The organism is Dactylosporangium sp. NPDC049525 (genome assembly GCF_040676755.1).
In the GTDB taxonomy this organism is placed as follows: domain Bacteria; phylum Actinomycetota; class Actinomycetes; order Mycobacteriales; family Micromonosporaceae; genus Dactylosporangium.
This window is the reverse complement of sequence record NZ_JBFAPO010000038.1, coordinates 1-54,867: the sequence shown is the minus strand read 5'-3', so window position 1 is coordinate 54,867 and position 54,867 is coordinate 1. Positions and strand designations below refer to the sequence as shown.

At 73.1% G+C, this 54,867-nt stretch carries 59 protein-coding genes (1 of these 59 only partly in view); 26 read left to right on the top strand and 33 right to left on the bottom strand.

Annotated features, from left to right (window positions below):
• On the bottom strand, positions 1–1,432 hold the 5' portion of the coding sequence (locus AB0K00_RS38275; protein WP_363531222.1) for a bifunctional diguanylate cyclase/phosphodiesterase. The gene continues 509 nt to the left of window position 1, outside the view; 1,432 of the gene's 1,941 nt are visible here — the first part of the coding sequence; it begins with the start codon at positions 1,430–1,432; its stop codon lies off the left edge, out of view.
• 154 nt (positions 1,433–1,586) lie between these two features.
• Here AB0K00_RS38275 and AB0K00_RS38270 point away from each other — a divergent pair, with 154 nt between their 5' ends.
• Entirely contained in the window at positions 1,587–2,177 is a 591-nt protein-coding gene (locus AB0K00_RS38270; RefSeq protein WP_363531219.1) for a GNAT family N-acetyltransferase, read from the top strand.
• Here the strand turns inward: AB0K00_RS38270 and AB0K00_RS38265 are convergent.
• The 4 genes from AB0K00_RS38265 to AB0K00_RS38250 form a co-directional block, all read right to left on the bottom strand.
• On the bottom strand, positions 2,071–3,033 hold the full coding sequence (locus AB0K00_RS38265) for a lysophospholipid acyltransferase family protein (protein WP_363531216.1): 963 nt from the start codon (positions 3,031–3,033) through the stop codon (positions 2,071–2,073). The genes AB0K00_RS38270 and AB0K00_RS38265 overlap by 107 nt on opposite strands.
• Positions 3,034–3,370: 337 nt before the next feature.
• Positions 3,371–4,159, bottom strand: coding sequence for a hypothetical protein (locus tag AB0K00_RS38260; RefSeq protein ID WP_363531213.1), 789 nt, complete (start codon positions 4,157–4,159; stop codon positions 3,371–3,373).
• A gap of 96 nt (positions 4,160–4,255) precedes the next feature.
• A complete protein-coding gene (locus AB0K00_RS38255; RefSeq protein ID WP_363531210.1) occupies positions 4,256–4,648 on the bottom strand; it encodes a hypothetical protein in 393 nt (130 codons plus the stop codon).
• 5 nt (positions 4,649–4,653) lie between these two features.
• Positions 4,654–4,914, bottom strand: a complete 261-nt coding sequence (locus AB0K00_RS38250) for a hypothetical protein (RefSeq protein WP_363531208.1) — start codon at positions 4,912–4,914, stop codon at positions 4,654–4,656.
• 160 nt (positions 4,915–5,074) lie between these two features.
• On the opposite strand from AB0K00_RS38250, the gene AB0K00_RS38245 reads away from it, so the two are divergent.
• The 3 genes from AB0K00_RS38245 (at position 5,075) to AB0K00_RS38235 (ending at position 6,760) form a co-directional block, all read left to right on the top strand.
• Entirely contained in the window at positions 5,075–5,497 is a 423-nt protein-coding gene (locus AB0K00_RS38245) for a DUF6086 family protein (protein ID WP_363531205.1), read from the top strand.
• A 90-nt stretch (positions 5,498–5,587) separates the two neighbouring features.
• Complete coding sequence (locus AB0K00_RS38240) at positions 5,588–6,412, top strand: transglutaminase-like domain-containing protein (RefSeq protein WP_363531202.1); 825 nt, start codon at positions 5,588–5,590, stop codon at positions 6,410–6,412.
• 198 nt (positions 6,413–6,610) lie between these two features.
• A complete protein-coding gene (locus AB0K00_RS38235; RefSeq protein ID WP_363531200.1) occupies positions 6,611–6,760 on the top strand; it encodes a hypothetical protein in 150 nt (49 codons plus the stop codon).
• Positions 6,761–7,022: 262 nt separating this feature from the next.
• Here the strand turns inward: AB0K00_RS38235 and AB0K00_RS38230 are convergent, their stop codons facing one another.
• Positions 7,023–7,520, bottom strand: a complete 498-nt coding sequence (locus AB0K00_RS38230; RefSeq protein WP_363531197.1) for a pyridoxamine 5'-phosphate oxidase family protein — start codon at positions 7,518–7,520, stop codon at positions 7,023–7,025.
• Between the two features lie 105 nt (positions 7,521–7,625).
• Between AB0K00_RS38230 and AB0K00_RS38225 the strand changes: the two genes are divergently transcribed.
• Positions 7,626–7,844, top strand: a complete 219-nt coding sequence (locus AB0K00_RS38225; RefSeq protein WP_363531194.1) for a nuclear transport factor 2 family protein — start codon at positions 7,626–7,628, stop codon at positions 7,842–7,844.
• Between the two features lie 28 nt (positions 7,845–7,872).
• The gene (locus AB0K00_RS38220) at positions 7,873–8,541 is read left to right on the top strand and encodes a methyltransferase domain-containing protein (RefSeq protein WP_363531191.1); all 669 of its coding nucleotides are present in this window, start codon (positions 7,873–7,875) and stop codon (positions 8,539–8,541) included.
• Between the two features lie 48 nt (positions 8,542–8,589).
• Here the strand turns inward: AB0K00_RS38220 and AB0K00_RS38215 are convergent, their stop codons facing one another.
• From AB0K00_RS38215 to AB0K00_RS38200, 4 genes are all read right to left on the bottom strand, one after another.
• Complete coding sequence (locus AB0K00_RS38215) at positions 8,590–8,922, bottom strand: metalloregulator ArsR/SmtB family transcription factor (RefSeq protein WP_363531189.1); 333 nt, start codon at positions 8,920–8,922, stop codon at positions 8,590–8,592.
• 10 nt (positions 8,923–8,932) lie between these two features.
• Positions 8,933–11,221: an ATP-binding domain-containing protein gene (locus AB0K00_RS38210; RefSeq protein ID WP_363531187.1), complete on the bottom strand. Its 2,289-nt coding sequence runs from the start codon at positions 11,219–11,221 to the stop codon at positions 8,933–8,935.
• Positions 11,222–11,357: 136 nt separating this feature from the next.
• Complete coding sequence (locus tag AB0K00_RS38205; RefSeq protein WP_363531184.1) at positions 11,358–12,116, bottom strand: ABC transporter permease; 759 nt, start codon at positions 12,114–12,116, stop codon at positions 11,358–11,360.
• Entirely contained in the window at positions 12,113–12,988 is an 876-nt protein-coding gene (locus AB0K00_RS38200; protein WP_363531369.1) for an ATP-binding cassette domain-containing protein, read from the bottom strand. The genes AB0K00_RS38205 and AB0K00_RS38200 overlap by 4 nt, the downstream gene beginning before the upstream one ends.
• 33 nt (positions 12,989–13,021) lie before the next feature.
• Here AB0K00_RS38200 and AB0K00_RS38195 point away from each other — a divergent pair, with 33 nt between their 5' ends.
• Positions 13,022–13,873 carry a phosphotransferase gene (locus AB0K00_RS38195; protein ID WP_363531181.1) on the top strand — a complete coding sequence of 284 codons (852 nt, stop codon included), beginning with the start codon at positions 13,022–13,024 and terminating at the stop codon, positions 13,871–13,873.
• 3 nt (positions 13,874–13,876) lie between these two features.
• Here AB0K00_RS38195 and AB0K00_RS38190 read toward each other — a convergent pair whose 3' ends face one another.
• The gene (locus AB0K00_RS38190; protein WP_363531178.1) at positions 13,877–15,328 is read right to left on the bottom strand and encodes an MFS transporter; all 1,452 of its coding nucleotides are present in this window, start codon (positions 15,326–15,328) and stop codon (positions 13,877–13,879) included.
• Between the two features lie 47 nt (positions 15,329–15,375).
• The gene (locus AB0K00_RS38185) at positions 15,376–15,855 is read right to left on the bottom strand and encodes a MarR family transcriptional regulator (RefSeq protein WP_363531175.1); all 480 of its coding nucleotides are present in this window, start codon (positions 15,853–15,855) and stop codon (positions 15,376–15,378) included.
• Between the two features lie 94 nt (positions 15,856–15,949).
• On the opposite strand from AB0K00_RS38185, the gene AB0K00_RS38180 reads away from it, so the two are divergent.
• Positions 15,950–18,355, top strand: a complete 2,406-nt coding sequence (locus AB0K00_RS38180) for an Hsp70 family protein (RefSeq protein WP_363531173.1) — start codon at positions 15,950–15,952, stop codon at positions 18,353–18,355.
• A gap of 16 nt (positions 18,356–18,371) precedes the next feature.
• Here AB0K00_RS38180 and AB0K00_RS38175 read toward each other — a convergent pair whose 3' ends face one another.
• The 5 genes from AB0K00_RS38175 to AB0K00_RS38155 form a co-directional block, all read right to left on the bottom strand.
• A complete protein-coding gene (locus AB0K00_RS38175) occupies positions 18,372–20,999 on the bottom strand; it encodes a hypothetical protein (protein WP_363531170.1) in 2,628 nt (875 codons plus the stop codon).
• A 90-nt stretch (positions 21,000–21,089) separates the two neighbouring features.
• Positions 21,090–21,905: an alpha/beta fold hydrolase gene (locus tag AB0K00_RS38170; RefSeq protein ID WP_363531167.1), complete on the bottom strand. Its 816-nt coding sequence runs from the start codon at positions 21,903–21,905 to the stop codon at positions 21,090–21,092.
• Positions 21,906–21,968: 63 nt separating this feature from the next.
• The gene (locus AB0K00_RS38165; protein ID WP_363531164.1) at positions 21,969–24,071 is read right to left on the bottom strand and encodes a 3-hydroxyacyl-CoA dehydrogenase NAD-binding domain-containing protein; all 2,103 of its coding nucleotides are present in this window, start codon (positions 24,069–24,071) and stop codon (positions 21,969–21,971) included.
• A gap of 11 nt (positions 24,072–24,082) precedes the next feature.
• The gene (locus AB0K00_RS38160) at positions 24,083–25,294 is read right to left on the bottom strand and encodes an acetyl-CoA C-acetyltransferase (protein ID WP_363531161.1); all 1,212 of its coding nucleotides are present in this window, start codon (positions 25,292–25,294) and stop codon (positions 24,083–24,085) included.
• Positions 25,295–25,382: 88 nt separating this feature from the next.
• Positions 25,383–26,486: a CaiB/BaiF CoA-transferase family protein gene (locus tag AB0K00_RS38155; RefSeq protein WP_363531158.1), complete on the bottom strand. Its 1,104-nt coding sequence runs from the start codon at positions 26,484–26,486 to the stop codon at positions 25,383–25,385.
• 37 nt (positions 26,487–26,523) lie between these two features.
• Between AB0K00_RS38155 and AB0K00_RS38150 the strand changes: the two genes are divergently transcribed.
• Positions 26,524–26,883, top strand: coding sequence for a hypothetical protein (locus tag AB0K00_RS38150; RefSeq protein ID WP_363531155.1), 360 nt, complete (start codon positions 26,524–26,526; stop codon positions 26,881–26,883).
• Positions 26,884–27,187: 304 nt separating this feature from the next.
• On the opposite strand, the gene AB0K00_RS38145 is transcribed toward AB0K00_RS38150, so the two are convergent.
• The gene (locus AB0K00_RS38145; RefSeq protein ID WP_363531152.1) at positions 27,188–27,919 is read right to left on the bottom strand and encodes a methyltransferase domain-containing protein; all 732 of its coding nucleotides are present in this window, start codon (positions 27,917–27,919) and stop codon (positions 27,188–27,190) included.
• Positions 27,897–28,541 carry a helix-turn-helix domain-containing protein gene (locus tag AB0K00_RS38140; protein ID WP_363531150.1) on the bottom strand — a complete coding sequence of 215 codons (645 nt, stop codon included), beginning with the start codon at positions 28,539–28,541 and terminating at the stop codon, positions 27,897–27,899. The genes AB0K00_RS38145 and AB0K00_RS38140 overlap by 23 nt, the downstream gene beginning before the upstream one ends.
• Before the next feature lie 59 nt (positions 28,542–28,600).
• Between AB0K00_RS38140 and AB0K00_RS38135 the strand changes: the two genes are divergently transcribed.
• Positions 28,601–30,160, top strand: a complete 1,560-nt coding sequence (locus tag AB0K00_RS38135; RefSeq protein ID WP_363531147.1) for a sodium:proton antiporter — start codon at positions 28,601–28,603, stop codon at positions 30,158–30,160.
• Positions 30,161–30,192: 32 nt separating this feature from the next.
• Complete coding sequence (locus tag AB0K00_RS38130; protein WP_363531144.1) at positions 30,193–30,711, top strand: DUF6882 domain-containing protein; 519 nt, start codon at positions 30,193–30,195, stop codon at positions 30,709–30,711.
• Positions 30,712–30,771: 60 nt separating this feature from the next.
• Here AB0K00_RS38130 and AB0K00_RS38125 read toward each other — a convergent pair whose 3' ends face one another.
• Positions 30,772–31,209, bottom strand: coding sequence for a nuclear transport factor 2 family protein (locus AB0K00_RS38125; RefSeq protein WP_363531141.1), 438 nt, complete (start codon positions 31,207–31,209; stop codon positions 30,772–30,774).
• A 67-nt stretch (positions 31,210–31,276) separates the two neighbouring features.
• Here AB0K00_RS38125 and AB0K00_RS38120 point away from each other — a divergent pair, with 67 nt between their 5' ends.
• On the top strand, positions 31,277–31,843 hold the full coding sequence (locus AB0K00_RS38120; protein ID WP_363531138.1) for a helix-turn-helix domain-containing protein: 567 nt from the start codon (positions 31,277–31,279) through the stop codon (positions 31,841–31,843).
• Between the two features lie 4 nt (positions 31,844–31,847).
• On the opposite strand, the gene AB0K00_RS38115 is transcribed toward AB0K00_RS38120, so the two are convergent.
• The 4 genes from AB0K00_RS38115 to AB0K00_RS38100 all read right to left on the bottom strand — a co-directional run bounded on the left by AB0K00_RS38115 (position 31,848) and on the right by AB0K00_RS38100 (position 36,960).
• Positions 31,848–33,761 carry a cell wall-binding repeat-containing protein gene (locus AB0K00_RS38115; RefSeq protein ID WP_363531135.1) on the bottom strand — a complete coding sequence of 638 codons (1,914 nt, stop codon included), beginning with the start codon at positions 33,759–33,761 and terminating at the stop codon, positions 31,848–31,850.
• A 69-nt stretch (positions 33,762–33,830) separates the two neighbouring features.
• Positions 33,831–34,154 (bottom strand): Rieske (2Fe-2S) protein, encoded by a 324-nt coding sequence (locus AB0K00_RS38110; RefSeq protein ID WP_363531132.1) that lies wholly within the window; start codon positions 34,152–34,154, stop codon positions 33,831–33,833.
• Positions 34,151–36,610 carry a nitrite reductase large subunit NirB gene (gene nirB, locus AB0K00_RS38105; protein ID WP_363531129.1) on the bottom strand — a complete coding sequence of 820 codons (2,460 nt, stop codon included), beginning with the start codon at positions 36,608–36,610 and terminating at the stop codon, positions 34,151–34,153. Before nirB ends, AB0K00_RS38110 begins: the two co-directional genes overlap by 4 nt.
• Positions 36,611–36,612: 2 nt before the next feature.
• Positions 36,613–36,960 (bottom strand): molybdopterin oxidoreductase, encoded by a 348-nt coding sequence (locus AB0K00_RS38100; protein ID WP_363531126.1) that lies wholly within the window; start codon positions 36,958–36,960, stop codon positions 36,613–36,615.
• Positions 36,961–37,122: 162 nt separating this feature from the next.
• Between AB0K00_RS38100 and rox the strand changes: the two genes are divergently transcribed.
• Positions 37,123–38,553 (top strand): rifampin monooxygenase, encoded by a 1,431-nt coding sequence (gene rox / locus AB0K00_RS38095; RefSeq protein WP_363531123.1) that lies wholly within the window; start codon positions 37,123–37,125, stop codon positions 38,551–38,553.
• A gap of 3 nt (positions 38,554–38,556) precedes the next feature.
• On the opposite strand, the gene AB0K00_RS38090 is transcribed toward rox, so the two are convergent.
• From AB0K00_RS38090 to AB0K00_RS38080, 3 genes are read right to left on the bottom strand one after another with little or no spacing between them, the layout of a single operon-like run.
• On the bottom strand, positions 38,557–38,985 hold the full coding sequence (locus AB0K00_RS38090) for a PPOX class F420-dependent oxidoreductase (RefSeq protein ID WP_363531121.1): 429 nt from the start codon (positions 38,983–38,985) through the stop codon (positions 38,557–38,559).
• 44 nt (positions 38,986–39,029) lie between these two features.
• Positions 39,030–39,866: a sugar nucleotide-binding protein gene (locus tag AB0K00_RS38085; RefSeq protein WP_363531118.1), complete on the bottom strand. Its 837-nt coding sequence runs from the start codon at positions 39,864–39,866 to the stop codon at positions 39,030–39,032.
• Complete coding sequence (locus AB0K00_RS38080; protein ID WP_363531115.1) at positions 39,863–40,633, bottom strand: class I SAM-dependent methyltransferase; 771 nt, start codon at positions 40,631–40,633, stop codon at positions 39,863–39,865. The genes AB0K00_RS38085 and AB0K00_RS38080 overlap by 4 nt, the downstream gene beginning before the upstream one ends.
• Before the next feature lie 199 nt (positions 40,634–40,832).
• Here AB0K00_RS38080 and AB0K00_RS38075 point away from each other — a divergent pair, with 199 nt between their 5' ends.
• A complete protein-coding gene (locus AB0K00_RS38075; protein WP_363531112.1) occupies positions 40,833–41,513 on the top strand; it encodes an alpha/beta hydrolase in 681 nt (226 codons plus the stop codon).
• 40 nt (positions 41,514–41,553) lie between these two features.
• On the opposite strand, the gene AB0K00_RS38070 is transcribed toward AB0K00_RS38075, so the two are convergent.
• A complete protein-coding gene (locus AB0K00_RS38070; RefSeq protein WP_363531109.1) occupies positions 41,554–42,126 on the bottom strand; it encodes a GNAT family N-acetyltransferase in 573 nt (190 codons plus the stop codon).
• A gap of 27 nt (positions 42,127–42,153) precedes the next feature.
• Positions 42,154–42,831 carry an SDR family oxidoreductase gene (locus tag AB0K00_RS38065; protein WP_363531106.1) on the bottom strand — a complete coding sequence of 226 codons (678 nt, stop codon included), beginning with the start codon at positions 42,829–42,831 and terminating at the stop codon, positions 42,154–42,156.
• 67 nt (positions 42,832–42,898) lie between these two features.
• Between AB0K00_RS38065 and AB0K00_RS38060 the strand changes: the two genes are divergently transcribed.
• The 3 genes from AB0K00_RS38060 (at position 42,899) to AB0K00_RS38050 (ending at position 44,499) form a co-directional block, all read left to right on the top strand.
• A complete protein-coding gene (locus tag AB0K00_RS38060; protein WP_363531103.1) occupies positions 42,899–43,267 on the top strand; it encodes a MerR family transcriptional regulator in 369 nt (122 codons plus the stop codon).
• A gap of 116 nt (positions 43,268–43,383) precedes the next feature.
• Positions 43,384–43,686, top strand: a complete 303-nt coding sequence (locus tag AB0K00_RS38055) for a hypothetical protein (RefSeq protein WP_363531101.1) — start codon at positions 43,384–43,386, stop codon at positions 43,684–43,686.
• A 114-nt stretch (positions 43,687–43,800) separates the two neighbouring features.
• Positions 43,801–44,499, top strand: a complete 699-nt coding sequence (locus AB0K00_RS38050; protein ID WP_363531098.1) for a glycosyltransferase family 2 protein — start codon at positions 43,801–43,803, stop codon at positions 44,497–44,499.
• A gap of 4 nt (positions 44,500–44,503) precedes the next feature.
• On the opposite strand, the gene AB0K00_RS38045 is transcribed toward AB0K00_RS38050, so the two are convergent.
• Positions 44,504–45,676 (bottom strand): erythromycin esterase family protein, encoded by a 1,173-nt coding sequence (locus tag AB0K00_RS38045; protein ID WP_363531096.1) that lies wholly within the window; start codon positions 45,674–45,676, stop codon positions 44,504–44,506.
• Between the two features lie 82 nt (positions 45,677–45,758).
• On the opposite strand from AB0K00_RS38045, the gene AB0K00_RS38040 reads away from it, so the two are divergent.
• Genes AB0K00_RS38040 through AB0K00_RS38030 form a run of 3 tightly spaced genes read left to right on the top strand, consistent with a single transcriptional unit; the run spans position 45,759 to position 47,317 of the window.
• Positions 45,759–46,484, top strand: a complete 726-nt coding sequence (locus tag AB0K00_RS38040) for a TioE family transcriptional regulator (protein ID WP_363531093.1) — start codon at positions 45,759–45,761, stop codon at positions 46,482–46,484.
• A complete protein-coding gene (locus tag AB0K00_RS38035) occupies positions 46,450–47,001 on the top strand; it encodes a hypothetical protein (protein WP_363531090.1) in 552 nt (183 codons plus the stop codon). Before AB0K00_RS38040 ends, AB0K00_RS38035 begins: the two co-directional genes overlap by 35 nt.
• Positions 46,979–47,317, top strand: coding sequence for a hypothetical protein (locus tag AB0K00_RS38030; RefSeq protein WP_363531087.1), 339 nt, complete (start codon positions 46,979–46,981; stop codon positions 47,315–47,317). The genes AB0K00_RS38035 and AB0K00_RS38030 overlap by 23 nt, the downstream gene beginning before the upstream one ends.
• Positions 47,318–47,338: 21 nt before the next feature.
• Here the strand turns inward: AB0K00_RS38030 and AB0K00_RS38025 are convergent, their stop codons facing one another.
• Positions 47,339–47,827 (bottom strand): NUDIX domain-containing protein, encoded by a 489-nt coding sequence (locus AB0K00_RS38025; protein WP_363531083.1) that lies wholly within the window; start codon positions 47,825–47,827, stop codon positions 47,339–47,341.
• 9 nt (positions 47,828–47,836) lie between these two features.
• Complete coding sequence (locus AB0K00_RS38020; RefSeq protein ID WP_363531080.1) at positions 47,837–48,409, bottom strand: AAA family ATPase; 573 nt, start codon at positions 48,407–48,409, stop codon at positions 47,837–47,839.
• 267 nt (positions 48,410–48,676) lie between these two features.
• On the opposite strand from AB0K00_RS38020, the gene AB0K00_RS38015 reads away from it, so the two are divergent.
• The 3 genes from AB0K00_RS38015 (at position 48,677) to AB0K00_RS38005 (ending at position 51,375) form a co-directional block, all read left to right on the top strand.
• The gene (locus tag AB0K00_RS38015; RefSeq protein WP_363531077.1) at positions 48,677–49,999 is read left to right on the top strand and encodes a serine/threonine protein kinase; all 1,323 of its coding nucleotides are present in this window, start codon (positions 48,677–48,679) and stop codon (positions 49,997–49,999) included.
• A 142-nt stretch (positions 50,000–50,141) separates the two neighbouring features.
• Positions 50,142–50,486 (top strand): RNA polymerase-binding protein RbpA, encoded by a 345-nt coding sequence (locus tag AB0K00_RS38010; protein ID WP_033364323.1) that lies wholly within the window; start codon positions 50,142–50,144, stop codon positions 50,484–50,486.
• A 70-nt stretch (positions 50,487–50,556) separates the two neighbouring features.
• Positions 50,557–51,375 carry a pentapeptide repeat-containing protein gene (locus AB0K00_RS38005; RefSeq protein ID WP_363531366.1) on the top strand — a complete coding sequence of 273 codons (819 nt, stop codon included), beginning with the start codon at positions 50,557–50,559 and terminating at the stop codon, positions 51,373–51,375.
• Here the strand turns inward: AB0K00_RS38005 and AB0K00_RS38000 are convergent.
• Positions 51,341–51,673, bottom strand: coding sequence for an STAS domain-containing protein (locus tag AB0K00_RS38000; RefSeq protein WP_363531075.1), 333 nt, complete (start codon positions 51,671–51,673; stop codon positions 51,341–51,343). The genes AB0K00_RS38005 and AB0K00_RS38000 overlap by 35 nt on opposite strands.
• Positions 51,674–51,741: 68 nt before the next feature.
• On the opposite strand from AB0K00_RS38000, the gene AB0K00_RS37995 reads away from it, so the two are divergent.
• The 3 genes from AB0K00_RS37995 to AB0K00_RS37985 all read left to right on the top strand — a co-directional run bounded on the left by AB0K00_RS37995 (position 51,742) and on the right by AB0K00_RS37985 (position 54,826).
• On the top strand, positions 51,742–53,130 hold the full coding sequence (locus tag AB0K00_RS37995; protein WP_363531072.1) for an MFS transporter: 1,389 nt from the start codon (positions 51,742–51,744) through the stop codon (positions 53,128–53,130).
• A 136-nt stretch (positions 53,131–53,266) separates the two neighbouring features.
• Entirely contained in the window at positions 53,267–53,674 is a 408-nt protein-coding gene (locus tag AB0K00_RS37990; protein ID WP_363531070.1) for a YciI family protein, read from the top strand.
• Between the two features lie 6 nt (positions 53,675–53,680).
• A complete protein-coding gene (locus AB0K00_RS37985; RefSeq protein WP_363531363.1) occupies positions 53,681–54,826 on the top strand; it encodes a DUF6596 domain-containing protein in 1,146 nt (381 codons plus the stop codon).
• Positions 54,827–54,867 lie beyond the last annotated feature (41 nt).

Below are 54,867 nucleotides of genomic sequence, written 5' to 3'. Positions count from 1 at the left end.
CCATGCCCGCCGCCCGCCACGCCGCCGCCTGCGCCACCGCCCGCGTCAGCACATGCGTCGTCAACAGGTTGATCAGCCCCGTGTTCTCCGCCATCGGCACGAACTCACCCGGCGCGACCAGACCCCGCGTCGGATGATGCCACCGGATCAGCGCCTCCACCCCGCACAGCTCACCGGTCGCCAGGGCGATCTTCGGCTGGTAGTACAACTCCAGCTCCTCCCGCTCCGACAACGCCCGGCGCAGGTCACCGAGCAGCAGCAACCGGCTCGGCGGGGCAGCGCTCGTCGCCGGCTCATACACCACGGCGCCGTTCTTCGTCGCCTTCGCCTCATACATCGCGATGTCCGCCGCCCGCAGCAGCTCATCCGCGGACGTCACCGCCGCCGCAGGCACCCGCACCGCGATGCCGATGCTCGCCTCCACGTCCACCGTCACGTCCCGCAGCACGAAACTCTGATGCAGCCGCTCCTGCAACCGCCCCGCCAGACCCCTCGCCCGGTCCACGTCCGCACCCGGCAGCAGCACCGCGAACTCGTCCCCGGACAACCGCGCCACCGTGTCCCCGGCCCGCACCTCACCCGTCAACCGCGCCGCCACCTGCACCAGCAGCTCATCACCGTAATGATGCCCGAGCGTGTCGTTGACCTCCTTGAACCGGTCCAGGTCCAGCAGCATCACCGTCAGCACCGCATCCCGCCCCGCCAGCACCTGCTCCAGCCGCTCCGTGTACAGGGTCCGGTTCGGCAACCCCGTCAACGCGTCGTGCCGCGCCGCGTGCTCATGCCGGTCCGCCTGCGCCATCATCGTGTGCTGATACCGCACCACCAGCAGCCCCAGCCCGAACAGCAGCACCCCACCGATGCCGACCGCACCCAGCAGCGCCGCGAACACCAGCGCCTCAACCCGCCGCAACTGCTCGATCGCCGCGCTCGCCCGCCCAGCGTGCAGGTCCGCCGCCCGCTGGATCTCCGCACTGAGCTGATAAAAAATCCGGTCGACGTCGTTGTTGTTGATCCTCGCCGCCTCGACCAGGTCCGCGTTGTCCACCGCCGCGAACACCCGCAGCACCGCATACCCGTACTCGTCATGCACGTGCCGCAACCGCAACGCCAGATCCCGGTCCGCCGCCCCGCCACGGGACTCCACATCCGACAACGCCGCGTGCAACGCCGCACCCGCGATCGCGTGCCTCGCCCGCACCTCATCGCCCCGATCCAGACGGTACTTACGCTCCAGGGACTCCTCCTCGGCGATCGCCTTGTTCGCCCGCGCATACGCATCCGACAGCGCCGTGGACCGCGCCACCGTCTCCGCCGCGTGCCGCGTCCTGGCCACCCCGACGACCCCGAGCCCAGCCACGGACAGCAGCACCACGATCACGCCGCCGATGGCCAGCCGCCACCGCCTGCGGGTGCGGGCAGACGTGTTCATCCCCTTCATCCCCGGGTGCCTCCTCTCCGCGCCGCGCTGCCGACCTGTCGTGTCCCTGTCGGCGGGCACACGGCGTGGGGGAGAGGTTCGCCAGGATCGGTTCGGGTGCCCTTCGGGTTCCATCCCACGCGGCGCCCCCTGCGATACTTCGGCCATGCCCGCGCAGTGGACGGTGCGACCCGCCACACCCGCGGACGTCGAGCCGATCGCGGCGCTGCGCGCGACCGTGCTGCGAGCGGACCTGGAACGCCTCGGCCGCTACGACGACCACCGGGTCCGGCAGCGGCTCCGCGACGCGTTCACCCCGCAGCACACCAGCGTCATCCTCGTCGGCGGCGCCTTCGCCGGCTGCGTCGCCGTGCGCCCCGCCGGGAAGGAGGGCCGCTGGCTGGAACACTTCTACCTCGACCCCGCCGTGCAAGGGCGTGGGATCGGCTCGGCGGTGCTGCGGACCCTGCTGCGCCACGCCGACGCCGACGGCGTCCCCGTCCGGCTCAACGTCCTGCAGGGCAGCCCCGCGCAGCGCCTGTACGCCCGGCACGGGTTCACGGTGCAGACCCAGGACCCGGTCGACGTCTTCATGCTCCGCCGGCCGGGTGGCGTCAGCGGGTCGGACGTCTTCAGTGGGCCGGGCGCCGTCAGCGGGCCGGGCGGTGCCGCCGCTGCGTCGACAACGGCCGGACCGGGTCGACGAACCGCGGCAGCCGCGGCTCCGCCACCCGCAACCCGACAAGCTCGGCGGTGATCGCGTCGATGATGCGGTCCGTGGCCCGCTGCGCCGCACCCGACGCCGCCACGTCCAGATCCGACAGGTCCACCGGCGCCCCGAAATGCACCCGGACCACCGGCCGGCGCAGCAACGACCGGCCCAGCGTCCGCATCGTCGGCCCGAACCCGCCCCATGCCGCGACCTCATGCGCACCCCACTGCGCGACCGGTACCACCGGCACACCGGTCCGTAACGCGACCCGCGCCAGCCCCGTCTTACCCCGCTCCGGCCACATCCCCGGATCCAGCGTGATGCGCCCTTCCGGGTAACCGAGCACGTGCGACCCGACTGCGATCGCGTCGGCGACCACGTCGACGGCGCCACTGACGTCCGCCTGCCGCCGGTTGATCCTGATGTGCCCGGCGGCCCGCATCACCGACCCGACGACCGGCGCCCGGAACAACCCACCCGTCGCCATCAACCGCGGCGCCAACCGCGCCACCCGGCACGCCGCGCTGATCGCCACCGGGTCGAACGGACCGACGTGGTTCACCGCGAACAGCACCGGCCCGGCCCGCAACGCCGCCGGGACCTCACCGGTCACCCGCAGCCGCGCCACCGGCATCACCACGACCCTCGCCAGGACCAGCAGGAACCGCCACGTCCGCGGCGCCCGCCACACCTTCCTCGCCGGCACGTCACCGCTCGCCGACACGTCACCGGTTGCCGGCACGTCACCGGGGGAGACCCGCCCCGCGCCGGCGCCCTGCGCGGGGAGCACGGAAGGCAGCGCCGCGGAGAGCCCGGCCGGGGTGGGGGAGTCGCTCACCTCGACGGCCCGTGCGTCGCTTACTACCGCCGGCTGCGCCGCGCCCTGCTCCACGTCCGTCATGCCCCGCCACCGTTGAGTCCCAATTCGACCCACGAACGGTAACCCTGCCGGACGGGCACGCAAATCCCACTGCCGGACCGCCGACATCCACCAGCGACCCGGCACGACCGCGCACCGCCGCGATCCGCCTCAGTAATCGAACGATCCGCCCCCACCAGCAACCGAACCTGAGGGCGGATCGTGTCCTCGCGCTTCCCGGCCTTCTTCCGCTCACCGGCCCACGCGGCGTGCCCGCTGCGGCCTGCCCCGCAGCGTTCCTATCGTGCCTCGCTACCGTGCCGCGCCACCCGGTGTCGCCACCCGGTGTCGCCTACCAAGTGTCGCTACCCGGTGTCGCTTACTCGGCTTCGCGGAGCTCGGCCAGGCGGGCCTCGATCTCGGCCAGCTCCGCCCGCAGCCGCTCCGCCTGCGACTCCGCCTCCGCCCGCGCGGCCGACACGATCTCCTCGACCGCCTCGTGCACGCCGGGCACGTCGAGCATCCCGACCATCTTCAACGCCTCGTTGGCCTTGATGACATACGGCTTCGCGAGTGCCTTCGCACCCTGGTTGGCCGCGACCGTCCACTCACCGTCCGCATACGCCAGGGTCACCGTCAACCCCGGCGATGCCTTCGGCTTCGCCGCCGCCTTCTTCGCCGCTGTCGCCCGCGGCGCCGGCACGCCCGCAGACTCCTTCACCGGCTCCTTGGCTGTGTCCTTGTCCTTGGCCGTGTCCTTCGCCGTGTTGGCCGGGGCCGGCTCGACCGGCGCGGCGGCCGGGACGGGCTCGGCGGCGACGCCGACCGGGGCAGGATCGGCGGACGGCTCGACGGTCGACGGCGCGGACACGGGGGTCTCCTCACGGGGTGCTGGAACGGTCGGGGTGCGACGCACCGGCGCCGCCTTCGGAGCGATCTTCAGATCAGCGGGGGAGAAGGGCAGCTCGTCCCGGCCGAACCGGACGACCACCCACTCCTCGGACAGTTCGGGGTCGGTCAACTGCACGACCTGCCCCAGCTGCCCGGCAATCTGGCCGGCAGCCTCCGTGAACACGACCTTCGGCTTCCGGCCGGCCGCGAGGGTGTCCCGGATCTGCTCCAGCTCCACCGTCGACAAGCCCCCGGCCGCGGTCCGCGCGGCTGCCATCGCACCCTCCCTTTATCGAACATGTGTCGGAAACGTTCTACCAGTCGGGTACGACATTTTCCGAATGCGACACACCGTACGACAAAGATCGGGCAGTCAGGGCAGCTCGTCGATCTCCGCATGCGGGTCCAGGGTGCGCAGCACCTCGGGGCGGTCCGTGACGATGGCCCAGCCCGGTCGGGCCTGCGCACGGCGTACCACATGCGCGGCCGCGACCAGAGCGGGTCCACCCTCACCGGAGAACAGCGCACCGCTGTCCACGGCGTCCGCGGCGGTCAGGTCGTCCACAACCACCACCGGCAGGCTCAGCAGCACCTTGAGCACGTCATAGTCCTTGGGGGAGGTCTGCGCCCACGCCTCGGCGAGCGCTGCCGCCGGCACCGCCAGGACCACACCCTGGTCCACCGCGTGCCACACGATCGCCGAACTGTACGGTGCGCCGGCCACGAACCCCAGAATCGCCGAACTGTCCAGGATGCGGCCGCCCACGGCGGTCACGACACCGGCCCGGCGGGTGCCACCCCCAGCACCTCACGCGCCCACGCGTGGTGCTCCGGGTCCATGCGCACCCCGCGTCGCGCATACAGCTCGTTCAACGCCAGCAGCGCCCGGTCCCGGGCCAGCCGGCCGCGGACCGCCTCGGCGACATACGCCGACACCGACTCCGCACCACCCGCGTCCACGAACCGTCGCACCGCGGCGGCCTCATCGGCGGGCATCGTCACCGTGACCCGCTCCTTGCGCACTTCACGCATACGCATAGGGTAGCGGCCGCATACGCCGATCACCTAGCGTGCCGTCACCCGCGCGGGGGACATTCGAGCCCACCTGCGTCGATCTGGCACGCCCGTCCGATAATCCATCACGTTCGGTGATGAACATCTCGACGGTACGCAGCCCGGTACGGTCTGCGGCGTGAGCAAATACTTCCAGGTCGGCGATGTGACGCTGTGGAATCCGTCGCATGGCGTGGCGAACCTGTTCTACGCGCAGTCGGTCGCGATGCAGACGATCGCCGGGGTGCCCAGCGGCATCGCCGCCGACAACGGCCTCGACGAGCACGACGTGGACGTGCCGGTGTTCACCGCGTTCGTCGGGGCGCTCGTGGCCAGGTACCGCTCGAGCAACCATCCGGTCCTGCTGGCGCTGATCGAGGGTTTCACCGCCACGGCGCTGGTGATGGCCGACCGTGCCGGCGTGCGGGTCGACGCGTTGCACGGACCGGTCGGCCCGAACGTCAGCGACATCTCGCTGGTCGGGCCGCGGGCCGGCGACGATGCCAGCCGGGCGCGGCTGCTCGAACTCGCCGAGTCCTTGTCCTACGGCATGCCGCGCTGATCGGCTCCGTATCCGTAGATGTTCGATAATTGACATTATGTCAACCAGAGCGACGGGAAAGTGTCGTACCCCGGCGGTACGTTCCTGGACATGACGGGGATCGACTACACCACGCCGGGACCGCTCACCGACCTGTCGAGCGTGCCACCCGCCGCGCTGGCAGGGGTGCCGGCCGACGCCGACGGCATCAGCCGGCTCGCGAGCTCGCTCATCGTGCACCCGCACGAGACGTCCGGACTGGACCTGCCCGAAGCGCGGTTCGCGGACAACCAGCTGCGCCACGCTGATCAGATCGTCGCGGCCATCCTGCGGCTGGACGACGCGCCGTTGCACGTGCCACGCGAGGCGACGCGGCGGGCCGTCGGCACGTGCCGGCACTTCACGGTGCTCACGGTTGCGCTGCTGCGGTGGCGTGGCATCCCGGCGCGGGCCAGGTGCGGGTTCGCGACGTATTTCCGGCCGGGGCTGGGCCTGGACCACTGGGTCGTCGAGCACCTCCGCGACGGCCGGTGGATCCGCACCGACGCGCAACTCGCCGGCGACGCGTCCAGCACGGTCCTGCCGCACCCCGAGGACCTCGACGACGGGTTGTTCCTGACCGGTGGTGAGGCGTGGACGGCGTGGCGGGAAGGGCGCATCGACGCGGCGACGTTCGGCGTCGGCGGCACCGACAACTTCGGGCCCGCGGAGATCCAGGGCAACGCGGTGCGGGACCTCGCCGCGCTCAACAAGGTGGAGATGCTGCCGTGGGACGAGTGGGGTCGGATGGACGCTGCGTATAAGGGTGAGACCGGCGCCGACTATGACGAGCTGATGGACCGTGTCGCCGCGGTGACCGCCGGCGACGACCCGCAGGAGGTCACCGACCTGTATGCCGCGGCGGACCTGCGGGTGCCGGAGGCGCTGCTGCACTGAAACGACGAGATGCCAGCCGCGGCGTGGCGAGAGCGGCGCCGCGTCCGTCGGAGAAAGCTCGCTCGGAAGCCGACTGGAGGCCGACCAAGGAAGCCAGGAGCTGGGAGCTGGCCAGGGAAGAAGGCGCCGACGGACTCCCCCACTCCCCCTGTCGTGCGCCGGGAAAACCGCCGATACGCCGACGCTCAGCTGTATCCGGTGTCGAAGCCGGCGCCGCTGTTCGAGGTCCGTGCCGGTGACCGGGTCTCCGCGTCGGTGACGGCGCTGGGCCGTCAGCCCGACCGGAGGTTGAAGTTCTTCACCCAGATCATCGACCACGACGCGCTCGCGCGTGGTGAGCAGGGGTAGGCGCCCGGCATCATGCTGACCGAGCCGGACGAGCTCGAGACGCCGGTCCGGTTCGCGCCGCTGTGCGCTGTCGACAGTCGCGGCGTCGGCATGCACTCAGGTCCTGAACTTTTCCGGTGGGACATGCAGACCCGGGACGGTCTGACGGCGGCGATCACCGGTCCGGCAACCGACGCCGGCGAGTTCTCCATGTCCAGGTCCGCCCCGGGAGGGCACACGTGACCCGCGGCCGGCTCACGCAGCATGGTGCCAGGGCGGGTAGTCAGGCGTTCTGGCGTTCGGCGCGCTGACGGACCAGTTCCTCCACGGCGCTCGGCAGCGTCGTCTCGAAGTCGATGAGCTTCGCCCAGGTCGGGGTCACGACAATGCGGACCATGCCGTCGTAGAGGGAGCGGACCTCGGCCTCCCAGTGCACGCGCTGCTCGGGCGTCATCTGGTAGGTGCCGTTCATCTGCAGGTACTCCTCCGGGATGTCGTCGACGACGTCGAGGTCGGCGTGGCCGCGGATGAGCAGGATCTTCGGTGGGTGCACCTCGGTGTCGATGGTGAGGGCGACCGCGGGGTTGGCGCGCAGCGCGTGCAGCTTCGGGGCGTTCTTCGTGGTGCACATGACGATCGTGGTGCCGTTCCAGGTGAACGCGATCGGGATGACGCGCGGTGTGCCGTCCTTGGCGACGTAGGCGAGGCGGGTCAGGTCGCGGGCCAGCAGTTCCTGGCTGAGCGGCCGGTTCAGCACCTCGGTGATCTCGTTCGGTTCCATGGTCGGGCCTCCAAGTTGTCGGTTGCTTGCGTCGCTGGGACGGAGCCGGCGCCGGGTTCTCGACATCCACGGTGGCCGAAATCGCGGATGCTCCAGGATGAGGGCATGGAGCAGATCGTGCGGGATGTGATCGACGCGGTGGAGCGGCAGGACTGGGTGCTGGTCAAGGCGTTGCTGCACCCGTACCTGCACTGGCGTGAGCCGGGCGTGGCGATGCGGGGACGCACGAAGGTGCTGGCCCGGCTCGCCGCGGGTCCGGTCCCGGTGGCGCCGGACTCGTGGGAGCTGCGTGACGGGCAGATCTACCGCTGGACGTCGGCGTGACCGCCCGGTGCCGCATAGACTGTCCGATATGTCAGATGGGCTGGACGGGTTGCTGGCCGGGCAGTTGGCGTACTACCGGGCGCGGGCGCCGGAGTTTGACGAGGTGTACGGCGAGCGGGGGTTCAGCTCGCTGACCGACCTGCTCGACGAGCTGCCGATCGGCGGGGACGTGCTGGACCTGGCGTGCGGCACCGGCCAGTGGACGGTGCGGCTGGCGCCGCGTGCCGCGCACCTGACGGCGTTGGACGGGGCGCCGGAGATGCTGGACATCGCGCGGCGGCGGCTGGAGGCGGCGGGGCTGACGGCGACGTTCCAGCAGGAGGACCTGTTCGCGTGGCGCCCGCAGCGGCGGTACGACACGGTGTTCTTCGCGTTCTGGTTGTCGCACGTGCCGCCGCAGCGGTTCGTGGCGTTCTGGGCGGCGGTCGCGGCGGCGGTGCGGCCCGGCGGGCGGGTGGTGTTCGTCGACACGGACGCGGCGGAGCGGGAGACGGAGCGGGCGGCGCCCGGTGGCCGGGAGACGGTGCTGCGCACGTTGAAGGACGGCAGCGAACACGAGGTCGTCAAACTCTTCCACGACGCGGCCGGGCTCGCCGCCGCACTGCGGAAACTGGGGTGGACTGCACAGGTGGACCCCGCCGACGGAGGGTTCATCCGGGGTGTTGCTACGCTCACGGACAGGTCGGCACGGGACTAGGCATCCCGGGTCGGCGCCGGTTCGGTGAGCGTGCTGGAGTCCGACCCATCACGCTCCCACCGAGAAGTTCCCGGGGGGCTCCCCCGCGGTTTCGTCCAGGACGCGTTCGAGTGCGTCGAGGTGCGCGGTCCACAGCCGCCGGTAGGGCGACAGCCACGCGTCGAGTTCGGCGAGGGGTTCGGGGACGAGTTCATACCAGCGGCGTTGCGCGTCCTGGCGGACGGTGACGAGCCCGGCCTCCCGCAGCACCCGCAGGTGCTTGGAGGTGCCGGGCTGGGTCAGGCCGGTGCGGGCGGTGAGCTCGCCGACCGGCTGCGGGCCTTCCAGGAGCAGGTCCAGGATGCGGCGCCGCGCCGGTTCGGCGAGCACGTCGAAAATCACACGGTCAACGTTATATGCCCACCACGGCATACAGCGAGTCCGGGAGGGTCCCGGGGTGTAGGACGCCGAGGCGTTGGGTGGCGCGGGTGAGCGCGACGTACAGGTCGTTGGCGCCGCGGGGTGACTCGTTTGCGATGCGGTCGGGGTCGACGACGATGACGCCGTCGAACTCGAGGCCCTTGGCCTGTTTGACGGTGAGGACGACGACCTTGGCGGCGAGTTCGGGTTCGTCGCCCACGGCGGCGTCGGGCAGGACCTTGAGCACCGCCGGTACCAGATCCGCGAAGGAACCGGCGGGCAGGATGACGCCGAGCCGTCCGTCCCCGGCGAGTGCGGCCTCGGCCACGGCGGCCTCGGCGAGCGCGTCGGGCAGCCGGGACGGGGCGACGCCACGGATCCACGGGTCGACGCCGGAGACCCGCACCGACCGGGGTGGCTCCAGGTCGGGGTCGATGCCGGCGAGGACACCGGCGGCGACGGCCATGATCTCCGTCGGGGTGCGGTAGTTGACGGTGAGTTCCCGTAGCCGCCAGCGGCCGGGGACGTACGGGTCCAGCGCGGAGGCCCAGGACGCGGCGCCGCCGAGGTCGCCGGTCTGCGCGACGTCGCCGACGACGGTCATGGACCGTGACGGGCAGCGGCGCATCAGCAGCCGCCACGCCATCGGTGACAGTTCCTGTGCCTCGTCGACGATGACGTGGCCGAACGCCCACTTGCGGTCGGCGGCGGCGCGTTCGGCGGGGGTGAGGGCGGACGCCTCGTCCTGCCGTTCGGCGAGCCGGTCGGCCTCGAGCAGGTCGGTGACGGACAGCAGCTCGGGGTCGTCCTCGTCCTCCACGTCGATGGACCGGGACCCGAACGCGATCTCCAGGGCGCCTTCGGCGTAGGCGATCTGCCGTTTGCGTTGCCGTTCGGCGATGATCTCGCGGATGCTGTCGTCCTCGCCGAGCAGTTCCGCGGCCTCGTCGAGCAGCGGCACGTCGGCCGGGGTCCACCCGGAGCGGGCGGAGCGTTGCAGCGCTGCGGGGGCGCCCGCGGTCTGCAGCCTGGCCGGGGAGGCGAACAGGCCCGCGACGAGCTGCTGCGGGGTGAGGATCGGCCACAGCCAGTCCAGGGCGCCGAGGACCTCGGCCTCGCCGCGCAGCTCACGGCGGATCTCGGCGAGGTCGGCCTCGTCGAGGATCTGCGGGTCGCCGGGGGCGTCGTCGCCGCCGAGCGGGTCGTCGGCGTAGGGGTCGATGCCGATGGTGTCGGCGACCAGCAGCGACAGCGCGTGGATGATCTCGGTGTCGAAGATGGGCCGGGCGAGGTTGTGCAGTTTGCCGGAGCGGCGGGCCCGGTCGCCGGCGTCGGCGATGACCTCCGGGTCGAGCATGACGGCGGCGCCGTCGAGGATGTCGAGGCGGATCGCGACGGCCTCGTCCGGGACACGCTGGCGGTCCCGGACGGCGGCGGCGAGGACGTCGACCATCGCGGCGCGGCCCTTGATCTCCGCGATCGGGGCGGGTTCGTCGGTGTGGGCGACGACGCCGGGGAACAGGTCCCCCATCGTGCCCAGCAGCACGCCGGTCTCGGCGAGGGACGGCAGGACCTGCCCGATGTAGCGCAGGAACGTCGGGTTGGGCCCGACGATGAGCACGACCCGGGAGGACAGCATCTGCCGGTGCGTGTACAGCAGGTATGCGGCGCGGTGCAGCGCGACAGCGGTCTTGCCGGTGCCGGGGCCGCCCTGCACGACGAGGACGCCGCCCAGGTCGGCGCGGATGACGTGGTCCTGTTCGGCCTGGATCGTCTCGACGATGTCTTTCATCCGGCCGGTACGGGATGCGTTCAGCGCTGAGAGCAGCGCGGCTTCGCCGGCGACGCCGTCGTGTGCGCCGCGGCCGGTGTGGTGCGCCTCGTCGAGGTCGAGGACCTCGTCGTCGATGCCGGTGACGGTGCGCCGCTCGGTGCGGATGTGGCGGCGCCGCCGCACCCCCTCGGGCGCGGCGGCGGTGGCCAGGTAGAACGGTCGTGAGGCGGGGGCCCGCCAGTCGATGAGCAGCGGCTCGTAGTCGTTGTCCTCGTCGAAGATGCCGATCCGGCCGATGTAGCGGACCTCGTCGCCGGCGTGGAAGTCGAGCCGGCCGAAGCACAGCCCGTTCTCCACGGCGCTGTACTGGGCGATGCGGTCGGTGTACAGGGCGGTCGCCGAGTCACGGTGGGAGCGGTCGGCGGGGGTGCCGCCGGTCTGCAGCAGCGCCTGTTGCAGCTGCTCGGACGCGTCCTCCCGTAGCGTGTCGAGGTGCCCGTACAGCATCGTGAGATGCGCTTGCTCAGTTTCGAGCTCGGATGCGTCGGATGCGTTTGACAACCCGTCTCCAGTCGGCTAACATTTCCATCAGTCAGGCGCCCGAGGGCGCCTTTTTTGATGCCCGAACGCTCTACTCTACTGCCTACCGGGACAGTCGACGGTACTGCCTGACGGACAGTGGCACGAAGACGACCGTGAGGACCGCCGGCCACAGCAGCGCCGGCCAGGTCGCGCCGCCGCCGGGGTTGCCGAAGAGGGCGCGGGTCGCGTCCGCGGTGGCGGACAACGGGTTCCAGTGTGACAGCGTGCCGAGCCAGGCGGGCATGTCCTGCGGTGAGGCGAGCGCGCTGGACAGGAACGCGACCGGCCACACCAGGATCTGCACGGCGACGAGCAGTTGCGGGTTGCCGCTGAGCAGCCCGAGGTAGATGCCGATCCACAGCACGGCGAAGCGCAGCCACAGCAGCAGGCCGACGGCGGTGAGCGCGCCGGCGAGCCCGTCGTGCCAGCGCCAGCCGACGGCGAGGCCGCAGCCGAGCATGACCAGCAGTCCCAGCGCGGAGGTGAGCAGGTCGGCGACGGCCCGCCCGGTGACCTGCGCCGACGGTGCCATCGGCAGGGACCGGAACCGGTCGGTGACGCCGCGGCCGGTGTCGGTCGCGATCGCGGCGAACGTCGACTCGACGCCGAAGAGCATCGTCATGGCGAACATGCCGGGCAGCAGGTATTCGCGGTAGTCGCCGCCGCCGGCGACGCTCATGCCGCCGCCGAGGACGAACCCGAACATCAGCACCAGCAGGACCGGGAACAGCAGCATGAGCACGATCTGCGCGGGTTGCCGGGCCAGGTGCGCCAGCTCCCGCTGTGTCATCACCCAGCCGTCGTGAAGGATCCATTTCATGCGGCCACCAGTTTCAGGAATGCCTCGTCGAGGGTGGGGCGGCGCACGGTGATGTCCTCGATGTCGGGCAGCCCGGCGGCGAGGGTGAGCGCGGCGACCCGGTCGTGGACGGCGACGCTGACCCGGTTGCCGTCCACGGTGACCGGGCCGAGCACGGACAGGCGGGCGGCGACCGCGTCGGTGGCGGTGGTGAGCACGTCGAGCCGGTCGGCGCCCTTGAGGTCGGTGGGGGTGCCGTCGGCGATGACCTTGCCGTGGTCGATGACGCTGATCCGGTCGGCGAGCTGGTCGGCCTCGTCGAGGTACTGGGTGGTGAGCAGCACCGTGGTGCCGTCGGCGACGAGCCGGCGCACGGCTGCCCACACCTCGGCCCGGCCGTGCGGGTCCAGGCCGGTGGTCGGCTCGTCCAGGAACAGCACCTTCGGGGTGAGGATCATCCCGGCGGCGAGGTCGAGGCGGCGGCGCATCCCGCCGGAGAACCGGTTCGCGGGCTTCTCCCCCACGTCGGCGAGCCCGAACTGCTCCAGCAGCGCGTCGGCGCGGCGGTGGGCGGCGGTGTGGCCGAGGTGGCTGAGCCGGCCGAACATGACGAGATTCTGCCGGGCGCTGAGCAGCTCGTCGACGGCGGCGTGCTGGCCGACGAGCCCGATCGCGGCGCGGACCCGGTCGGGGTGCCGTTGCACGTCGTGCCCGGCGACGGTGGCGGTGCCCGCGTCGAGGCGGACCAGGGTGGCGAGGATGCGCACGAGGGTCGTCTTGCCGGCGCCGTTGGGGCCCAGCAGCCCGTGGACGGTGCCGGCGTGCACGGTGAGGTCGACGCCGTCGAGGGCGGGGTGCCCGTCGTAGCGTTTGCGGATGTCCCGAACGTCAATCACGTTATACAGTGTATAGAGTTAGGTGGGAAGTTGCGACTCGATGTTCCGGCGTGCGCCGCCGCGCTCGGCCTGACCTACGACGGCCCGTGCCCCGGCGGGGAGGTCGGCGCCGGCTACGTCCTGCTGCCCGACGGCCGCCGGGCGGTGCTGAGCTCGGGGCGGCGGGAGTCCGCCGCCCTCGTCGACCTCGCCCGCGCCGCCGGTGTCCCGGCACCCCGCTACGAGCTCGTCACCGAGGTCGCCGGCGCCACCGTCGTGGTGCAGGAACTGCTGCCGGGCCACCCGCCGGCCGCCGTCGACCGGGCCGTGGTCGACGGGATGCTCGCGGTCAGCGCCCGCTGCACCGGCCTGCTGCGCGACTCCGGCCTGCCGCAGCGGGAGCTGTACCTGCACCGCGACGGCCCCGGCTTCTGCCTGCACGGTTCCCTGGAAGGGCACTCGGCCCGCACCGCCGCGCTCCTGGCGACGGTGCGGGCCGTCCCGCTGGACGAGCTGCCCGGCGACGACCTCGTCCACCTCGACTACCACCCCCACAACATCCTGGTCACCACCGAAGAAGCCACCGGGGAAGCCGCCGAAGACACCACGGACGGCACCACGGACGGCACCGGCGGGCGGGTCATCACGGGCGTCGTGGACTGGGACGGCGCCGGCCGCGGCACCCGCGCCTTCGACCTGGTCACCCTGCTGTTCTGGCTGTCCCGGCACGCCCCGCACCTCGCCCCGCCGGTCCGCGCCGCGGCCGCCGCCCTCGCCCCGCCGGAGGTCCTGGTCGCCTGCTGGGCGCACATGGCGCTGCGGCAGGTCGACTGGTCGATCCGCCACCACACCGCCGAAGAGGTCGACGCCTGGCTCACGGTTGCCGAACAGAGCCCGTTCTGACCCTCACGCACGGGCCGGGTCACGATCCAGGTCCAGCCCGGACGCACCGGCGGCCGGTGCCGGGTCGGACGCCCCGGCGGCGGACAGCGCCGCCGGGGAGCGCAGCACCAGCGCGGCCACCGCGATCGACGCGACCAGCAGCGCCGCGCTGACCGTGAACGCCAGCCGGTACCCGGCCGTCAGCGCCGCCGCCTCCGACGCGCCCGCGGCGAGCCGCCCCGCCGTCCGGGACGCCGCCACCGTCGACAGCGCCGCGACCCCGAGCGCCATGCCGACCTGCTGCGTCGTGTTGAACAACCCCGACGCCAGGCCCGCGTCGTCGGCGCGGGCACCGGACATGCCCAGGCCGGTGATCGCCGGCAGGGCCAGCCCACCGCCGGCGATGAGCAGCATCACCGGCAGCAGGTCGGGCGCGAACCGGGCGTCGACCGGCAGCCGGGTGAGCCACGCCATGGCCAGGACCAGCAGCGCCAGGCCCGCGATCAGGGTCGTGCGCTCGCCGAAGCGGGCGATCACCCGGGCCGACACGGCCAGGGACACCACCGCGATCGCGAGGGCGGCGGGCAGCATCGCCAGCCCCGTCTGCAGGGCGGTGTAGTGCAGGACGCGCTGCATGTACAGGGCGACCAGGATCTGGAAGGAGAACATCGCGCCGATCATCAGGATCTGCAGGACGTTGGCGCCGGCGACCTGCCGGGAGCGCAGCACCCGCAGCGGCATGAGCGGGGTGCGGGCGGTCGCCTGCCGGGCCACGAACCCCGCGAGCAGCAGCACCGCCGCCACCGAGAACAGCAGGCGGCCGGTGGGCTGCACGACGGCGCCGATGCCGGTCATCAGCCCGGCGGTGACCAGGAACGCGCCGAGGACGTCGGCGCCGGCGCGCAGGCCCAGGCCACGGTCGGCGGGCACGAACGGGAAGGTCAGCGCGAACGCGACCACGCCGATCGGCACGTTGATCAGGAAGATCCAGTGCCAGCTGAGCAGGTCGGTGAGGACGCCGCCGAGGACCTGGCCGATGGAGGCGCCGGCGGCGCCGGTGAACGCGAACACCCCGAACGCCTTCGCCCGCTCGGCCGGGGCAGGGAACAGGGTGACGATGATGCCGAGGCTGACAGCGCTGGACATGGCGCTGCCGGCGCCCTGCAGGAAGCGGGCGGCGATGAGCATCGCGGGGCCGGTCGCGAGGCCGGCGAGGACGGACGCGGCGACGAAGACACCGGTGCCGGCCAGGAACATCCGGCGGCGGCCGAGCAGGTCGCCGAGGCGCCCGGCGAGCAGCAGCAGGCTGCCGAACGCGATGAGGTACGCGTTGACGACCCAGGTCAGGCCGGACGGGGTGAAGCCGAGGTCGGCCTGCATGACGGGCATGGCGACGGTGACGATGCTGCCGTCCAGGATGGTCATGAGCATGCCGGTGGCGAGGACGGCGAGGGCCGCCCCACGGTTGGTGTCCATGGTTCGACCGTAACAGATAGTCCGCTACGGAACCATCTACAAGTGACCTACAACCCAGCGGCGCGGGCGCGGCGCACACCCGGCGCCTCCACCGGGGCGGCCAGGTGCCCCGCGGACAGGCGCGTCAACGCTCGCACCAGCACGTCGCGCTCCTCAGCCGGCAGGGAGTCCAGGGCCGCGGCGTGGACGCCGTCCGCGATCTGCTGGCTCCGCGCCGCGACCTGCGCCCCTTCCGGGGTCACCGCGATGATCCGGGCCCGCCGGTCGGTGCTGGACGGGCGGCGGTGCGCATACCCGGCCTTCTCCAGCGCGTCGACGGTCACGACCATCGTCGTCTTGTCCATGCCGCCGATCTCGGCCAGCTGGATCTGGGTGCGCTCGGTGCCGAGCGCGTGCACGAGCACGCAGTGCATCCGCGGGGTCAGGCCGATCTCGGCCAGGGCCGCGGCCATCTGCGTACGCAGGACGTGACTGGTGTGATCGAGCAGGAACGAGAGGTCAGGCTCGACCCGCGTCGGTGCGGTCATACCTTCGAGCGTATCAATGCACCTGGCAGCGGATGATCTGTCAGCAAACCGTCTGCGACGTTCCGGACGCCGACGGTGGGCGTAGGGTGCGCGAGTGATCGCTGTGCGGTACCGCCTCGGGATCGATTTCGGCACCTCGAACACCGTCGCCGTCATCCATGAGGACGACGGGCGCACCCGCCCGGTGCTGTTCGACGGCTTCCCGCTGCTGCCGTCCTGCGTGTGCGTGGCCCCGGAAGGCGCCGGCGGCACGGGCCTGCTCGTCGGCCGCGAGGCGACCCACGCCGCCCGCATCCGGCCCGAGCGCTACGAGCCGCACCCGAAACGCCGCATCGACGACGGCACGGTCCTGCTCGGCGACGCCGAGTTCAGCGTCGCGCAGCTCATCGCCGCCGTCCTCACCCAGGTCAGGACCGAGACGGTCCGGACGATGGGCGGCGAGCCCGGCACCGTCGTGCTCACCTACCCGGCCGCGTGGGGTCCCCGCCGGCGCTCGGTCCTGCTCGACGCGGCCCGCCTCGCCGGTCTCGGCACCCCGCAGCTGGTGCCCGAGCCCGTCGCCGCGGCCGCGTTCTTCGTCGTCGCGACCGGCGCCGCCGTCCCCGTCGGCAGCCGCGTCGTCGTCTACGACTTCGGCGCCGGCACCTTCGACGCGTCCGTCGTCACCCGCACCGCCACCGGCTGGGACGTCATCGCCAGCGAAGGGCTCGACGACGCCGGCGGCCTCGACGTCGACACCGCGATCGTCGACTACCTCGGCACCGTGCACAACGCCACCCACGGCGAGCTGATGCGCCGGCTCACCCAGCCGCAGACCGTCGCCGACCGGCGCGCCCACCGCAACCTGTGGGAGGACGTGCGCACCGCGAAGGAGATCCTGTCGCGGTCCGCGTCGACCTACATCCACGTGCCGCTCATCGAGCAGGACGCCCCGCTCGGCCGGGAACAGCTGGAGCGCCTGGCCCGGCCGGTCGTGGACCGGACCGTGGCGCTGACCCGCACCGTGCTCGGCGCCGCCGAACCGGCCCGGCCCCTCGCCGGGCTGTTCCTGGTCGGCGGGTCGAGCCGGATGCCGCTCGTCGCGACCCTGCTGCACCAGGCGACCGGGGTCGCACCGACGGTCCTGGAGCAGCCGGAACTGGTGGTCGCCGAGGGCAGCGCCCGGCCCCTGGCAACCACAGGGTCCCAGCCTGCCGTCGATGCGCCGGGTGTACCCCAGGCCGCCGGCACCCCACTCTGGCCGACCGCCGCACCGAACCCGCCCGCAACCCCGGACCCTGCCGCCACACCGGGCCTGGCCGCCACACCCGGGGCCGCCGGTCAGGACCGCGGGGTCCGCGGCGTCGCCGCCGTCCGCCCGGCCCAGCCGCCGCAGCAGCCGACCCCGGTGTCGGGCGGTGGCGCCGTCTACGGCACGCCGGCCTCGGCGCCGGCGGCCGGGACCCCGTCGTTCTCGATCCCGCCGGTGTCCGGCCGGCCCGCCTCGAGCCCGCCGCCGCCCGGCGCCGGATGGGCCGGAGCTGGACTGCCGGTCTCCGGTCCCCCGGACGCCGCCTGGCAGACCTCGTCGCCGCCCGAGTCGTCGTGGCCGCAGACCGGCCCGTCCTGGCCGGTCTCCCCCGCGGCATCCGGGCCGGTGAGCCCCACCAGCCCCGCGGCCGCCATGGGCTCGGCCAGGCCGGAGGAGGTGGCGGCGTTCGGGGCCGGCCCACCGCCCGCGACCACCACCCCGCCGACGACCAGCCAGGCGACCGCACCGGCCGGAGCGGTCCGCAGGACCCTCGTCACCGCCGCGGTCACGCTCGGCGTGCTGCTGCTGTTCGGGTATCTCGGCCGCAAGGCCCGCGACGGCGAGTGGTCCCTGCCTTACGAGGTCTCCGCCTGGAACGACTGGGTCGGCGAGGCCCGCGTCTACCTGTACCCGGGCTTCCTGCTGTGGCTGGCGTACCTGTTCGCCGCGCCGGCCGGCAAGCCCGTGCCCCGCGCCGTCACCTACGGGCTGCTGCTCATCCCCGCGATGATCGTCATGCAGGAGTTCGCCGTCGTGTTCGCCTGGGCCGGCGGCGCCATCGCCGTCTACGCCCTGCTCGTCATCGGGCTGCTCGCCGCGGTGATCCTGCTCGCGGCCCGGCGCCGCCTCGACGGAACCGAGGTGCGGCCGATCTTCGGCCGCGCCGACGCCGGCGGGCTCGCCCTGGGCGTGTTCATCGCGATCCTCGCCTCCGCACCGGAGTTCCGGTACGCGATCGAGGGCCTGGAGGACGGCGACATCGGCCTCACCGACGCCCTGAAGATCACCGAGGTGCCGGCGCTGCACTGGTTCGTGTTCGGGCCGTCGGTGACCCTCGCGTTCGCCGGGCTGGGTGCGGCGATGGGCCGGTTCGTCGCGCTGACCGCCCCGGGCATGGCCCGGTGGCTGCCCCGCATCGCGGCCGTGGTGCTCCTGCTCGGCGCGCTCGTGGCGCTGTCGCGCATCGGCACCGGCCTGTTCGACTGGTAACCGCTGGCAACCGCGGCTACCCCGCCGCCAGGGCGTGCCGGCCGCGGTACGCCCACCGGTACCCCCACCTGCCGCGGCGCGGCCGCCAGCCGCGGTGGCCCAGCAGCGCCAGGACGGTGCCGATCAGGACCGCCCAGCCGCCCAGGGCCGCGACCGTGCCGACCGGGCCGCCGGTCACCGGCAGCGCCGCCGCGGCCGGTGCCACGGCGACCGGGACCGTCAGGAACCGCAGGGTGTTGTCCGCGGCGAGCCCGGCGGCCAGCAGCGTGTGCCCGCCGCGGTCGAGGTCCACGGGGACCACGACGAGCAGGGTGAACGCCCCGCCGGCGTCGGTGAACGCCGTGCCGAGACGCTGCGGCGTGGAGTACACGACGACCTCGACGGCCGTGCCGGGTTTGTAGCCGCCGCCGTGCAGCGTGATCGCCGCCCCGGTCGCCGTGGCCTCGCCCGCGGCGTTGCGCAGCGTCCCGGCGGCGGGAGGTGCGGCGGCCGGGACGGTCACCGGCACCGGGTCCCGCAGGACGGTCAGGACCGCGGTGACGTCGGGTGCGGCCGCGAACCGGTGGTCGCCGTCCTGCCGGGCGACCAGCGCGCACGCGCCGACGGCCAGCAGCGTCACGGTCGCGCCGTCGACGGTGCAGGTCCCGGCGCTGCTCGTGCGGTAGGCGACCGGGAGCCCGGACGTCGCGGTCGCGGTGAGCGTGACCGGCCCGTCGGACACCGCCGTCGGCGGCGGCGCGGGGAACGTGACGCGCTGCACCGCCGGGGCGATCCGCACGGTCCGGGTGACCCGCGGCGCGGGCGCCCAGTCACCGTTGCCGGGCTGGTCGGCGCGGATGATGCAGGCACCCGCGGTGACCGGGGTGATCGTGTACCCGTCCACGGCGCACACCCGCCGGCTGCCGCTGGACAGCACGACTGGCAGGTACGACGACGCGACCGGCGCGACCGTGAACGCCCCGTCGGCGAACGACCGGCCCGGGAGCTCGGCGAGGGTGATGCGCTGGACGCCCCGCGCGACGGTGAACGTCCGCCGCACCGGCGGCGCCGCGGCGTGTCCGGCGTCCCCGGGCTGCGTCGCGGTCACCGTGCACGCGCCGGGGGTGCGCAGGGTGACGACGGCGCCGGCGACCGTGCACACCCGGGGCGACTCGCCGGTGAACGTGACCGGCAGCCCCGACGTCGCGGCCGCGACGAGGGTGACGGTCCCGTCGGTGAGCACCGCGCCGGGGACCGCGGCGAAGGTGATCGTCTGCGCGTCGCCGGTGACGGTGAACGTGCCGTCGACGCGGGCGGCCGGGTCCCAGCCGGCGTCGCCGGGCTGGTCGGCGTGCACGGTGCAGGTGCCGGCCCGCACGAGGGTGACGACGGACCCGGCGACGGTGCACACGGCGGGGGTCGCGGCGGTGAACGTCACCGGCAGCCCGGACGTCGCGGTCGCGGCCAATGTGACGGCGCCGGCCCCGGCCGCGGTCGGCGGCGGCGCGGTGACCGCGATGTGCTGGCTGCCCTTGCCGATGGTGAACCGGACCTCGACGTCGGGTGCGGCGGTCCAGTTCGCCGCGGCGGGCCGCCGGGCCAGCAGCACGCAGGTGCCGGTGGCGTGCAGGGTGACGGTCGGGCCGGCGACGGTGCACACGCCCGCGTCGGCGCTGGTGACGGTGACCGGCAGCCCCGAGTTCGCGGCCGGCGCGATCGTCACGGTGCCGGCCGCGAGCGGCACAGACCCCGGCGGTGATCCCGGCACCGGGAACGTGATCGTCTGGCCGCCGCGGCCGACGGCGAACGCCCGCTCGACCCGCGGTGCCGCCGCGAACCGGCCGTTGCCGCGCTGGTCGGCGCGCAGCACGCAGGTCCCGGCGCCGACGAGCGTGACCCTGCGGCGCTGCACGGTGCAGACGCCGCGGGTGGCGGTGGTGACGGTGACGGGCAGGCCGGACGTGGCGGTCGGGTCGATGCGGACCGTCCGCGCGGACATCGACGTGTCCGCGGGGCGGGCGAAGGTGATCGCCTGCGCGGTCCGGGCGACGCGGAAGGAGTCCTCGGCGCGGGGTGCGGCCGCGTACTCGTCGTCGCCGCGCTGGTCGGCGCGCACGGTGCAGGTGCCGCCGGCGACGAGGGTGACGGTGCGGCCCTTGACCCTGCAGATGCGGGGCGTCGCGCTGGCGTAGGTGACGGCGAGGCCGGAGGTGGCGGTCGCCGACACCTGGACGGTCCCGGCGGCGACCCGCGTGTCCGGGGTCGGCGTCCAGGTGATCGCCTGGGCCCGGCCGAGCACGGCGAAGGTGGCGCTGGCCGGTTCGGCGGCGGCGAACGAGCCGTTGCCGGGCTGGGTGGCGCGGATCGTGCAGCGGCCGTGCCGGTGCAGGGTGACCACGTCGCCGTCGGCGGTGCACACGCCGGTGCTGGTGCTGGCGTACTGCACCGGCAGCCCGGACGAGGCGACCGCGGCGACGGAGACAGTGCCGGCGGTCAGCGGCGTGTCGGCGGTGTCCGTCCACGTGATGCGCTGCTCGGCGAGGGCCGCCGCCGCGGCGGAGGCCGGTGCCGGCAGGATCCCGCCGATGCCCACCAGGACCGACGCCGCCAGCGCCGACAGGGTCCGCACCGGCCCGCGTCGCAGCCGCACGCCGAACGCCGTCATGGCGGTCTCCCCCGTCCGTCTCCGGTTGGAGGGCGGCCGGCCTACCCGCCGCCCCGCAGTCGAAGACCGTAACGTAGGGTGATCATACGACTACGCGAAATCAGGGGACTGCTCCTGAAGGAACGGGACCAGGGCGGCGTTGACCGCGTCGGGCTGCTCCAGGTTGAGCATGTGCCCGGCGCCGGGGATCTCGATCCGCCGCGCGTCCGGAACCTCCGCCAGCGCGCGCAGCGTGACCTGCTCGATGTCGGCGGAGTCGGCGTCACCGACGAGCAGCAGCACCGGCGCGCGCACCTCGCCGAGCCGGTGCAGCGCGTCGCGCTCCAGCATCCGGCCCCGCGCGCCCGCGTGCTCGGTCACGTTGTGGGCGGCCATGTCGGCGCACCGGACCCGCACCGCCGCGGCCACGTCCTCGGGCCGCCGGTGCGGGCCGTCGACCCACGCCCGCAGGAACGCCTCGACGACCCCGGCCGTGTCCTGCGCCTGCGCGGCGGCGGCCAGCTCCCGGTTGCGGCCGGTGATGTACGGGTCGGTGAACGTCATCCCGCTGATCCCGGTCGCCGCGGCGCACAGCGCCCAGACCCGCTCCGGGCGGCTGACCGCGAAGTCGAACCCGATCCGCCCGCCGAGGGACAGCCCGACGATCGCGGCCCGCTCGACGCCGAGAGTGTCCAGCACGACCGCGAGGTCGTCGTCGTGGCGGAAGTCGCCGGTGGCGCTGCTGGAGCGGCCGTGCGAGCGGACGTCGACGCGGATCACCCGGTGCCGGGCGGCGAGCAGCTCGAACTGGTCGTCCCACATCCGGCAGTCCAGCAGCCCGCCGTGCAGGAGCACGACGGCGGGCCCGTCGCCGGCGGCCTCGTAGTAGAGCTGCCCGTCGGGTACTTCGATGTGCCCGGTCCCCATGGATCGACCCTAACAACGGGACCGGGCACCCGTACGCCCCACGAACGACGCGAACGCCCCGAACTACACGAACTGCTCGCCGTGCTCCGCCTTGCGCAGCAGCAGCGCGGGCGGCTCGAACCGGGCGCCGTAGCGGGCGGCGAGCTCGCGGCTGCGGGCGATGAACCCGGGCAGGCCGCCGTCGTACTGGTTGATGTACTGCAGCACGCCGCCGGTCCAGCCGGGGAACCCGATGCCCAGGATCGAGCCGATGTTGGCGTCCGCGACGCTGGTGAGGACCCCCTCGTCGAGGCACTTGACCGACTCGAGGGCCTCGGCGAACAGCATCCGCTCCTGCATGTCCACGAACGGCACGTCCGCGCCGGGCTTCGCGAAGTGCTCGCGCAGACCAGGCCACAACCGGTCCCGTTTGCCGCCGGTGTACTCGTAGAAGCCGGCTCCGCCGGAGCGCCCCGGCCGGCCGAACTCGTCGATCATGCGGTCGATGAGCGCGTCGGCGGGTGTCGGGGTCCACGCGTCGCCGTACGCGAGGCGGATCTTGCGCGGCAGCGTCAGGGTCAGCTCGTCCATCAGGGCGAGGACCGCGGCGGGGTACCCGGCCTGCAGGCTGGCCTGCTCGATCGACGGCGCCGCCACCCCCTCGGCGAGCATCAGCAGGCCCTCACCGGTGAACGTGCCGATGACCCGGCTGGTGAAGAACCCGCGGCTGTCGTTGACGACGATCGGTGTCTTCTTCAGCTGCCGTACCACGCCGAGGGCCCGGTCCACGGCGGCGTCGGACGTGGCGGCGCCGCGGATGACCTCGACGAGCGGCATCTTGTCCACGGGTGAGAAGAAGTGCAGCCCGACGAAGTCCTGCTGGCGGGTCACGCCGTCGGCGAGCACCGAGATCGGCAGCGTCGAGGTGTTGGAGCACAGCAGCGCGTCCGGCGCGACGATGTCCTGGACCTCGGCGAACACCTTGTGCTTGAGGCCCGGGTCCTCGAACACGGCCTCGATGACCAGGTCGCAGCCGGCGAGGTCGGCCGGGTCGGCGGTCGGGGTGATCCGGCCCAGGATCTCCTCCGCGGGCAGGAACGGCTTCTTCGACAGCACCTTCACCGAGTACTGCTTGCCGCGTTCGGCGGCCTCGACGGTGACGTCCTTGAGCAGCACCTGCATGCCGGCCTTCGCGCACACGTAGGCGATGGCCGCGCCCATCATCCCGGCGCCGAGGACGGCGACCCTGGTGAACGGGGTCGCCTTGGTGCCGCGCGAGTTCGCCGCCTGCAGGTCGAAGAAGAACGCCTTGATCATGTTCTTGGCGATCTGCCCGGTGGCGAGTTCGGTGAAGTAGCGGCCCTCGATCGTGAACGCGGTCGCGAGGTCGACCTGGGCGCCTTCGACGGCGGCGGCGAGGATGTTGCGCGGCGCCGGGTACGGCGCGCCCTTGAGCTCCTTGCGCAGCGTCGCCGGGAACGCGGGCAGGTTCGCCGCGAACGACGCCTGCGCCGGGGTGCCGCCGGGGATCCGGTAGCCCTTCACGTCGTAGGGCTGCACGGCGCCGGGGTTCGCCGCGATCCACGCCTTGGCCCGGTCGAGGACCTCGGCGCGCGGGGCGATCTCGTGCACGAGCCCGGCGTCGAGGGCGGCCGCCGGCCGGTGCCGCTGCCCGCGCAGCAGCACGGTGAGCAGCGCCGGCGCGATGCCGAGCAGCCGGACGGTCCGCACGACGCCGCCGGCGCCGGGCAGCAGCCCGAGGGTCACCTCGGGGAAGCCGATCTCGATGCGCGGGTCGTCGGCGACGATGCGGTGGTGGCAGGCGAGGGCGAGTTCGAGGCCGCCGCCGAGCGCGGAGCCGCCGACGGCGGCGACGACGGGCCGGCCGAGGGTCTCCAGGCGGCGCAGCAGGCCCTTGAGGTGCATGGAGGACGCGTACACGTCGGCGGCCTGGTCGGGGCCGAGGCTGCCGAGCCGGTCGAGGTCGCCACCGGCGAAGAACGTCTTCTTCGCCGACGTGACGACGACCCCGGCGACGTCGTCCTTCTCCGTTTCGAGGCGGTCGAGCACCGTTTCGAGGTCGGCGACGAACGCGGCGTTCATCGTGTTGGCGGAGCGGGCCGGGTCGTCGATGGTGAGCACGACGACGCCGTCGTCACCGCGGTCCCAGCGGATCGTGTCGGTCATCTGGTGCCCTTTCAGATTCGCTCGACGATGGTGGCGATGCCCATGCCGCCGCCGATGCACAGGGTGGCGAGGCCGTAGCGCAGGCCGCGGCGGTCGAGCTCGTCGACGAGGGTGCCGATGAGCATCCCGCCGGTCGCGCCGAGCGGGTGGCCCATCGCGATGGCGCCGCCGTTGACGTTGACCTTGTCCAGGTCGAAGTCCATGTCCTTGGCGAAGCGCAGCACGACGGCGGCGAACGCCTCGTTCATCTCCACCAGGTCGATGTCGGCGGCGGTGAGCCCGGCCTTGGCGAGGGCCTTGCGGGTCGCGGGCGCCGGTCCGGTGAGCATGATCGTGGGGTCGGCGCCGCTGACGGCGGCGGCGACGATCCTGGCCCGCGGGGTGAGCCCGGCCTTGACGCCGGCGGCTTCGCTGCCGACGAGCACGAGCGACGCGCCGTCGACGATGCCGGAGGAGTTCCCGGCGGTGTGCACGTGCTCGATCCGCTCGACCCAGTGGTACTGCTGCAACGCCACCGCGTCGAAGCCACCGAGGTCACCGATCGTCGCGAACGACGGCGGCAGCGCCCCGAGCCCGTCGAGCGTGGAGGCGCGCAGGTGCTCGTCGCGGTCGAGCACGACGAGGCCGTTGCGGTCCCGGACCGGCACCACGGAGCGGCTGAAGTAGCCGCCCGCCCACGCCTTCGCGGCCCGGGTCTGCGACTCCAGGGCGTAGGTGTCGACGTCCTCGCGGGTGAAGCCCTCCAGCGTCGCGATCAGGTCGGCGCCGATGCCCTGCGGCACGAACCGGGTGGTGAAGTTCGTCTCCGGGTCCATCGCCCAGGCGCCGCCGTCGGAGCCCATCGGCACCCGCGACATCGACTCGACCCCACCGGCGAGGACGAGGTCCTCCCAGCCGGCGCGGACCTTCTGCGCGGCGACGTTGACCGCTTCGAGGCCGGACGCGCAGAACCGGTTGAGCTGCACCCCGGCGACGGTGTCGGGCAGGCCGGCGGCGATCGCGGCGGTCTTGGCGATGTCGGACCCCTGGTCCGCGATCGGGGAGACGACGCCGAGCACGACGTCGTCGATGTCGGCCGGGTCGAGCCCCGGGTACCGGCGGCGCAGCTCGTCGATCAGCCCGACGACCAGCGACACGGGCTTCACCCCGTGCAGCGAGCCGTTCTGCTTGCCTCGCCCGCGCGGGGTGCGGACGGCGTCGTAAACGAAAGCCTCAGTGCTCACCTACCCGAGAGTAACTTGCCCTCGTCGGACTCGGTACCCCGCCGCCCGCCATCGCCCTTGCGAGAATGTCCACAGGCGCCGCGCCCGGCTACTCCGGCTGCACGCCCCACTCCTGGAGGACCTCGGCGGTGTGCTGGCCCGGCAGCGGCGGCGGCCCGCCCAGGGTGGCCGGGGTCGCGGAGAACCGGGGCGCCGGCACGGGCTGCACGACGCCCAGGTGCTCGGTGAACGTGCCCCGCGCGGCCAGGTGCGCGTCGCGGGGCGCCTCGTGCAGTGACAGCACGGGCGTGACGCAGCCGTCGCCGTCGTGGAACAGCGCCGACCACTCGTCGCGGGTCCTGGTCAGGAACGCCGCGGCGAGCCGCTCCCGCAGCGCCGGCCACTGCGCCACGTCCAGCTGGTCCGGCAGGTCGCTCAGCCCGAGCGTCGCGACGAGGGTCGCGTAGAACTGCGGCTCGAACGCGCCCACCGCGACATGTTTGCCGTCCGCGGTCTCGTACACGTCGTAGAACGGCGCCCCAGTGTCGATCATGTTGACACCGCGGCGGTCCTGCCACAGGCCGACGGCCAGCATGCTGTGCAGCATCGTGCTGATGTGCGCCGCCCCGTCGACGATCGCGGCGTCCACGACCTGCCCGCGGCCGGTCCGCTCCGCGTCGCGCAGCGCGGCGATCACCCCGACCACCAGGTACAGCGCGCCGGCGCCGAAGTCGCCGAGCAGGTTCACCGGCACCTGCGGCGGCCCGCCGGCCCGGCCGATCGCGTGCAGCGCCCCGGACAGCGCCAGGTAGGTGATGTCGTGCCCGGCGGTGCCGGCCCGCGGCCCGTCCTGCCCCCAGCCGGTCATCCGCCCGTAGACCAGCGCCGGGTTCACCGCGTGCGCCTGCTCGGGTCCGACCCCGAGCCGCTCCGCGACGCCGGGCCGGTACCCCTCGATCAGCACGTGCGCCCGCTCCACCAATCCCAGCACGGTCGCCACGCCCGCGGGATCCTTCAGGTCGACGGCCACGGACCGTTTCCCGCGGTTGAGCAGGTCGGTGGCGGCCGGCGGCGCGATCGGCGACCCGGGCCCGATCCGGTCGACCCGGACCACGTCCGCGCCGAGGTCCGCCAGCATCATCCCCGCGAACGGCCCCGGCCCGATCCCGGCCAGCTCCACCACCCGCACGCCCCGCAACGGTCCACTCGTCATGCCTGCCATCTTGCGGCACGGCCCTACGCTCGCGGGTGTGCGGTTGCGGACCACCATCGCCTGCGCCGCCGCCGCGGCCGCGTTCGCCGCGAGCGGTTGCGGCGGCCGCGACGCCGGCTCCGACGGGCCGCCGGGGACCGTCCACGGCACGATCGTCCAGTCCGGCGGGCCACCCGGCGCGTCGCCCGGCAGCGCCCCCGGCACGGTGATCGTGCAGCGCGGCGGCGCCGAGGTCACCCGGCAGCAGGTGGCGGAGGGCCAGGAGTTCCGGTTCACCCTCGGCCCGGGCCGTTACCGGCTGTCGGCGCGCGGCGTCGACGGCGCCTGCGTGGCCACCGACGTCACCGTGACCGCCGCGTCGGACCAGTCCGTCGAGCTGCTGTGCCAGCGCAAATGAGCGCCGTACCCGCCCGCTGAGAACGGGCTCAGGCGAGCTCAGGAACGTCACAGTGCTCGATGGCGAGACTGTCGGCATGGTTCGGGGGCGCACGGCAGCGGGTTGGACGGCGGTCGGTGCGGCGACGGTGTACATCGCGCTGCAGGGCGACTGGGTCGCCGGGTGGACGTTCGGCCGCACGCAGGACGCGTGGCTGCAGGACACGGCGACCGCCGCCCAGGTCGGGTGCGCGGCGGCCGGGTTGCTGGTCCTGCTCATGGGGCGCCGCCGTCAGCAGCGGCGCCGGGCCGACCGCGCGGCGGTGTCAGGCGGTGCGGCACACGAAGACGCCCCAGCCCAGAAATTCCCGCCGGTATTCCAGGTGCGTCCGCCTGCTGTGCTCCAAATAGCGCCGCATGGTGTCGGCGTCGGGGCCCGTCGGGTGCGCACGGAGCCACTCGTCGACGGTCCACCACTGCGCCGCCGCGTACCGGTCCCATGAGTCGTGGTCGGCGAGGACCATCTCGACCAGGCTCAGGCCCGCGGCCTCCAGCCGGTCAAGCGTGCCCAGCAGCGACGTGAACTCCGCGAACTCGGCCGGGATGCCGCCGGGTGGGGTGGCGGTCCAGTACGGCTCGCCGATGAGCATCAGCCCGCCGGGGCGCAGCGCGGGGCGCAGCAGCTCGACGGTGCCGGCGAGGCCGCCGCCGATCCAGGTGGCGCCGATGCAGGACACCACGTCGTAGGAGGCGTCGTCGGGGACGTCCTTGGCGGCGTCGCCGTGGCGGAACGTGACGCGGTCGCTGACGCCGAGCTCGCGGGCGCGGTCGTGGGCGGCGGCCAGGAACACCTCGCTGATGTCGACGCCCTCACCCACGGTGCCGTAGACGTCGGCCCACCGCGACAGCATCTCGCCCTTGCCGCAGGCGAGGTCGAGATGGCGCTGCCCCGGTCCGAGCCGGCACACCTCGCCGAGCAGCATCAGCTTGTCGTCGGTGAACGGGTTGAGGATCCGGTGGCCGGCCTCGGCGATCTCATGCTGGCGAAGGATGTCCATGCTGCACCTTTGCCGCGGCGGGTGCCGGTTGTCCACCGGTTTGCGCGGTGTTCTGCGCATCGTTGAGGGCGCCGTGCAGGAACAGTTCGACCAGGTCGGCCGGTTCGCCGCCGGCCATGACGAGGTGGTGGAACGCCCGGGCGAGGTATTCGGGGTCCCGGCGCAGCCGGTCCTGCTCCGGTTCGAACAGCCCCGCGAGGGCGTCGACGGTCTCCGTCATCGACTCGCGCCGGCGGTCCACCGGCGGCAACTCACCGGGGTCGCGGCGCAGGCCGGCCGCGCCGAGGGCACCGATGACGGCGCCCATGCGGGTCAGGTACCCCCGCAGCGTCTCCACCGCCTCGACGAGCCGGTCGGCGAGGGGCTGGTCGAGGTCGATGGCGCGCACGTGGGCGAGGGTGTCGTCGCGGCGCAGCGCCTCGGCCACGCACGCGGCGAGCAGCGCGTCCTTGTCGGCGAACGCGCGGAAGATGGTGCCCTCGCCGATGCCGGCGGCGCGGGCGACCTGGGCGGTGGTGACGGCGGCGCCGTGCTCGACGACGAGAGGCAGCGCGGCCGCGACGATCATCGCGCGGCGGTGGTCCGGGCTCATGGGTGTGGCTCGCTTACGGGGTTCAGTCATACCCACGATTGTGCGGAGTGAGTACTCACTCCGTCAAGGGTGGCTTATCGTGATCATTCGTGAACGGTGTCCAGCTCCTCCTGATCATCTTCGGCGGGATCACGGTCTCGGCCGTCGCGCACCGCCGCGGTGCCCAGCCCGGGCTGGTCGTGGTCATCCTCGCCGCGGCCGCGTCGTTCATCCCGGGCGTGCCGCGCCTCGAACTGGACAGCGAACTGATCCTCGCCGTCGTCGTGCCGCCGCTGCTGTACTCCGCGGCCCGGGGCGCCTCCATGTCGAGCTTCTCGCAGAACCTGGGCCCGATCCTGACCCTGGGCGTCACGCTCGTCGTGTTCACCACCGGGGTCACCGGGCTCGTCGCGTCGCTGCTGCTGCCCGCGATCGGCCTGCAGGCCGCGCTGGTCCTCGGCGCCGTCCTCGCCCCGCCGGACACCATCACCACCGTCACCCACGGCAAGGAGCTCGGCCTGCCCCGCCGGGCCACCGCGATCCTCACCGGCGAGAGCCTCGTCAACGACGCGACCGCCCTCACCCTGTTCGGCCTCGCCGTCGCGGCGACCGGCGCCGGGCACACCCTGTTCGACAACGGCTTCGTGCTCTTCCTGTACAACGCCCTCGTCGGGGTGTTCCTCGGCGGCGTGCTCGCCGTGGTCACGCTGTGGCTGCGCAAACGCCTGCACGACCCGGTCCTGGAGACCGCGGTGTCGCTGCTGCTGCCGTTCACCGCGTTCCTGCTCGCCGAGCAGGTGCACGCCTCGGGCATCCTCGCCGTCGTCGTCGCCGCGTTCTCCGTGTCCATCAACACCGCCCTGGACAAGCGGCACCAGTACCCGGGCGCCTACCGGGCCCGGCTGCAGGAGGAGGCCGTCTGGCCGGTCGTGGACTTCCTGCTGGAGACGTTCGTCTTCGCCTACATCGGACTCCAGCTGCGCTTCGTGGTGCAGAGCCTCGCCACGTCGGACTCGCTGCTGCGCACCGTGGTCGCCGCCGCCGTCATCCTGGTCACCGTCATCGTGTTCCGCCTCGGCGCGGTGCGGGCGTCGTTCGCCTGGTGGGGGCTGCGCCGCCGGCAACGCGAGCGGCGCGTCGCGACCGACCCGCGGGCCCGCGCGAAGTGGGAACGCCGCCTGCAGTGGCGGGCCCGCCGCGGCCGCCAGCGCCCCGTCCTCGGCGAACCCACCCCGAAGGAGGCGATCATCGTCGGCTGGACCGGCATGCGCGGCATCCTGACTCTCGCCGCCGCGGCCGCCGTCCCGGAGCACCTCGCCGACGGCACCCCGTTCCCCGGCCGCGACGAGATCCAGGCGATCGCGCTGCTCGTCACCTTCGGCACCCTGCTCATCCAGGGCACCACCATCCCGATGCTGGTCCGCCGGCTGCGCATCGACACCGCGGCGGAAAGCGCCCGCGAGGCCGAGCTGCACGCCCGCGGCGTCGCCATCGCCGCCGGCGCGCTGCCCGGCGCCGCGCCCACCGGTGACGCGGACTTCGACGCCCAGCGCGACGCCCTCGCCGACGCCGTCTTCGCCGAGGAGCTCGACGACGACACCGCGCGGCGCCTGGTCCACGACATCGACCTGCGCCAGGCCGCCCACGGCACCCAGCCCCCGCCCCTGTAACCGGCGGCTGGGGCCTGCGAGACTCTCCCGCCATGGGGATCTTCAAGCGTCGCGCCGCCGCACCCGTCGACCTGGCCGTCCTGATCATGCAGGGCGAGGACATGATCGACCAGCTGGCCGAGGCTCACCGGTCCTGGGGCCTGGGCACCGCCGACCGGTGGGGCCTCGACCAGCGCACCGGCGTCATCACCTGGACGTTCCCGGACAAGACCGCGACCGCGCCGGCGCAGATCCTGGGCAGCTTCAACGCCTCGACGTCGTCGTGGGTCTGGGCGTGGGCCAACTCGAGCATCCTGCCCGGCCTGTGCCGCGACGCCGAGGCGGTGCGGGCCTGGGGCGAGGAGCACGGCCAGGGCGCCTTCACCCAGGCCCGGCTCGACGTCGACGAGGAGGTCGCCGCCACCCTTGTCGCGGTCGCCGTGCGGGTCACCGGCGCGACCGGCTTCTACCGCGGTTCCGGCACCGCGTCGGTGCCGGTCATCACGTTCGGGCCGGTCACCCTCACCGCCGCCGACGGCAGCACCTCGATGTTCACCGTCGACATCGCCTGACGGCCCCGGCCGACGTCATCGGCCGCCGGCGCCGTCTGGTCGCGCCGGTCACCGGGGGCGTCAGGCCGCCGTCAGCGCGGCGGCGAGGTCGGCGGTCCGGCCGAGCAGCCGGGCCGTGGCGATCGGGTCCATGTAGTCCTGGTAGGACACGATCTCGCCGTCGCGGACCCGGATGACGCCGAGGGCGCGGAACCGGTACGCCTCGCCGGTCACCGCGGACCGCCCGTGGTGCTCGATCTCGGCGACGACCACCTCGGGGTCGTCGGTGTCGCGGACGAGCGCGTCGACGCCGTCCATGTCGAACAGCCGCCGGGAGCCCGCCGCCGCGCCGTGGTAGGCGCGGATCGCGTCCCGGCCGCGCAGCTCCCGCGGCTGGCCGGGCAGCGCGAACGGGTATTCCAGCACGCCGTCCTCCGCGAACAGATCGGCGAAGGCGATCCCCTCACCGGCGACCATCCGCCGGACCTGCTCGGCGACGTCACGCGGGCTGTGCACCATGGCTCCTCCAGTACAATCGGAACGATGACCCCGGTTAGACGATACGGAACGGTGGCCCCGGTTAGCAATGGCTTCTGCTGAGCAACCCCTGCGCGCCGACGCCCGGCGCAACCGCGACCGGATCCTCGTGGCCGCCCGGGACGCGTTCGCCGAGGCCGGCTTCGCGGTGCCGCTGGACGACATCGCCGCCCGCGCCGGCGTCGGCCCCGGCACCGTCTACCGGCACTTCCCGACAAAGGAGGCCCTGTTCCAGGCAGTGATCACGGCCCGGGTCACCGACCTGGTCACCGCCGCCCGGCAGCACGCCGACGCCCCGGACCCCGGCGCCGCGTTCTTCGCCTTCCTCACCCACCTGGGCGCCGAGGGCGCCACCAAACGCGACACGTCCGACGCCATGACCGTGCCCGGCCCCCTGCTCGCCGACCTGCACGACGCGGTCGCCACGCTGCTCGCCCGCGCTCAGGACGCCGGCGCGGTCCGCCCCGGCGTCACCGTCGACGACCTGCTCACGTTCCTCAAGAGCCTGTTCACCGCCGTGCACGACGGCCCCGACCCGGGCAGGGCCGAACGCCTCTTCACCGTCCTCATCGACGGCCTGCGCCCACCGCAGGCACCGCCCGCCGCGACGCCCTGACCCGCTACCGGCGGGTGCCGCGCGGGTGCTGCGCCCCCGCCGATGCGGTGGACGTCTCGGTGTACTGGACGTAGTCGTAGGCGCCCGGCGCCGAGATCGCCTCGCCGAGCGGCCCGACCAGGCTCTCCTTCAACGCGAGCGGCCCGCCGAGCAGCACCGCGTACGCCAGGGACCCCGAGTGCTCCGAGAAGTACGCCTGGGTCGCCGGTCCGAGGTCGCCGGCGGAGCCCAGCAGCAGCGGGCCGCCGTTCGCGCCGATCATCGCGCCGCCGGTCAGGGCGTCGAACCAGGTCGTGGCGGTGGCCACCGCGGCGGTCGCCGGGGTGGGGAAGAAGTACCTGGCCACCTCGACGGCCGTCTCGAACTCCGTCTGCCCGTACAGGACCATGGGAACGAACGTCGTCGGCCAGGCCGGCAGTTGCCCGCCGAGCTTCGCGTTGCGCAGCGCGGCCATCGCCGGGCCGCCGACGGCGATGATCCGGGTGCCGCCGGCGTGCGACAGGTCGGGGTCGAACGTGTTGAGGTACGCCGCGGTCGTGGCCGGCATCGCGTCACCGGCGCAGAGCACGACGACGGTGCCCGGGTTGGCGCCGGCGGCGGCGCCCGCGGCGAGCGCGTCGTAGTACTTCAGCGACGTGGCCACGATGATCGTCGACGGGGTGGCGGTGATCGCCTTCGCGATCGCGATCGCGGTGGCGTACTCGTCGGCCCCCCACAGCCGCACGACCGGGTATCCCAGGGCCGTGACCTGCGACTCGACCTGCGCCGACAGCGCGACGGTGCCACCCAGCAGATACACCGTGCCGGTGCCGCCGAGGACCCGCTGCAGCTCCGCCTGGGTGCCGGCGTCCAGCTTCTTCGGCGGGGTGATGAGCAGCGGCCCCTGCTTGACGATGGCCAGGGCGGACCCGCCGAGGGCGTCGAAGTACGTGTCGTCGCGGGACAGCACGACCGCCTTCGCCTGCGCGCGGACGCCGTCGTCGACGCCGTGGTCGGCCCAGTTGTACCGCGACGCCGCCACCGCCGTGCCGAGCGCGGTCTGGCCCCAGACGCGTTCGACGGTGTTGCGGTTCACCGGCTGGCAGGTCGGCTCGCTGCCCTTGGCGACCAGGGTCTGGACGGTCTTCGTGCCGAGGTCGATCCGTTTGATCTTCGGGGTGCCGCCCTCGACGCTGGTGAACAGGATCGCCAGGCCGTTGGTGGCCCAGGCCGGGTCGGTGTTGGCGGTGCTGGCGGTGTTGCCGGGCGTGGTCAGCTGGGCGGCGCCGGTGCCGTCGGCGTTCGCGGTCCAGATCTGCCCGCCGCGGACGAACGCGAGCTTCGCGCCGTCGGGCGAGAAGTCCGGGGCGGTGGCGTCGGTGATGAGCTTCGACACGGCGGTGGGGCCGGCGACCCGGTACACGTCGGTGCCGCGCTGGTAGACGATCGTGCCGTCGGCGGCGACGGCCGCGGCGGAGGCCGTGCCGTCGTTCGGCACCGCGAACTGCCACCTGCCGGTCACCAGCCGGCTGTCCCGGGTGGCGTAGCCGGCGGTGATCCCGGTCTGATGCGTGTAGACGATGCAGCCGCCGTCCGGGGTGAACGCCGGCTCGGTGACGGGCGTGGCCATGACACCCATGATGGTGACCGGTTCGCTGCCGTCGGCGCGCACCGAAATGATGTTGAGCCCGTTGGAGTACACGAACCGGCTGCCGTCCGGTGCCCACGTCCCGGATCCGGCGGCGACGCCGGTGGCCAGGACCCGGGGGTCGCCGCCGTCGGCGTCCGCCCACCAGATCTTGTCGGCGTACTTGTACGTGATCCCGGCGGTCTTGCCGGGCAGCGACGCGTTCGCCGTGCGCTGGCCCGGGATCAGCCCGGACATCGCCGTCCCGGTCGCCGCGGCGACAGCTCCGAGCATCGCGGAGCGTCGTGTCAACGCGAAGGACACCGTTCCCCCATCAGGTCGCCGGGTGATCACCCGGGCCATCCTAGGGGTTGCGACCGGTCACTTGGTGACCACCACGTCGCCGTCGGCGTCGATGTGCACGGCATAGACCCGTAGCGGCGGCTGGCCGGTGGTGGAGCAGCCGGTGGCCAGGTCGTACACGTGCTGGTGCAGCGGGCAGATGACGACCTTCGCGTCGATGAGCCCGTCGGCGAGGGGACCGCCGGCGTGCGGGCAGACCGCGGACACGGCCCGCAGCCCGCCGCCCCGCAGCCGGAACACGGCGACCTGGTCCCCGTCGACCGCGTAGGCGCGGCCCTCCCCGACGGGGATGTCGGCGACCGGTCCGAGCCGGTGCGTGCGCCCGGTCTCCACGGCGGTCATCGGACCGGCACCTGCGGCAGCACGACCAGCGGCAGCGACGTGCGGAACTGGCCCGGCACCGACGGGTCGAGGCCTTCCTTCCACGGGTCGCGGTACGCGGCCACGGCGGCCTCCATCCGTTCGTCGAGGCCCGCGCCGAGGCCCTCGCTGTCGGCGACGATCAGGTCGCGGAGCCGTTCGATGCCCAGCCGCGGCACGAACGCGTACGTGCGCTCGAGCCAGTTGGCGTTCTCCCGGTAGTACTGCAGGAACCGCCCGGTCAACGTCATGACCTCGTCGGCGGTGTCGACGGTGGCGAGCAGGTCGCCCTTGCGGATGTGCGCGCCGGCGGCGCCGCCGACGTAGATCTCCCACCGGCCGCCGTCGATCGCGACGACACCGAGGTCCTTCACATACGCCTCGGCGCAGTTGCGTGGGCAGCCGGTGACGGCGAGTTTCATCTTGCCGGGGCTCTCCAGGCCCTGGAACCGGGTCTCGATCGCGATGCCGAGCGCGGTGGAGTCGCCGACGCCGAAGCGGCAGTAGTCGGAGCCGACGCACGTCTTCACGGTCCGCATGCTCTTGCCGTACGCGTACCCGGACGGCATGTCCAGGTCGGCCCACACCTTCGGCAGGTCCTCCTTGCGGATGCCGAGCAGGTCGATGCGCTGCCCGCCGGTGAGTTTCACCATCGGCACCGCGTACTTGTCGGCGACGTCGGCGATGCGGCGCAGCTGGTCGGGGGTGGTGACGCCGCCCTTCATCTGCGGCACGACGGAGAACGTGCCGTCGCGCTGGATGTTGGCGTGGACCCGGTCGTTGATGAACCTGGCGCCGCGTTCGTCGACGTAGTCGTCGCCCCACAGCATCCGCAGCAGCGAGACGAGTCCCATCTTGCTCTTCGCGTCCTCCTCGCCGCCGGCGAGCGCGTCGAACACGGCGGAGACGCTGCGCAGGTCCTGGGCGCGGATCGCCGCGATGAGTTCCGGTTTGTTCATCGGTACGCCCGGCACGTACCAGTTCGCGGCCGGGTCCTCGGCGGCGGCGCCTCCGGCGGCCCAGTCCACGATCTGTTTGACGAGGGACTTGCAGGACCCGCAGCCCTTCCCTGCCCGGGTGCGGTCCATGACCCCGGACAGGGTCTTCGTGACGGCGGTCGCGTCGACGATCGCGGCCTTGCTGACACCGTTGCAGTTGCACACCTGCGCTTCGGGCGCGAGCTCCGCGGCGCTTTCGGAGTCGGTGGGGCCGCCGAGGTCGAACAGCAGCCGCACCCGCTCCTCCGGCAGCGGCAGGCCCTGGTCGAACGCCTGCATCAGGTACCCGACCTTGCCGACGTCACCGAGCAGGGTCGCGCCGACGAGCCGGTCGTCGCGGATGATGACGCTCTTGTACACGCCGCGGCTGGGCTCGGAGAACACCACGAACTCGTCGCCCGGCGCCGGGGTCGTGATCCCCATCGCGGCGACGTCGACACCGGCGACCTTGAGCTTCGTCGCGGTCCGCGACCCGTGGTAGGCGGCCGTCGGGTCGGCGCCGGTGACGTGGTCGGCGAGCACCCTCGCCTGCTCCCACAGCGGCGCGACCAGCCCATACGTTTCGCCGCGGTGCTGCACGCACTCCCCCACCGCGTAGATGTCGGGCTCGTCGACGCAGCGCAACTGGTCGTCCACGACGATGCCGCGTTCCACGACGAGCCCGCTGACCTCGGCGAGCGTCGTGTTGGGCCGGATCCCCGCGGCAACCACGACCATGTCGCAGGCGATGACCCTGCCGTCGGCGAACCGGACGCCCTGCACCTTGTCCTTGCCCTCGACCGCCACGGTACGGGCGGCGAGCTCGACGGTGATCCCGAGCCGCTCGACGCTGGCCTTCAGGATCGCCCCGCCCTGGGCGTCGAGCTGCGCGTTCATCAGGTGCCCGGCGGCGTGCACGAGCGTGACCGCCACCCCGTACTGCTGCAGGCCCCGGGCCGCCTCCAGGCCGAGCAGCCCACCGCCGATGACGACGGCCCGCTCATGGTCACGCGCGTAGCGGATCATGCCGCGGGTGTCGTCGATCGTCCGGAACGTGAACACGCCCTGGTGGTAGCCGCGTTTCGGGTGGTGCATGTGCTCGATCGGCGGGATGAACGGCCGGCTGCCGGTGGCCACGATCAGCTTGTCGTAGCGCAGCTCGGTGCCCTGCGAGTCCAGGACCACCTTCGCGAACCGGTCGATGCGTTCGACCCGGACCCCGGCGCGCAGGTCGATGCCGTTCGTGGCATACCAGGGCAGGCTGTTGAGGAAGATGCCGTCCTCCTCCTCAGCCCCGGACAGCACGTTGGACAGCATGATCCGGTTGTAGTTGCCGTACGGCTCCTCACCGAACATCGTGACGTTGAACTGGTCCCGGCCGCCGCGTTCGAGGATCTCCTCCACCGCCCGCGCGCCGGCCATCCCGTTGCCGACGACGACCAGCCGCTGTTTGTCGGACACGGCTACACCTCCACCAGGCCGAGGTCCACCACGATCGACCCGGCGACACCCTCCGGCGCGCCGACGAGCAGCTCCACGACGGTCCCGCCGTCGAGGTCCTCGACGACCCGCAGCGGCACGTGCACGTCGCTCTTCGCGCCGATCGGGAAGTACCGCATCGGCCGGCCGTCGCGGGTCAGCACCACGTACACGAGGTCGTCGGTGGTGTTGCCGCCGCGGAAGTACACGGTCTGCGCGATCACCCCGGCCGGCACGGTGTAGCTGAGCGCGGCGTCCAGCGGCACCGGCGACTCGATCCCTTTGCCGACGAACGGGAACACACCCTGCAGGAAACGTGGCGTCGACTGCACCTCTGCCGTCCTCTCCGCAGGACCGGCACGGACGGCCCTGACTGCCCCTGATCGTGGCCAGCCGCCGTTACACCCCAGTACCGCCCCTGTTACGCGCGGTGGTGCGTGTCCTCTTCGGTCCCTGGTGCACGCTGTGAGGTACGGCTACGAGGGGGACGTTCCATGATCGACGTGATCATCGCCGGCGGCGGGCCGACCGGCGTGATGCTGGCCGCCGAACTACGGCTGCACGGCGTGGGTGTGCTCGTGCTGGAGAAGGAGCCGGAGCCGACGAAGGTCGTGCGGGCGCTCGGCATCCACGCGCGCACCATCGAGGTGCTCGACCAGCGCGGCCTCCTCGACGGGTTCCTCGCCCTCGGCCGGCAGCATCCGCTCGGCGGCTTCTTCGCCGGCATCAGCAAGCCACCACCGGACCGGCTCGACACCGCGCACGCCTACGTGCTCGGCATCCCGCAGCCCGTCATCCTCCGCCTGCTCACCGAACACGCCGTCGCGCTCGGCACCGAGGTGCGGCGCGGGGCCGAACTGGCCGGCCTGAGCCAGGACGGGGACGGGGTGACCGCCGAGCTCGCCGACGGCACGCGGCTGCGGGCGCGGTACCTCGTCGGCTGCGACGGCGGCCGCAGCACGGTCCGCAAGCTCCTCGGCATCGGCTTCCCCGGCGAGCCGTCCACGGTCGACACGCTGCTCGGCGAGATGGAGCTGACCGCGTCGATGGAGGAGGTGACCGCCGTGAACACCGAGGTCCGCAAGACCCAGCTCCGCTTCGGCGCCATGCCCCTCGGCGACGGCAGGTTCAGGGTCCTCGTGCCCGCGGACGGCGTCGTGCAGGACCGCGCGGTCCCGCCGTCGTTCGAGGAGTTCCAGCGGCAGCTGCACGCGACCGCCGGCACCGACTTCGGCGTGCACTCACCGCGCTGGCTGTCCCGCTTCGGCAACGCGACCCGGCAGGCCGAGCGGTACCGGGACGGCCGGGTGTTCCTGGCCGGCGACGCCGCGCACATCCACCCGCCGACCGGTGGGCAGGGCCTCAACCTCGGCGTCCAGGACGCGTTCAACCTCGGCTGGAAACTCGCCGCCGCGGTCAACGGCTGGGCACCGGCCGGGCTGCTGGACAGCTACCACCTCGAACGGCACCCGGTGGCCGCCGACGTGCTGGACAACACCCGCGCCCAGATGCACCTGATGTCCCTGGACCCGGGCGCCCAGGCGGTCCGCCGGCTCCTCGCCCAGCTCATGGACTTCGACGACGTCAGCCGGTACCTCACCGAGAAGATCATCGCGATCGGCATCCGCTACGACTTCGGCCCCGGCCCCGACCTGCTCGGCCGCCGGCTGCGGGACGTGCCGCTCAACCGCGGCCGCCTGTACGAGCTGCTGCGCGGCGGCCGCGGCCTGCTGCTGGATCAGACCGGCCGGCTGTCGGTGACCGGCTGGGCGGACCGGGTCGAGCACGTCGTGGACGTCAGCGAGGAGCTGGACGCCCCGGCGGTCCTGCTGCGCCCGGACGGTCACGTCGCCTGGCTCGGCGACGACCAGCAGGACCTCCTGCAGCACCTGCCCACCTGGTTCGGCGCCCCCGCCGGCCGGTGACGGTCAGCCGATCCGTTCGCCGTACACGTGCTCGACGGTCATCGTCATCAGCACGCGCCGGTCGGACACCATCACCTGCCGGTACTCGTCCCAGTCGGGGTGTTCGCCGGCTGCGCGCCGGTAGTAGTCGACGAGCGCCTCGACCTCCTCGCCGTGCGGGTCGGTGCCGGGGCCGGTGAGCGTCGCGACGCCCTCCGCGGTCGCCCACTCCAGGCCGTCGGCGCTGGTGACCTCCAGGGCGGCGCGCGGGTCGCGGCGCAGGTTCGCCGTCTTCGCCCGGCCCTGCGTCATCGACACGAGGATGACGGCGGCGGCACGGTCGTAGAACGGCAGGACCGGCGACAGCTGCGGCCGGCCGTCGGCCTTGATCGTGGCCAGGACGCCCAGGCGGCTGACGGCGAGCAGGTCCCGCGGGTCGAACGTCGCGTTCACCCCGCCAGCCTATCCGGCGCCGCGCCCGGATCCGGCCGGCCAACTCAGGCGGGCAGCGGCGCGGCCATGAACTGCGTCACTGGGCGCAGCGGGGTCCGCAGCAGCGACCGGGCGAGGGTGCAGTCGAGCCGGACGTCCAAGGGGCGGCCCGGCAGCACGTCGGCGCTGCGGGCGGCCGGGATCGACGCCGGGTCGAGGCCGTCACGGGCCGCGACCAGCAGCCCCAGGTCGTAGCGGCTGACCGGTTCGGGGCCGGTGACGTGCAGCGGGCCGTGCCAGTCGGCGCCGGCCAGTTCGAGCAGGGCGTCGGCGAGGTCGTCGACGTGGACCGGCATGCGGATCTCGTCGGTGAACAGGGCGCCGGTGCGTTCCCGGGAGGACAGGGCGTGGGTGAGGACCTCGTGGGCGCCGCGGCCGTCGCCGAGGATCGTCGAGGTCCGCACGAGGACCGCGGCCGGGGCGATCGCCTGCACGGCGGTCTCGGCGGCGGCCTTCGCGGCACCGTACCGGTACGTCGGGTCCGGCAGCGCGTCCTCGGTGTAGTGGACCTCCCGGCCGGAGAACACCGCGTCGCTGGACACGTGCACCAGCCGCGCCCCGGTCGCGGCGGCCGCAAGGGCGACGTGGGCGGCGCCGTCGGCGAGGGAGCGCCAGTCGCCACGGTCACGGCCGCCCGCCGCGTGGATCACGGCATCCGGTCGCAGGTCGCGGAGCACGGCGTCGACCGCAGCCCGGTCCCGGATGTCGAGCCGGACGTCGGCGGCGCCGTCGGGGCCGCTGAAGTGGGTGCCGATCGGGGTCCATCCGGCGGCGGTGGCTCGCTCGTACACCCGGCGGCCCAGCGAGCCGGTCGCGCCTGTCACCAACACCCGGCCCGTCACGGACCGGACGATACCGGCTTTCCGGCGGTGCGGTAGACCGAGACGTGGCCGGGCGAGTCGGCGGTGAACTCGGTGCCGCGCCAGTCGGCGTGCCGGCTTTCCAGGTCGAACCCGGCGAGCTGGCCCATGAGGTCGAGCTCGGCGGGCCAGATGTAGCGGTGCGGGCTGCGGCCCACCCGGGCCTGCCGGTCGCCGGTGATCAGCGGGTCGAACGTGAAGTGGTGCGACACCAGGTGCTGCTGCAGCACGTCGAAGGTGTCCACCCCGAGGTAGCCGGGTTCGGCGGCGAAGACGACGGCCGGCTGGCCCGGCGGGAGGCGGCGCAGGTCGGGGACCTCGAGCTCGATCACGAACCGGCCGCCGGGGGCGAGGTGGCGGGCGGCGTTGCGGAAGCACGCGACCTGTTCGGCCTGGGTGAGCAGGTTCGAGATGGTGTTGTACACCAGGTAGACGAGCGTGTATTCGCCGGGTGCGGTGGCGGTGGCCATGTCGCCGACGACGACGGGGATCGCCGCCTCGTCGGCCTTCTCGCGCAGCCGCTGCAGCATCGCCTGGGACAGTTCGATGCCGGTGACGGGGACGCCGCGGGCGGCGAGGGGGACGGCGACGCGGCCGGTGCCGATCGCGAACTCCAGGGCCCGGCCACCGCCGGCGAGCGCCGCGAGGCGGTCCACGGCGGGCCCGACGACGTCGGGCGCGAACATGCCGGTGCCGGGCGTGTCATACCGGGCGGCGGTGTCGGCGTCCCAGATGTCCTCTTGTCGCATGCCCTTGACCATTGCCGCACTGCGGGCGGTGTGTCCACCGGATTAGCTGCTACGGTCTGCCGGTATCTGATCGATGGCAGGAGGTGAGACCCGTGCACGCAGGCACAGGCCGGGCGCTCCCTACCCCCATGGTCGTGCGGCTCATCTGACCCAGGTGGCCGTCGGGCGCCGGCAACACGGCATCCCGAAAGGCAACCTTGTGCGTCACCTCTCCGAGACGACCGCTGACGGCGTCTCCACCCGGCACTTCACCCTCGGCGACGTCCCCGGCGTGCTCTGGACACCGGCCGGCGCGCCGGCAACCGGCGGCGCGGCGTTGATCCTGCTCGCCCACGGCGGCCGCCAGGACAAGACGGCGCCCACGGCGCGCGCCCACCGGTACGTGCGCGACCTCGGCGTCGCGGTCGCCGCGATCGACGCGCCCGGCCACGGCGACCGCCCCCGGATCGCCCCGCCGTGGCACGGCCGCCCGACCGGTGAACAGGTCATCGAGTTCAACGCGCGGCTGGCCGCGCAGGCGGTGCCGGAGTGGCGGGCCGTCATCGACGAGCTGCGGCCCGGCGGGCCGGTCGGGTTCGGCGGCGCGTCCCTCGGCACCGGGATCGGCATCCCGCTCGTCGCGGCCGAGCCGAGGATCGCCGCGGCCGTGCTGGGGCTCGCGGCCGGGCCGGTCGACGTCGCGGCGCGGATCACGGTCCCGGTCCAGTTCCTGCTGCAGTGGCACGACGAGCTGGTGCCACGCGACGCCGCCCTGGCCTTGTTCGACGCGTTCGGGTCGGCGGACAAGACGCTGCACGCCAACCCCGGCGGCCACGGCGACGTGCCGGCGTTCGAGCTCGACAGCTCGGCCCGGAGCTACGCCAGGCACCTCCTGGCGTAGCTCCTGCCGGCGGCGTCGAGGTCGCGCACGCACGCCAGGCTCATCCGTGGACCCTGGCGTGCAGGTGCATGTCGTGCCAGCCGTCGAGGTGGCGGACCTCGCCGCGTTTGGTGCCTTCGAGGTGGTAGCCGGCGCGGTCCGCCACCCGGCACGACGCGAGGTTGCGTGTCGAGTGGCAGACCTCGACGCGGTGCAGGCCGAGCGTCCCGAACGACCAGCCGGTCAGCGTGTCGAGGGCCCGCCCGGCGACCCGGCGGCCGCGGGCCGCTGGCAGCACCCAGTACGACACCTCCGCGTGACCGGCGGCGAGGGTGATGCGGCGGAGCCCGATCTGCCCCGCGACCGCGCCGCCGGCGTCGGTGACGGCCCAGCCGGCGCCGGTCTCCGCCTGCCATCTGGACTGCCAGTGCTCGATCCAGTCGTGGGCCTCGTCGCCGGTCATGGACCGGCAGTGCCAGCGCTGGATGTCGGGGTCGGCGTAGGCCGCGGCGACGGTGGCGGCGTCCTCCGCCCGCCAGGGCCGTAACCGCAGCCCGTCGGCGCCGTCCAGGGTCGGCTGGGTGAGCGCGGCGAGGGTCCCGGCGGGCAGCGCGGGTGGCACGAGCGACGGCACACCACCGACCCTAAGGCCCCACCCGGTTCAGGACACGCCGGCGAGGGCTGCCTTGGCCGCGCGGCTGGCGTCGTCGACGAGGACCTCGGGCCGTCCGGCGGCGACCCCGTCGAGGGCGGTAGCGGCCACGTACGCCGGGTCCAGCTTCGGCACGTCGAAGCCGGCCATCATGTCGGTGTCGGCGGCGCCCAGGTGCACGCCGGTGACGGCGGTGCCCTGACCGGCGAGCTCGAGGCGGATCCCGTTGGTGAGGCTCCATTGGGCGGCCTTCGCGGCGCTGTAGGCGTTGGCGCCGTCGTAGTTCGCCCAGGACAGCAGCGACAGGACGTTGAGGATCGCGCCGCCGCCGTTGCGGGCCAGGACCGGCGCGAACGCCCGCACGACCCGCAGCGTGCCGAAGAAGTGCGTCTCCATCTCCAGCCGGATCTGGGCCAGGTCGCCGTCCAGCAGGTTGCTGCCCGTGGCGACACCGGCATTGTTGACCAGCAGGTTGACGTCCTTCGCGACGTCGGCGGCGGCCTCGACGCTGTCCGGGTCGTTGACGTCCAGGCGCAGCACCCGCACCCCGGGCAGGTCGACGCCGCGCGGGTCGCGGGCCGTCGCGTACACCATGCTCGCGCCGCGGTTGAGCAGTTCCTGGGCAAAGTGCCGGCCGAGGCCACGGTTCGCGCCCGTGACGAGCGCGACCGATCCGTTGATCTCCATGTCGGCTACGCTAAAACCTGACGTTGACGTCAGAGGCAAGTGTTGCCGGTGTGGGGAGGATCGCAGGATGCGGATCGGGGAACTGGCGGCAAAGGCCGGCGTCAGCGTGCGGGCGCTGCGCTACTACGAGGAGCAGGGCCTGCTCGGCGCCACCCGCACCCCCAGCGGGCAGCGCACCTACCCCGACGGCGCCGTCGAGCGGGTCACGCTGGTGCAGCAGCTGTACGCCGCGGGCCTGTCCAGCCGCCGGATCCTGCAGCTGCTGCCGTGCGTGTACACCGGCTACGCCACCCCGCAGACGCTGGAGCTGCTCGCCTCGGAACGCGACCGCATCGACGCGCAGATCACCGGCCTCGCCGCCACCCGCGACCGTCTGGACGCCGTGATCGCGGCGGCAACGGCCAGCGTCGCCGACGGCTGCGCCCCCGTCCGGTAGCGAACCGCTCCGCCGGGCGTGTCCCGACGCCCTCCCGACCCAATGCACGGGATCGACGGCGCCACCACGTGGAACGCCGGGCCGCTGCCCAGGCCAGCGGGTGCGATCATCGTGCGGTGACCGACGAGCAGGCGCGCGTGCTGGCGCGGGGGACGAACGTCGCGGTGACGCAGCTGGGAGGCCGCGCGTTCCCGGGCATCCACGTGCAGGGCGACACGTTCAGCGCGCTGCGGCAGCAGTTCGCCGACGCCGCCGACCGGCTGCGGCCCGCTGCCAGCGACCGGGAAGCGGTGGAGGACCTCGACTACGCCGTCGAGGAGATGACCGACATCCTGCGCTACTACGAATCCGTGCTCGCGGCGCACGACATCCGGCTGCCGTACTTCCGTGCGGGCGCCGACGGGCAAGGCCCGCGGTGACCCCGGTGGCCGCAGCGCGACCGGCCGGACCCGCACAACGCATCCGGTGTCACCCGCGCGGGTGACACGACGCTACTGTTCCATGGCCTGGACCCCCCGTCCCCGGAGTACCTGATGAAGCTGTCGATCCTGATGCCGGTCTACAACGAGGAAGTTCGCGTCGCTGACGCCGTCAAGCAGGCGCTCGATGTGGATTATCCGACCGAGACCGAGCTTGTCATCGTGGATGACGGGAGCCGGGACCGCACGGCGGAGATTTTGAACGGGTTGCATGATGAGCGGATCCGGGTGGTGTTGCATCCGCGGAACAAGGGCAAGGGTGCGGCGATCCGGACCGCGGTGGAGCATGCGACGGGTGACTACATGGTCATCCTGGACGCGGATCTGGAATACGATCCGCAGGACATCCCGAAGCTCCTCGAACCGGTCCTGGATGGTCGGGCGACGGTGGTGTACGGGAATCGGACGTTCGGGAGTCACAGTTCGTTTTCGTTCTGGTATGTGATGGGGAACAAGGCGGTCACGACCGCGGCGAACATGCTGTACAACTGCTATCTCGGTGACCTTGAGACGTGTTTCAAACTCATGCCGGTGGAGTTGTACCGGTCGTTGCAGATCAGGTCGGCGGGGTTCGGCATGGAGGCCGAGGTGACGGGGAAGCTGCTGCGCAACCGGCACCGCCCGTATGAGGTGCCGATCAGTTACCGGGCCCGCACCCGTGAAGAGGGCAAGAAGATCACGTGGAAGGACGGCGTCGAGGCGCTGTGGATCCTCACCCGCGAACGCGTCCGCAAGCCGAAGCTCGCCCGCTGAGCGCCTAACCGCGCTGGGCGTCCTTGACGAACACGATCCCGTCGACGCCCGCCAGGTGCGCCGGGTCCAGCGGCGCGTAACCGAACCACGGCGACACCCGCGCCGCCGGTGCCACACCGCCCGCCAGCCGGCGGGCGTCCACGAGGCAGACGTCCTGCGGCTGCGCGTACAGCATCCCCTCGACCGTGTCCGGGGGCGGCGCGTCGACCCCGCGGTGGTGCATCGTGCCCAGCGCGGTGGCGAGGAACGCGTACCCGTCGCCGAGACGCGTGGTGACCAGCGCGCCGGCGCTCCACCATTCCTGCGGCACCCCGTCCATCCGCATCGTGCTCAGCTCCCGCTGCAGGTGGCCGTTGTGGGCGCTGACCAGGGTCGGGCCCCGTTCGGCCAGGGCGAGCAGGTTGCCGGCCATCATCGAGTCGCGCACGGCCAGCAGCCACGCGAGGCGGTGCGGTGACGGGTCGGCCATCCAGCGGTGGTAGCGCAGCAGGCCGACGGCGGTGCGGCCGTGCAGCCGGGCCTGGTCCCAGTCCTGCGGCGCGGACACCGCGATCAGCTGCGGCGCCCGTGCGGCCAGCAGCGCCACCAGGTCGTCGGCGAGCAGCCGCAGCCGGTCGGCGTCGGGTGTCTGCCCGACGGACCGGGACGGGTCCCGCATCGCGGCGGGCTCGGCCCACCGGTCGTCGGCGCCCAGGAGACCCTCGAGGGTGTCCGCGGTGCACGGCAGCAGCCCGGCGGCGACCCGGGCGGCAAGGTAGGCGTGCAGCGCGGTGAGGGCCTGCCGGGGGCTGGCCGCGGCGGTGATCTCCAGCGGCCCGTCGAACCCGGCGAAGCGGACCTGATCCGCCGCGGGCCGGCCGTCGTTGTACGCGCGCATCCACCGCACCAGTGCACGGTTGCCGGGGAAGGCGCCCCACTCGTGGCTGAAGCCGCCCGCCATCGCCTCGTCCAGGGTGCCCGCCCCGGTCGTGACGTACTCGTCCACCACCTGACCCAGCAGGCAGTCGCTCTCGATGGTGATCGTGCGGTACCCCTCCTGTTCGACGAGTTGCCGGAAGAGGTCGTTGCGGACGCCGAGCAGGACCTCGTCGCCGTGCGTGGGTTCGCCTAGGGCAAGCAGCCGCGGCCGGCCCGGGAGCAGTCCCATCACGGACGCGGCGGTGAGAGCAGCAGTCATACCGTCAACGGTATCGTTGAACCCGCGTTGGAAACTTCGCGACGATTCCAGCAGGACGATGACACAAAACCTTCAAACCGGCGTGCAGCTCAGACCGGTCGACCTGGCCCGCGGGCACGGCCTGTCCACGCAGGCGGTCCGCAACTACGAGGCGGCCGGCATCCTCCCGCCCGCCGCGCGCACCCCGCACGGTTACCGCACGTACACGCCGCTGCACGCGCAGGCGCTGCGCGCGTTCCTCGCCCTGGTGCCCGGCCACGGCCACCAGACCGCCACGTCGATCATGCAAGCCGTCAACCGGGACGCGACCGGCGACGCGCTGCGCCTCATCGACGACAGCCACGCCCAGCTCATCGAGGACCGCCGCACCCTGCACGCCGTGGAGGCGGCCGTCGGTGACCTCGTGCCCGTGCCGCAGGAACGGGGCAGCACGTTCGTCGGTCCGCTGTCCAGGAGGCTCGGCATCCGCCCGGCCACCCTGCGAAAATGGGAACGCGCCGGGCTGGTCCACCCGCAACGGGACCCGCAGACGGGTTATCGGGTGTACAGCGCTGCCGACGTCCGCGACGTCCTGCTGGCGCACCAGCTCAGGCGGGGTGGTTACCTGCTGGAGCAGATCGCGCCGCTGCTTGCCCAGATCCGTGCCGCCGGCGGCGTCGCGCCGCTGGAGTCGATGCTGCACGACTGGCGCGCCCGCCTGTCGTCCCGCAGCCGCGCCATGCTCAGCGGCGCCGCCGCCCTGGACGCCTACCTCCGGACAAGGACTGACGATCGTGATGCACCAGGTGCGGGAACCGGCCGGCCTTGAGCAGTGGGGACGTCCGATGTGGTGGACGATCGGCCCGGCGCAGGAGCTCGCCGTGCTGGTCGTCGCGCACCGGCACCTGACCCGCCCGTCGACCATCGCGGGGTGGCTGGGCTGGATGCCCGAGGTGCCGTTCGACGGTGTCCTCGTCGTCCGCCGCCCCGACGGCTCCGTCCATCACCGCACGATCCCGTCGATCCCGATCCGGCCCAGTCACATCGCCCTGCAACCCGGCGATCGGCTCCTCATCGCGAACGGCCGCGCCCGCATGGACGGGCAGGGCTCGTGGGAGTCGAACGCGGTGGTGTACGCCCCGGGACGGGTCGATCTGGACCGCCTACGGCGACGAGGGCATCTACGGCGGCCACCCGCAGTCCACGGCCGGGCTCGCCGGTTGGGACGGCCGGGGCCGGCTCCGCTGGACGCCGGGCGGGCGCCTGCCGCAGTGGCCCCTCGCAGGGTTCAGCGCCGCCACCGAAGGCGATCAGATCTGGTTGGTGTGGTACTCGCGGCCCGGTGAAGGCGGCACCTTCCTGACCCGGATCACACCCGCGACGGGTGAGGTGACCAGCTGGCCGAGCCCGGTGCAGTCCCCCGACGGCGTGGCGGTGCGCGGCGACCATGCCGTGCTGACCCGCCGCGCCCACAACCAGCCCTCGACCGAGGTGACCCACGCCGACCTCGTCGACGGCGTCTGGACCGCCGTGCACTGCGAGCGGGTCGCGATGCCCGGCTCCGTCGTGCTGCGCTGCGGCCAGGGCCGCGACGGGACGCTGTGGCTGCGCGCCGCGGACGTCTGGCTCCGCGTCGAGGCGGGCGCACCAGCCCCCGAATGAGGTGCACCGCGACGGCCTTTGTCAGTGCCGGAGCAGCCCAGCGACCTGGATCGGCGCCACGTGCCCGCTCGGCGGCGCACTGCGGTGCAGCTCGAGCCCGACCTCGAGGACGACGGAGCGCTCCAGATCGGGGACCTCCGTCACCGGCATCCATCGCGTCAGGTCGGTCGAGCCGTTCGTCTCGTGCCGGAGCGCTCCGCCGGTGGCCTGGACCCGGTAGAAGATGCCCACGTGGTGCAGCTCGGCGCCGCCGGGGTCACCCCATTGCACCTGTCTCGTTCGCGAGTCCACACCGAGTAGCTGCTCGACCCGGGCCTCGTAGCCGGTTTCCTCGGCGACCTCCCGGACGACCGTGTCGAACGGGTCCTCGGCATGTTCGACCTTCCCACCGGGCAGCGTCCCATGTTGCGCAACCACTGCAACTCCCTCCCCTAGTAAGACGGAAACGACCGCACCGGAAGCACCTTCTCGAACGCCACCCCCGACCTCGCACTGTGAAGCGGCTGCCACGGACCATGCTCAACTGGGCCCTGGGGACACCGGCTCGCGTAAGGCGTCCGCCAACAGCTCGTAGGTCTCCTGCACCGCCCCCACCGCGCTCGGCACCACCACCGTCCCTGGGCGCTGACGTACGACCTCCATCAGGTTGTCGTACATGGTTGCGAGCACGACATGCCCGCCGCCCAACTCGATGAGACGGTGGTGGTGGCGAATCCACGGATCGTCGCTTTCCTGAGCGCGGCGGTCGAACCGCGCGATCGCCGCTTCCCGGTCGTCGAGCAGGACGACTTCACGGAAGCCCGCCCCGTGCTGGTGCGCGAGCTTCTCAAGCTCGATGACCTCGTCGACCTTGGCGTGGTACTGGGGCAGGACGACATCGCGCCCGCCCTCCAGATGGGTTTTCGCCATGGCCCGGACCAGGGACCACACGACCGGCCACGTGTCGGTTTCCTCGTCCTGCCACCCGCCCACCAGGCGGTGCAGGGCATCGACGTCAAGATTCAACGTGCCGGGATTCCGGTCTGCGTAGAGCGCCGACAGGGTGGACTTGCCGATGCCCGGCAGGCCGTTCAGATGGATGAGCCGCGCCATCCGTCACCTCCATCGATCGCAATGCCATCAACCAGCTCTTCCAGACCGACGGTCCAGCGTGTCAGTTATATCGGGGAAATATCAGCCTCCCCGGGACCGGACACCGTTGCTGTGTGCCGTCAGGGCGCCGGCGCGCTCCTCCGCGCACATAACAGTGATTATGGTGTACGCGGTTCCGAGTGATTTAGCGGATTATCGGTAATCGCAATACGGTAATGCGGCGTGTCGTCGGGTGGGAAAGGCCGCGGAACGCATACGCTCACGGCCGTGAAAGATGCGAAGGAACGCGCCGTCGTGACCGTCCGGGTGGACCAGCCGGACGGCGGTCGCGAGCCCGGCCGGGCCGGTGACCGGGAGACGGCCCGGGGCACAACGCGGGACACGGGCCGGGACACAACGCGAGACACGGGCCGGGAGACCGCGCGGGACGAGCCGGAGCAGGATGGTGACGAACGGCCGTGTGCGCACTGCGGCCGGCCGGTTCCGCAGCGCAACGCCGCCGGGCGGCCGTTCCGGTACTGCCGCGACAACGACGGCGAATGTCAGCGCGCCGCCCGCAACGCCCGGTTGCGGCATCGGGCCTCCCCCGGCCTGAGCGGCCAGGTGGCCAGGGCGTTCGAGGTCGCCGAGCGTCTCGACCAGGTCGTGGACACCCTCGTCGAGGCGTTGCACGCGGAGCTGTCCCCCGCCGGTGTCGAACGGCAGATCGCGCACACCAGGGCGGAGGCCGCCGCCGGGGTCCTGACCGCGCACGCCGAACGCGACGATGCCCGCGCCGCGGCCCAGCACGCGCAGGCGGCCGCGAAGGTCGCCGAGGCCGCGGCCCGCGCGGCGGAGCAGGTGGCGGCGGTGGCGCGGGAGGAGACCGCGGCCGCGGACGCCGGCGCCGCCGAGGCCCGCCGCGACGCCGAGGCGGCGCACGCGGCCGCCGAAGACGCCCGGCGCGCCGCCCGGCAGGCGATGGACGAGGCCGCGGTGTTGGTCGCCGAGGCGCACCACGCCGCCGCGCAGACGGTCGCCGAGGCCGAGCGTGACGCCGCGCAGCGGGTCGAGGCGGCGCAGGTCGCGGCCCGGGACGCCGACGCGGCCGCCGCCGTGGCGGGCGTCGAACGCGACGCGGCCCGCCGGGAGGCGGCGACGGAGGCGGCGTTACGCGCGGAGGCGTACCGGGAACGCGACACCGCCCGTGCCGTCGCCGACAGCGCCGTGCGGGACCGGGAGACGGTCGAACGCGGTCTGGCCGGGCGCACGGAGGAGGCGACGAGGTTGCGGCGCCGGTTGGAGCAGGCGCAGGCGAGCACGGAACGGTTGCAGGAGGACAACACCCGCCTGCAGGATGAGACCCGCCGGCTGGAGGGTGAACTGGCCCGGGCGAGGGACCGCGCCGAGGACCTTCGTGCGCAGCTGGCGCGGGCGGTGGAGCGGGAGGTGACCGGGCAGGCGCTGCTGCAGCAGCAGTTGGCGACGCTCAGCGGCGCGCTGGCGCAACTGACCGGTTCCCGTCAACCGGCACCGCCACCTGCCGAAACTACCGGTGGTGAGGCGCGCCACGGCGGCGCCAAACTGGTCGATCATTCAAACTCAACGTAAAATAACCGTACCGACCCGGCGACTGGACTACCGCTCGTCCCGGAAGGTCGTGTAATCTGCCCGCCCGCAGTGGGAATCGTCAGACCACGTGGTGTCGTTGGTTACAACGAAGCGCAACACGATTCGAAGGGGAAGACCGACCATGGGCGAGCGCATGCTGCGCGGCAGCCGTCTCGGAGCCGTCAGCTACGAGTCCGACCGCAACACCGAGCTGGCTCCGCGTCAGACCCGAGAATACCTGTGCGCCAAGGGGCACCAGTTCGAGGTGCCGTTCGCCGTCGACGCCGAGGTCCCCATGACCTGGGAGTGCAAGTTCGACGGCAGCGTGGCCCGGCTGGTCGACGGCAATGAGCCGGAGGCGAAGAAGGCGAAGCCGCCGCGCACCCACTGGGACATGCTGCTGGAGCGGCGCTCGATCGCGGAGCTCGAGGACATCCTCAACGAGCGCCTCGAAGAGGTCCGCCACCGTCGCGGCCGCTCGGCCTGAGCGGCGGGACAACCGCATAAGCACGCAGGACAGCAAGGACGCCCCGGCGGTCACCGACCGTCGGGGCGCTCTGCGTGCCGACTGCGGCAGCTGTTTCGGGTTGTGCTGCGTCGCGCCGGCGTTCGCCCGGTCCGCGGACTTCGCCATCGACAAACCCGCCGGCCACCCCTGCCCCAACCTCGGCCACAGCGAAGGTGAAGGCAAGCACGGCTTCGGCTGCGGCATCCACACCGAGCTGCGGCCGCGCGGGTTCGCCGGCTGCACCGTCTACGACTGTTTCGGCGCCGGGCAGAAGGTCGCCCAGGTGACGTTCGCGGGCAAGGACTGGCGGCAGGCACCGTCGTCGGCGCCGCTGATGTTCGCCGTGTTCGCGACCATGCGACACCTGCACGAGCTGCTCTGGTATCTCACCGAGGCCCGGGACCTGCCGGCCGCGGCGCCGTTGCACGCCCGGCTCGACGACGCCCTCGCCGAGACCCGCCGCCTCACCGACCTGCCCGCCGACGCCCTCGCAGGAGTCGACGTCGACGCGCACCGGATGTCCGTGGTGCCGCTGCTGCGCGAAGCCAGCGAACTGGCCAGGGCGCACGTGCGGGGCAGGCGGCGGGCGTACCAGGGCAGAAACGTCATCGGCAAGGACCTGCGGCGCACCGATCTGCGCGGCGCGGACCTGCGCGGTGCGGCAGCGGTCGGCGCGGACCTGCGCGGTGCGGACCTGACCGGCGCGGACGTCACCGGCGCGGACCTGCGCGGCGCCGACCTGCGGGGCGCGGACCTGCGCGGCGCCCTGTTCCTGATCCAGTCGCAGCTGGACGCCGCCCGCGGTGACGGCGCGACCCAGCTGCCGGCGGCGTTCAGCCGCCCCGGCCACTGGACAGCGCGTCGCTGACCGTGTCGTGGACCGGGATCCGGCCGGTGAGCCCGACCGTGTCCAGCAGCCCCGCCAGGAACGGCGACGGCGCCGCCAGCCGCAGGTAGCCTCCGTCGGCGACGCACCGGTTGTGGCTGTACGCGAACGTCCCGAGCCCGATCGAGTCGCAGAACTCGACGTCGCCGAGGTCCACCACGATCCGGGACCTGCCGCGGTCCAGCGCGCCGTGCATCGCCTCACGTAACTGGGGGGCGGAGTCGATGTCGAGGGCGCCGCGCACCGCGACGAGCACGACACCGTCTTCACAGTCCGTCACTGCTACATCCATCACTCGATCCTGCACCGGTTCAGCCCGGTCCGCAGCACAGCGGGTACGTTGCTGCGATGCTCGCCCGTCTCCTCACGGCCGCGACCCTGGCCCGGACCGCGGACGCGGGCGGCGGCGTCGTGCTGCTCCTCGCGTCGGTGCGGCACACCGGCAACCCGGCGCTGGGCGCGCTGGTCCTGGCCGCGGTGATGGTCCCGCACGTGCTCGCCGGCCCGTTCGTCGGGCTCGTCACCGACCGGGCCCGCCAGCCGCGGCTCGTGCACGCGGGGTTCGCGGCGCTGTTCGGGGTCGCGCTCGGCGCGGTGCTGCTGCTGACGGGGGTGGCGCCGCTGCCGCTCGTCGTCGCTCTCGCACTGGTCGCCGGCGCCTGCGGGCCGATGATCTTCGGCGGCCTGTCGAGTCGCCTGGATGACGTGGTACTGCCGGCGCGCCGCGCTCAGGCGCGTGGGCTGGACGCGGCGACGTACAACGTGGCCGAGATCGCGGGTCCGGCGGCCGGTGCGTTGCTGGTGGCGGCGTTCGGGGTGCCGTTCGCGGCGATGGTCCTGGCGGGCGCGTGCCTGCTCGCGGCGGGAGCGCTGCTCACCGTCGCCGACCCGCACACCGCGGCCGACGTGACGGCCACGGCCACCGCCGCACCGTCCACCGCCGTCAGCGCCGCGCCGCACACCGCGGCGGGCACTGTGACCGGCAATGTGGCCGGCGCCGCGCCGGTAACCGCAGTGGGACGTGGGGGCACGGCAGGTCCGGTCGGTGCGGCGGGCGGCGACTCCGTCGCCGACGGTAGCGGCGCGGCGGTCTCGGTGGTCCCCGGTGGCGGGCCCGCGACGGCGGCGGCGCGGGTCGGGGTCCGGGACGGTCTCGCGGCGATCGTGCGGAGCCGGCCGCTGCTGGCGGTGACCGCGGCGACCGCCATCGCCTCCTACGGCGCCGGGATGATCGCCCCCGTCGCCGTCGTCCTCGGGGTCGCCGCCGGGCGCCCGGCCGGCGGTGGCCTGCTGGTGACGGCGCTCGGCGTCGGCGCGTTGTGTGGTTCGCTGCTGGTGGCGCGGTTCCCGGTGCGGCCGGCGCCGCAGCTGGTCGCGGTGGCGTGCCTGGTGGGGGTCGGTGCCGCGTTCGCCGGGCTGGCCGGTGCGGTGCTGGGTGGGGTGCCGTGGCCGGTCCTGGTCGGGGTGTTTGCGGTCGCCGGGGTCCTGGACGGCCCGCTGCTGTCCTCGGTGCTGCAGGTCCGGTCGCAGGAGGCGCCGCCGGGGACCCGCACGCAGGTGTTCACGCTCGGCGCCGGGATCAAGCTCACCGCGGCATCGGCAGGTGCGGCGACGTTCACGCTGGTCGCCGGTGCCCCGCCGGCGGTCCTCGTCGGCGTGCTCGCGGCCAGTCACCTGCTGGCCGCCGCCGTCGGCGTGGTGCTGCTGCGCGTGCGCCGCCCCGGAACCGGACAATAAGCACCGGACAACAGGCACCGACAATAGGCGGGACCCGGGCGGAACGAATGTCCCGGCGGATGTCGAGAACCGGGGCGCGGCTGCGTCCCCGCAGCGGACACGGCGACGACGGCCGTACCGCACCGAGGAGACCATGATGGCCAAGTACCTGCTGCTCAAGCATTACCGGGGCGCCCCGGCGGCGACCAACGACGTGCCGATGGACCAGTGGACGCCGGACGAGGTGGCGGCGCACGAGCGGTACATGCGTGACTTCGCCGTCCGGCTGGTGGGCACCGGCGAGTTCGTCGACGGTCAGGCGCTGTCACCGGACGGCGTGTTCGTCCGGTCGGACGGTGCGGGGCGCCCGCCGGTGACCGACGGGCCGTTCGCGGAGACGAAGGACCTGATCGCCGGTTGGATGGTGATCGACGTCGACACGTACGAGCGGGCCGTCGAGCTCGCCGGTGAGCTGTCCGCGGCGCCGGGCGCGGGTGGCAGGCCGGTCGGCGAGTGGCTCGAGCTGCGGCCGTTCATGTGTGCGCTGCCGACCATCACGGAGTGACGCGTGGTGGATGAGGTCCTGCTGCGGACCCTCACCCCGACGGTGATCGGTGTCCTCGTGCGTCGCGGGGCGGACTTCGCGGCGGCCGAGGACGCCGTGCAGGATGCGCTGGTCGAGGCGGTGCGGGTGTGGCCGGGCGACCCGCCGCGGGACGCCAAGGGCTGGCTGATCACGGTCGCGTGGCGCAAGTTCCTCGACGCGGCCCGCGCGGAGGAGTCCCGGCGGCTCCGTGAGGTCCGCGTCGACAGTGAGCCCGCGCCGGGTCCGGCGGAGGTGGTCGACGACACGCTGCAGCTGTATTTCCTGTGTGCGCATCCGTCGTTGACGCCGGCGTCGGCGGTCGCGTTGACGCTGCGCGCGGTCGGCGGGCTGAGCACGCGGCAGATCGCGGAGGCGTACCTGGTGCCGGAGGCGACGATGGCGCAGCGGATCAGCCGGGCGAAGCGGACCGTGTCGGGGGTGCGGTTCGGCCGGCCCGGTGACGTCGGCACGGTGCTGCGGGTGCTGTACCTGGTCTTCAACGAGGGCTATTCCGGTGACGTCGACCTGGCCGCGGAGGCGATCCGGCTGACCCGCCAGCTGGCCGCCAGGACCGATCATGCGGAGGTCGCGGGGCTGCTCGCGCTGATGCTGCTGCACCATGCCCGGCGGCCGGCGCGGACCGGCGCCGATGGCCGGCTGGTGCCGCTCGCCGAGCAGGACCGCGGGTTGTGGGACACGGCGATGATCGCCGAGGGCGTCGAGGTGCTGCAGGCGGCCCTGGCGCGGGACCGGCTGGGTGAGTTCCAGGCGCAGGCGGCGGTCGCGGCGCTGCACGCCGATGCCCGTTCGGCGCAGGAGACCGACTGGGTGCAGATCGTGGAGTGGTACGACGAGCTGGTCCGCCTGACCGGCAGTCCGCTGGTGCGGCTGAACCGAGCGGTCGCGGTCGGCGAGGCCGACGGCCCGCGGGCCGGGCTGGCGGCGCTGGCGGGTGTGGACAGTGCGTTGCCGCGCTACACGGCGGTCGCGGCGTATCTGCACGAACGCGACGGTGACCTGGTCGCCGCGGCCCGGTTGTACGCCGAGGCGGCCCGCTCGGCGTCGAACCTGGCCGAACGCGACCATCTGACCCGGCAGGCGGCCCGGCTCAATCTGCGGCTGCGGGGCTGAACGCCGGCGCTGGGCGCAGACGCCGGCGGGCGGCACCCCGG

Coding starts and splice junctions, on each gene's coding strand:
- AB0K00_RS38270 (WP_363531219.1), top strand. CDS start 1,587: ATGCCCGCGCAGTGGACGGTGCGACCCGCCACACCCGCGGACGTCGAG.
- AB0K00_RS38265 (WP_363531216.1), bottom strand. CDS start 3,033: ATGACGGACGTGGAGCAGGGCGCGGCGCAGCCGGCGGTAGTAAGCGAC.
- AB0K00_RS38260 (WP_363531213.1), bottom strand. CDS start 4,159: ATGGCAGCCGCGCGGACCGCGGCCGGGGGCTTGTCGACGGTGGAGCTG.
- AB0K00_RS38250 (WP_363531208.1), bottom strand. CDS start 4,914: ATGCGTGAAGTGCGCAAGGAGCGGGTCACGGTGACGATGCCCGCCGAT.
- AB0K00_RS38240 (WP_363531202.1), top strand. CDS start 5,588: ATGACGGGGATCGACTACACCACGCCGGGACCGCTCACCGACCTGTCG.
- AB0K00_RS38230 (WP_363531197.1), bottom strand. CDS start 7,520: ATGGAACCGAACGAGATCACCGAGGTGCTGAACCGGCCGCTCAGCCAG.
- AB0K00_RS38225 (WP_363531194.1), top strand. CDS start 7,626: ATGGAGCAGATCGTGCGGGATGTGATCGACGCGGTGGAGCGGCAGGAC.
- AB0K00_RS38220 (WP_363531191.1), top strand. CDS start 7,873: ATGTCAGATGGGCTGGACGGGTTGCTGGCCGGGCAGTTGGCGTACTAC.
- AB0K00_RS38210 (WP_363531187.1), bottom strand. CDS start 11,221: ATGCTGTACGGGCACCTCGACACGCTACGGGAGGACGCGTCCGAGCAG.
- AB0K00_RS38205 (WP_363531184.1), bottom strand. CDS start 12,116: ATGAAATGGATCCTTCACGACGGCTGGGTGATGACACAGCGGGAGCTG.
- AB0K00_RS38190 (WP_363531178.1), bottom strand. CDS start 15,328: ATGGACACCAACCGTGGGGCGGCCCTCGCCGTCCTCGCCACCGGCATG.
- AB0K00_RS38185 (WP_363531175.1), bottom strand. CDS start 15,855: ATGACCGCACCGACGCGGGTCGAGCCTGACCTCTCGTTCCTGCTCGAT.
- AB0K00_RS38175 (WP_363531170.1), bottom strand. CDS start 20,999: ATGACGGCGTTCGGCGTGCGGCTGCGACGCGGGCCGGTGCGGACCCTG.
- AB0K00_RS38170 (WP_363531167.1), bottom strand. CDS start 21,905: ATGGGGACCGGGCACATCGAAGTACCCGACGGGCAGCTCTACTACGAG.
- AB0K00_RS38165 (WP_363531164.1), bottom strand. CDS start 24,071: ATGACCGACACGATCCGCTGGGACCGCGGTGACGACGGCGTCGTCGTG.
- AB0K00_RS38155 (WP_363531158.1), bottom strand. CDS start 26,486: ATGACGAGTGGACCGTTGCGGGGCGTGCGGGTGGTGGAGCTGGCCGGG.
- AB0K00_RS38145 (WP_363531152.1), bottom strand. CDS start 27,919: ATGGACATCCTTCGCCAGCATGAGATCGCCGAGGCCGGCCACCGGATC.
- AB0K00_RS38140 (WP_363531150.1), bottom strand. CDS start 28,541: ATGACTGAACCCCGTAAGCGAGCCACACCCATGAGCCCGGACCACCGC.
- AB0K00_RS38130 (WP_363531144.1), top strand. CDS start 30,193: ATGGGGATCTTCAAGCGTCGCGCCGCCGCACCCGTCGACCTGGCCGTC.
- AB0K00_RS38125 (WP_363531141.1), bottom strand. CDS start 31,209: ATGGTGCACAGCCCGCGTGACGTCGCCGAGCAGGTCCGGCGGATGGTC.
- AB0K00_RS38120 (WP_363531138.1), top strand. CDS start 31,277: ATGGCTTCTGCTGAGCAACCCCTGCGCGCCGACGCCCGGCGCAACCGC.
- AB0K00_RS38110 (WP_363531132.1), bottom strand. CDS start 34,154: ATGACCGCCGTGGAGACCGGGCGCACGCACCGGCTCGGACCGGTCGCC.
- rox (WP_363531123.1), top strand. CDS start 37,123: ATGATCGACGTGATCATCGCCGGCGGCGGGCCGACCGGCGTGATGCTG.
- AB0K00_RS38080 (WP_363531115.1), bottom strand. CDS start 40,633: ATGCGACAAGAGGACATCTGGGACGCCGACACCGCCGCCCGGTATGAC.
- AB0K00_RS38065 (WP_363531106.1), bottom strand. CDS start 42,831: ATGGAGATCAACGGATCGGTCGCGCTCGTCACGGGCGCGAACCGTGGC.
- AB0K00_RS38060 (WP_363531103.1), top strand. CDS start 42,899: ATGCGGATCGGGGAACTGGCGGCAAAGGCCGGCGTCAGCGTGCGGGCG.
- AB0K00_RS38050 (WP_363531098.1), top strand. CDS start 43,801: ATGAAGCTGTCGATCCTGATGCCGGTCTACAACGAGGAAGTTCGCGTC.
- AB0K00_RS38045 (WP_363531096.1), bottom strand. CDS start 45,676: ATGACTGCTGCTCTCACCGCCGCGTCCGTGATGGGACTGCTCCCGGGC.
- AB0K00_RS38020 (WP_363531080.1), bottom strand. CDS start 48,409: ATGGCGCGGCTCATCCATCTGAACGGCCTGCCGGGCATCGGCAAGTCC.
- AB0K00_RS38010 (WP_033364323.1), top strand. CDS start 50,142: ATGGGCGAGCGCATGCTGCGCGGCAGCCGTCTCGGAGCCGTCAGCTAC.
- AB0K00_RS37995 (WP_363531072.1), top strand. CDS start 51,742: ATGCTCGCCCGTCTCCTCACGGCCGCGACCCTGGCCCGGACCGCGGAC.
- AB0K00_RS37990 (WP_363531070.1), top strand. CDS start 53,267: ATGGCCAAGTACCTGCTGCTCAAGCATTACCGGGGCGCCCCGGCGGCG.